The organism is Pseudomonas azadiae, from assembly GCF_019145355.1.
Classification (GTDB): domain Bacteria; phylum Pseudomonadota; class Gammaproteobacteria; order Pseudomonadales; family Pseudomonadaceae; genus Aquipseudomonas; species Aquipseudomonas azadiae.
The window spans coordinates 1,990,802-2,048,472 of the sequence record NZ_JAHSTY010000002.1; the positions used below are offsets into that span (position 1 = coordinate 1,990,802).

Consider the following 57,671-nt stretch of genomic DNA (forward strand, 5'->3'; position numbering starts at 1 on the left):
CAACGGGCGAAGACGGCCTCAAACGCAAGGCGCTGTTTTGCCGGCAATTGCGCTGGCAATTGTTGCGCCTGGCCCATGAAGAGAGACTGGCGCAACGCCTCAGCACAGCGGCCTGGAGCCTGGTGTGGCAGGTACTCGACATGCCGGACGCGGTGGCTCGGGAAAAAGTGAGTGGCGCGACCGCGATCATTCGCCCGCTCGAACTGATTGCCAACAAAGACGCAACTGCGGTCAGGGTCCTGGGCGCTTACCTGATAAGCCCGAAGGCCTCGCAGCCAGGCCCTTTGGTGCTTTACACGCCTTACCGACCGCAGCACGTATTCAAGGAATATAGACAGACGTCCGACCTGCTGGAGGAGCTCTGCCGCGAAGGTCCGCTGCAGGACTGGGTCGTCCGGCATATCAACGCCGTGCATCAGACCACCTACCAGAATCTTTTTAAATCCATCACGCCTGACGAAGCCAAGGAAGTGTCGCTCGCCGACTCCCCGGTCAGGGCCAACGCGCTGACTCAACTGTACGAAGACAACACTGAGCAATTAATGGACATGCTCAGCCGCCAGTTCGACGCGCAAGGCGAAGATCAGTGGGAAGGCTTGACCGATCTGCTGAGCGAAGGGATCTCGACCAGCTTTCGTTTTATCGCCGGCAAGCTGCACTATCCGTTGGATCTTTGGCGCAGCTTCAAGCTGTTCAAGGCATCCGCCGAAGACCTGCAACAGCAGCGCTGGACCGACGGCCTGAAAAATTTCGTACTGGGTGTGGCCAGCATGGCGTCGCTGCACAAGGCCTTGGAGGGCCTCGTACCGGGAGGTACCCCAACCGACCCCACCGAGCCAGCGGATGCACAGGCGCACACAGTGGGCACCCTGGAGATCACGCAACCTCTGCGAACCCAGCTGCAAAGCTTTGAAACCACGACGGTCTCCTTGGACGACCTGCAGGAAAATCCGCTCACCCACCTTTACTCGGCAGTGGGGAGTGATCGCTACTTCGCGCCGGTGGCGGGTAAAGTCTACCCGGTCACCCAGGCCGGGGAGCGCTGGCGCATCGCGCAGGACGATGCGGTGGGGCCTTATGTGCAAATGGGTACTGGCAGTGAGTGGGTGCTGGACCTGAGCGACCACCACCCGCGCTTCGGCGCAGGCTCGTCACGCCAGCGCTCGCGCGCTATCGAGCGTGATGAAATCAATATCGAAGCGGCGGGCATGCGCGACATTGCTGCGCTTTCGCCGTGGAAGGCGCGCTGCATTACCGAAGCGATCAATGTGGCGACCTACTATGCCGTCAACGGCAAACGCAACATGCGCAAGTTTGTCCGCACCCTGCCCACCGGGTCCCGTGTCGGCAAATTGTTGACCGACACGTTTGCAGTGGTGAGTTTCAGCCCGGTGCAATTGCAAAAAATCGAGCGGCGCATCGACGAGGTTCTCGGCGAGCTGGTCAACCCCACCTTGATGCGTCCTGACTCACGTCGCTTCGTGGTCGGCACCGCACGTTGGGACCCGCTTGAGACTTACGGCTTCACCATGACCGAGGACCGCAAGAACAAGATCTACCTGCTCAATCGCTTCTTCGATCCAATGCTGGACGTTTACCTGAATAGTCTCAACGCCCCTTTCGATATAACAGCCCATGCCCGCGCCGCCGTGATACTCCACGAAGTGTCGCACCTGGCCAGCCGCACCGAGGACATCGCCTATCTGGACAGCATGCGCCCGTTTCACGACTTGATTAATGTCAGTGCACCGACTGGACAAGCACTGTTTAACACCTTGTCGGACGCCCGCGAGACGGCGTTGTCGGTCCTGACGCCGGCCAGTCAGTTGTTCAAGGTTTGGAATTGGAAGTCGCAACAGTGGGAAGACCTGGGCGAATCCACCTCCAGGCACGTGCATGACCACGTACTGAGGCTCACCGGCACCACCACGCTTGATGAAGCCAGACAGGTATTCATGAGCGATCCGGACAAACGCATGGACGTCATCCTGAGCAATGCAGACTCGGTGGCCTACATGATTGCGCAACTGGGCAGGGTATTGGATCCGGGGGCCTGAACAGGCCCCCGAGGGTGCATCAGTCTTTCTGGTCGCGCAGGATGTTGCCCGACGCGCCATCAATGCGTGCTTCATACACGGTGCCATCGGACTTGCGGCCTTTGACTTCCCAATAGCCGTTGTCATCCGCTTCAGCGGCGTAAACCTCGATGTAGCCGGCTTTGGTCTTGGCCACTTCAATGGCTTTTTCGATGGTGATCCAGCCTGCGCCCGGCTTGTCGGCCATCGCTGCGCCTGCACTGAGCAAGGCGGTGGTCGCACACAGGGCAACTAGGGTTTTCTTCAGCATTTTCGTACTCCATGGTGTGAATGTCCTGAGCTTTTTAGGTGCGAGCAAACGAGAATAAGTTCCAATTGATGTGCAATCGCCATGATGGCTGTTCTCGCGGTCTACCCTAGAGGTTAGAATGTGAGAAATCAGGATGAGTTAATGAGCGAAAAGTCCCTTTCAGAAGCCGAATATGACGCTATCACCGATGCCGCCGCGCATTGGTGCATGCGCCTGCACGCAGGTGATTGCACGGCGGATGAACGTGAGGCTTTCGCGCAATGGCACGATTGCGACCCGCTGCACGCCTTCGAATACGCGGCCATGCTGGAAATCTGGGACGTCGCCGACCACCTGCCACGCACCGCAACCGCACCGCCGGTGGTGGCGCCGTTCAAGCCCCGCAGCCGCTTGCGCACCTACGCGGTGGCGGCGGCGGTCTGCCTGGCCGCCCTGCCCCTCGCGGCCTTTACTGGATGGGAAGCCGGCTGGTTGCCCAGTGCCTACGAGCGCTTCGAGGCCGCCGATGGCCTGCGCCAGGTCACCCTGGGCGATGGCAGCCAGGTTGAACTCAACCTCGGCACCGAATTGGTCTACAGCCATTACAAGGATCAGCGGCGGGTCACGCTGAAAAAGGGCGAAGCGTTCTTCAACGTCAGGCATGACAGCGCCCATCCGTTTATCGTGCATGCCGGCAATGGCCAGGTGCGTGTCACGGGCACTCAGTTCAACGTCTGGAAGTACGAAGACCAGGTGCGGGTGATGCTGCTCGAAGGTTCGGTGCAGATTGCCAGCGACCAGGTCCACGGCAGCGTGCCGCTGACGCCCGGCATGCAAGCCAGCTATCAGCGGGGCGATGCCACGCCAAGCGTGCGCGCGATCAACCCCAACGACACGGCGCTGGCCTGGCGCCAGGGCAAGCTGATCCTCGACGACCTGGCCCTGGCCGACGCGCTGCCCTTGATCAACCGCTACCTGAGCAAACCGGTGATGCTGGCCGACGCCGACACCGGGGCGATTCGTATCGGCGGTATCTATAACCTCAATGAGGTCAACAACCTCATCCCCTCCCTGCCCAAGGTTTTGCCGGTCTACCTGACCCAGAACCAGGACGGCAATCCCGTACTCAACTCGATTCCGCGTAAAGCGCCCAAGGGCTGAGCTTCTGTTTGCCTGCACAGGCTTCGTCACGCCTGAACTGTCCATTTATTTAACACCCCGATGCCTTGCATCGCCCGTGCGGCGCGGGTTCTTCGTGTTGTCATGCACAGTGTTACAGCGCTGATACAGCGGGTGAAGCGTTTGCGCAGAGGCTGGGTCGTTGTGCACGGGCAGCGCGTTGTTTCAGGTTTGATACAGGGATGCCATCACTTTGCCCACAAATACTCGCAAGGCATTGAATATAAAGACTAAGTAAAAAGCGGCACGCCATCTGCTCTCTCCCTGACAGCGCTGTTCAGGGTCAGCGCGAAGCATAAGGACTGTCGCCGTGAATACATTCACTCAAGGTTCGATGAACGTACTGCTGGTCAGCTGTGTACTCAGTACCGGCATCAGTGTTCCGAGCTTTGCGGGTGACGGCGTTATCGTCACCGGGCGCGACGTACAGGGGCACATGTACGGTCGGCCTTACGGCAAAGACCCCTACCCCAGCACCGCCAATGCCAATCCAAGCCGCGAGATCCTGGGTTCCACCGGTGAACTCAGTGACCTGGACATCGGCGGCATCAGCAGCGGCTCGAGCATGACCCGCGCCATCATGCCCAACGGCAACCTCCCTGGGTTGAATAGCGCCCAAGGCAGCGTGACGACACTCGGTTCCGGCGCAGCCGCCGGCCACGGTGCGGGCGCCTCGATGGGTGGGCAGATCAGCGACTCGATCCAGCGGGGCATGGCGCCCTTGAACAACATCGGCAACATGATGGGGGGCCAATAATGAACCGCTCCCTGCTCATTCTGGCCCTGCTCGGCAGCGCTTCGGTCATGGCCGACAACACCGCGGTGATCAATAACAGTGGTGAGGCTTACAAAGGCAACCTGATGATCAACCAGGCGGCGGGCAAACAGCTACAGATGATCAACAACCGCGCCGTCGCGCTCGGTGGCCAGGCCACCACCCGCTCAGTCCAGACCATGAATGGCAAGGTCGACCTTTCCCTGAACGCCAGGGCGGCGATCGAGGGCGCCTCATTTACTGACGGCAACGGCATGCTGGGCGTCAACCAGTCGGCCGGGGCCCATAACCAATCAGTCAATGCCGTACGGATCAGCATCAACCCTGGCCCGCAAAGCATCGACGACAGCGTCCTGTTGCAACAGAACACGACGACGCTGGCAACCGACTCAGGGCTCACCCCCACCACTGGCAGCCGCCAGGTCGTGACAAGCGACCAGGCCTTCACCGGCAGCCGAGGAGTGATTCAGGTGAACCAGAGTGCCGGGGTGGGGAACCGAGTGGCTAACACCCTGGGCATCACTATCAAGTAACCGCTTGGTAGCGCACGTTCGACCGTACCAACACTTAACCAACCAATTAGAAGCAAGGAGATACACCATGAAACCTCAAATGGCCCTGAAACCACTGGTTTTCGCGCTCGCCGCACTCATGGCTGCCGCCGCTCAAGCAGGGGGTGGCTGGCACCCTGCGCCACAGCCAACCGGCGTGGTTGCCTCGGTGGTTACCGATGTGCAAAACAGCGTGGGCAACAAGTTCGACGACACCAACACTGAAAACAACGCCTCCGCCGATGGCTCGGTGACCGGCAACAGCGGTAACGTTGGCGTTAACGTCCAAGCCGGCACTGGCAACCAGGCCGATAACTCCGGCGCCATCTCCAGCGCCAAAGGCGACTTTGCAAGCGTGTTTGCCGTGGTCGATGTGAACCAAGCCAGTGGCCTGAACAACTTCGTCAACAAAGGCACGCAAAACAACGCCTCCCTGGATAACTCGGCCAACGGTAACTCCGGCAACCTGGGTTACAACGGCCAGGCCGGCCAAGGCAACCAGGGCAAAAACAACCTGGCAATCACCACCGCCGATGGCAAGAACATCGCCGCGGCCGCCAACACCGAGCAAAACTCGCTGGCCAACAACTACCTCAACGCGGCCGCCAGCGGGTATGGCCATTACGGCAAGCCTCAGTACGTGTCGAACAACTCCAGCCTCGACAACTCGGTTAACCGCAACTCCGGCAACGTAGGGGTGAACCTGAAATCGGGCTCGGGCAACCAAGGCAGCAACAGCCTGTCGATCGGCCAGGGTTGCAACGCCTGTGGCGGCAGCGTGCGCTTCTGATCCAACGGGGCCTTGGCAACAAGGCCCTTTTTTATTCCCGTGTCCATCAGGTCACACGATCATGCGTCTCGCGACCCTCAGCCTCCTGCTGCTGCTCACCGGCCCGACCTGGGCAGGCACCATGGCGATCTCCGCCATGCCTGGCGGTGCAGTCATCTACAAGAAGGTCGAGAGCATCCGTGAGCGCCGCTTCGCCAACCTGGTGGAACAGAAAACCGATTTCAGCTGCGGTGCCGCGGCACTTGCCACCATCCTGCGCCAGGGCTATTGGCTCGACGTAGACGAAGACCACGTCATCAAAGGCATGCTGGTCAATGCCGACCAGGACCTGGTTCGCACCCAGGGCTTTTCCATGCTGGACATGAAGCGCTACCTCGAAAGCATCGGCATGCGTGCCCGGGGCTACAAGATCGCAGCGGACACCCTGGTGACCGTGAAGATCCCCGTGGTGGTGCTGCTGGAAATTCGTGGCTACAAGCACTTCGTGGTGTTGCAGCGCGCGGACAAGGACTGGGTCTATATCGGCGACCCGGTGCTGGGCCACAAGCGCTACTCACACGACGACTTCGTCAAGGGCTGGAATGGCATTGTCTTCGCGGTACTGGGTGAAGGTTACGACAAGGCCAACGCCTTGCTCGATCCGCCCACGCCGTTGACCGCCAAGAATCAGTTGAACACGTTCCGGCCCGTAGGCGATGCCGAGCTGATGGATTTCGGTTTCATCCAGAGCGACTTCTTCTAAGAAGCGCAATAAGGGGCAGGACGCTCCAGGAGCAGCAGATGAACACTTCCCGTTGGCTGACGGTCATGTGTCTGGCAGCCTCGATGCCCGCTTATGCTTCGTCGGGGTTCAAGCCCATTGAACTCAAGGATTCGGAGATGGCCGAACTGCGCGGCCGCTATGTGATGCCGGGGCGGATCGTCAGCTTCGGCATTGTCATGAGCAGCACCTGGACCAATGCCGTGGGCGACAGCATCACCGGCAAGGCCAGCATGCAGGTCGACGCGTCAACCATCACCCCGCAGTTTTATGTGCAGACCACCGGCTCGGCCGGCACGGGCACCCAGCAGAACACCGGCACCGGCAACGTGGTCGGCGGTGCCGGCCTGGGTACCGGCACGGGCGTGACGCAAAGCGTGCGCACCGCCGGCGACGGCAACACCGCCTACAACACTGTCGGCATCAACGTCACCGAGAACGGCTTTGCCCCTGCCAATATCGTGCAGTCAGGCCAGGTGCTGGTGGCCGGCGGCACCGTCAGCGGCGACAGCGCGGCAGGCCGCGTGAGTGTGTCGGCCGGCAATGGCGGCTTGCAGTTGGCGATCCAGGGCAATCATAACCAAGGCAACAGCCTCCAGCAGATTGGCGGCGGCCAGGTGCTGCAAGGCACGGTGCTGACCGGCGACAGAAACTTCGTGACCAATATGACGCAGCTCAATGTGGTGATGAATAACGGACTTGGCAACGCTGCGTTGAACTGCAACCTGGACCCACTCAAAGGCCTACGCACGCTCGGTTATTGAACTGCGCTGACCCTCGACACTTACGCATTGGAAAAAGGACGGCTTATTTCATGCATCGATCGTTATCGCTACGCGCGGTAATCTGTTTAAGTACGCTCTTGCCCGCATCCGTGTTGTATGCCGCGCCAGACACCGATATCGAAACGCTCAAACAGGAACTCCTGGAACTCAAACAGCGCTACGAAGTGCAGCAAAAAGCCTTGGCGGTACTGGAACAACGCGTGCGCCAGGTCGAGGATCAGCCGCAGGCGGCGCCCCCCAAGCGCCTGGCCAAATCCCCGGCGGATTTTCAGAAGGCCAGCGGCACCACCGTCGCCGGTACCGGCGCGGCGGCGGCTTCCGGCGGTGCGGGCGGCGGTGGCAGCTCGTACGGACAGTCGCTCAAGGACGACTCGGCGCCGGCGCAAAGTGTGAGTAACTTGTACAACGAGGCCAGCGGCTTTTTCGGCAATGGCAAGTTCAGCTTTGAAACCGGCGTCACTTACGCTCGCTATGATGCGCGCCAACTGACACTTAACGGTTTCCTGGCGCTGGACTCGATCTTTCTGGGCAATATCAACCTGGACCGGATCAAGGCGGATAACTGGACCGTCGATATGACCGGGCGCTACAACCTGGACAACCGTTGGCAGTTCGACGTAAACGTGCCGGTGGTGTATCGCGAATCGACTTACCAGTCCGGCGGCGCGGGCAACAATGGCAACGCCACCTCGGAAGAATCGGTGACCCGCGACCCGACCATCGGCGACGTCAACTTCGGCGTGGCCTACAAGTTCCTCGATGAAACCCCGACCCTGCCGGACGCGGTGGTGTCGTTGCGCGTCAAGGCGCCAACGGGCAAGGAACCGTTCGGCATCAAGCTGGTACGCTCAACCGCCAACGACAACCTGTACGTGCCGGAAAACCTGCCGACGGGCAACGGGGTCTGGTCGATCACACCGGGTATCTCGCTGGTCAAGACCTTCGACCCGGCCGTGCTGTTCGGCTCGCTGTCCTATACCCATAACTTCGAAGAGTCGTTCGACGATATCAGCAGCGAACAGAACCAGAAGGTCGGTGGCAAGGTCAGCCTCGGCGACAGTTTCCAGCTGGGAATGGGGGTGGCCTTCGCGCTGAACGAGAAGATGAGTATGTCGTTCTCGGTGTCCGACCTGATACAGCGCAAGAGCAAGCTCAAGCCGAACGGCGGCGACTGGCAGTCGGTGGTGTCCAGCGATGCCAATGCGGGTTATTTCAACGTGGGGATGACGATTGCGGCGTCGGATAACCTGACGATCGTGCCGAACCTGGCGATCGGCATGACGGACGATGCGCCGGACTTTACGTTCAGTTTGAAGTTTCCGTATTACTTCTAGCGACCTCAGGACGCGACACCTCTCCCCTGTAGTGAGCGGGCTCGCCCCGCGCTGGGTGGCGAAGCCGCCCCAATCGAAACACCGCGGTGTGTCAGGGGAAATTGAGGCGACTGGTTTTGGGGCGGCTTCGCCGCCCAGCGCGGGGCAAGCCCGCTCACTACAATTGATCGTCCACGCGCGGGAAGGAAAAGCCCCACAACGATCAGGGTCGTTGTGGGGCTTTTCGGTTTACCCGCCCTAGCGGATCTGGTGTTTGTGCAGCAACCGGTAGAACGTGGGCCGGGAAATCCCCAGCACGCGGGCCGCGACGCTCAGGTTATCGCTGTGCCGGTTGAGCACATCGCACAGCGCCTGGCGTTCGGCGCGGTGCTTGTAGTCTTCCAGTGTCGCCATCGGCGCCGACAGTGCCGGTTGGCAGTGCAATCCCAGGTCGGCCGCCTCGATCTGCCGCCCTTCGGCGAGTACCAGGCCACGGCGTACGCGGTTGGCCAGTTCGCGCACGTTCCCAGGCCAGGCGTGCTGACCCATGGCGACCAGGGCATCATCGCTGAAGCTGCGCGGGCGGCGGCCGGTTTCCTGGCTGTAGAAGCGCGAAAAGTGGTTGGCCAACATCGCGACGTCGCCATGGCGTTCGCGCAGGGGGGCGGTGACCACTTGCAGCACATTGAGGCGGTAGTACAAGTCTTCGCGAAACGTACCCTTTTCCACTGCCGCTTCCAGATCCACGTGGGTGGCGGCCAGTACCCGCACATCTACCGCAATCGGCTGACTGCCGCCAACCCGCTCGATGTGTTTTTCCTGGAGAAAGCGCAAAAGATTGGCTTGCAGTTCCATCGGCAGGTCGCCGATTTCATCGAGAAACAAGGTGCCGCCGTTGGCCGCTTCGATGCGTCCGACCTTGCGCTGATGGGCGCCTGTAAAAGCACCTTTTTCATGGCCGAACAATTCGGATTGGATCAGATGCTCCGGGATCGCACCGCAATTGATCGCCACAAAGGGTTTGGCGTGGCGCTGGGATTGGCGGTGCAACGTCTTGGCCACCAGCTCCTTGCCGGTCCCGCTGTCGCCACGGATCAACACCGGGGATTCGGTGGGCGCCAATTTGGACAGCAGTTTGCGCAGTTCGCGAATGGGCCGGCTGTCGCCCAGCAGTTCATGCTCGGGCTCATCCACCGGTGCATGGCCCCTGCCCCGCAGGCGCGCCATGCCAAAAGCGCGGCCCAGGGTGACCTGCACGCGGGCCACGTCAAAGGGCAAGGTATGGAAGTCGAAAAACCATTCGCACACAAAATCGCCGACGTTTTGCAGGCGCAGCACGTCCTGGCTGAGCACGGCGATCCATTCGGTGGTGCCGCTGCGCCCGATCAGTTCCTTGACCGCCTCCGGGCGCTCCAGGTGATAAGGCTGCAGGCGCAACAGGCCGACATCACAGGACCGGTCACCCACCGCCGCCAATGTGCAGCTATCGACCTCCCACCCCGCCGTGCGCAAACCGGGTAGCAGCGCGTGGCAGTCATCACACGGATCGACCACTAGCAAACGGCGTTGAACGGGGGGTCCACCCATGACTGTTCCTTGGCGTCAAAATTGTTAAATTTATTGATAAACAACAGTTTGCGACGTCTGCTGCTAACCCTAGCAAGATCTTGACGCGCGCCTTGTATCGTTTCGCGATAAGTCCGGGCAAAAAGCCACTTCCGTACGCCTTGAGCAAAAAAGTTAGTGCGCAGCCGAACTTTCATTCAGCTTTCAAAACAGTCGCTTACATGACGTCAATCAGTAAAAGTTGAAAATAGTTGCTCTAGCATGTGACCCGCACCCCGCCATCGTGCATCAGTACAAGTAACCCGCCGCACGGTCAGCCCAACCGCCGGCACTCACTTGAATGGGCAATGAGAGAGAACCCACATGAACGCCCCGCTCCGCATCAACGAAGCTCTTTTGATCGCAGACCGTGCTTTCCAACCCTTTCAGTGCGTGGCCTGGCACGATGGCAACGGCGCCCTGAGCCTGAGCGTCATCGATCGCACCAATACGCGTATCGGCAGCAAACAATTGTCGTCGAGTGCCTACACCGATCCGGCGCAGTTGGAAAACTTGCTGTTGCAAGCCCGCGCCGAGCTCGATAAAGATGGCTACCAGTTGCAGTCCTGGGCAATGCCGAAGTAATGAGCAGCGTAACTTGCGCCCATGGGTTAAATGAGCGCAAGTTACGTGTTAGAACATAGGACGCTTATTGAGCCGCCAGAATAAACCGCTCGATGGCCTCAGCCGCGCCGTCCTCGATATTACTCCCGGTGACTACGTTGGCCTGGCGCTTGACGGTTTCTTCGGCCTGGCCCATGGCAATCGACAAACCGGCCACGTGAAACATCGCCGGGTCATTGCCGCCATCGCCGATCGCCGCGGTCTGCTCGATAGGCACACCCAGGTGCGCCGCGAGCGTCTTCAAGGCCTCGCCCTTGTTGGCCAGCATCGCGGTCACGTCCAGGTACACCGGCTGCGAACGTGACACCTGGGCCAGCCCCTGCACCTTGGGGTGCAATTGCGCTTCCAGCTCCACCAGCAACTGCGTGTTATTGCTGGCAGCGACTATCTTGTCGACCCGGTCCAGGTACGGCTCGAAACTCTCCACCACCACCGGCCCGTAGCCCAGGCCGTGGGCCTCGCGCGGTTCCATCGGCCCTGGCGGGTCGCGGCGCAGCCAGTCGCCATCGGCAAATACCCACACTTCCACCTCCGGCTGCGCTGAGAACAACGCCAAAGTCACCAACGCTGCCTCCGCCGGCAAATGGTGGGCGACCAGGATGCTGCCATCCGGGTTGATCAACGTACCGCCGTTAAAACCCGCCACCGGCACGTCGATGCCGAAGGTTTCCACCAGGTGCAGCATCGCCTTCGGCGGGCGCCCGCTGGCCAGGCTGAAAAACACCCCGGCCTCACGCAATGCACGCACCGCATCGGCGGTGCGCTGGCTGAGGCTGTGATCCGGATGCAGCAAGGTGCCGTCCACATCGCTGAGGATAAAACGGATGGGATGAATCGCTGCGTCACTCATCCGAGTCTGTGCCAGGTACGGCCGTCGCGGGCCAGCAATGCATCGGACGCGGCCGGACCATCTTCACCCGCCTTGTAGGCCTGGATTCCGTCGTCTTCCTTCCAGGCATCGAGGAAGGGCTGCACCGCGCGCCAGCCGTTCTCGATGTTGTCGGCGCGCTGGAACAGGGTCTGGTCGCCGGTCATGCAGTCGTAGATCAGGGTTTCATACCCGGTCGACGGTTGCATTTCGAAGAAGTCCTTGTAGGCGAAGCCCAACTGGATATTGGCCATGTCCAGGGTCGGCCCGGGCTTTTTCGCCAGCAGGTCGAACCACATGCCTTCATTGGGCTGGATCTGGATCTTCAGGTAGGTGGGCTTGAGCTCATCCACCTCGGTGTCGCGAAACTGCGCATAGGGCGCGGGCTTGAAGCAGATCACGATTTCGGTGTCGCGCACGCTCATGCGCTTGCCCGTGCGCAGGTAGAACGGCACGCCGACCCAGCGCCAGTTGTCGATCATCACCTTGAGGGCGACGAAGGTCTCGGTGCTGCTGTCAGGCGCGACGTTGGCCTCTTCGCGATAACCGGGCAATGGTTTGCCGGCGATTTCACCGGCGGTGTACTGCCCGCGTACCGAGTTGGCCCGCGCATCTTCCAGGGACCAGGGGCGTACCGCGCCGATCACCTTGGCTTTTTCACCGCGCACGGCGTCGGCACCAAAGGCTGCGGGCGGTTCCATGGCGACCATGGCCAGCAACTGAAACAGGTGGTTGGGCACCATGTCGCGCAGGGTGCCGGTCTTCTCGAAGAAATTGCCACGGGTCTCCACGCCGACGGTTTCGGCGGCGGTGATTTGCACGTGATCAATGTAATGGTTGTTCCAGAACGCTTCGAACAGCACGTTGGAGAAACGGCTGATCAGAATGTTCTGCACCGTTTCCTTGCCCAGGTAATGGTCGATGCGATAGATCTGCTTTTCGCTCATCACTTTGAGCAGGCAGGCGTTCAGCGCCTCGGCGGTGGCCAGGTCGGAGCCGAAGGGCTTTTCGATGACCACGCGACGGAAACTGTCGTCGGTCTCGGTCAGCAAACCGGCACTGCCCAGGCGCTGCACCACGTCACTGAAGAAGCGCGGCGCGGTGGCCAGGTAGAACACCGCGTTGCCGGTGCCGCTGTCGGCGATTTTCCTGCCGATGTCGGCGTAGGTGCTGTCGTCGAGGAAGTCACCCTCGACGTAGCTGATGCCCTTGGCCAACTGCGCCCACAACGCCGGATCGAGCGCGTTATCGGCATTGCCCTTGACCTTGCTCGCGGCCTCGGTACGAATGAAATCTTCGAGTTTCTTGGCGAAGTCGGCGTCGCTGATGGCGTTGTGATCAACGCCGACAATGCGCAAGCCATCGCCCAGCAGCCCGTCGCGGCTCAGGTTGTACAACGCCGGCATCAGCAGGCGCTTGACCAGGTCACCGTGGGCGCCGAACAGAAACAAGGTGGTGGGCGGTGCGGGTTCGGCCTTGAGTTTCTTGCCGTTGGCGGTCATTTTTTGGAAGTCTCCACGTGGCCACCAAAGCCGAAGCGCATGGCGGAGAGCATCTTGTCACCGTAAGTGCTCTGCTGGCGCGAGCGGAAGCGCGCAAACAGCGAGGTGGACAATACCGGCACCGGCACGGCTTGCTCCATGGCCGCTTCGATGGTCCAGCGGCCTTCGCCACTGTCGGCCACGGAACCAGAGTAACCGTCGAGTTTCGGGTCGGTGGCCAGGGCGTCGGCGGTCAGGTCCAGCAGCCAGGACGAAACCACGCTGCCACGGCGCCAGACTTCGGCGATATCGGCAACGTTCAGGTCGAAACGCTGGTCTTCGGGCAGGTTGACCGAGTTCTTGGTCTTGAGGATGTCAAAACCTTCGGCAAACGCCTGCATCATCCCGTACTCGATGCCGTTGTGGATCATCTTGACGAAATGCCCGGAACCGGCAGGGCCGGCGTGGATGTAACCCTGTTCGGCGCGCGGGTCGGCGCTGGCGGAACGGTCCCTGGTGCGCGGGATGTTACCCAGGCCCGGCGCCAGGCTGGCAAAGATAGGGTCAAGGCGCTGCACGGTCTGGGCGTCGCCGCCGATCATCATGCAGTAGCCACGTTCCAGGCCCCAGACGCCGCCGGAGGTGCCGACGTCGACATAATGCAGGCCTTTTTCAGCCAGGGCCTTGGCCCGGCGAACGTCATCCTTATAGTTGGTGTTGCCGCCGTCGATGATGGCATCACCGTCTTCCAGCAGCGTGCTCAATTCGTTGATGGTGTCTTCGGTCGGCGCGCCTGCGGGCAACATGACCCAGACGGTGCGCGGTTTCTGCAGCCCGGCCACCAGGCCCTTGAGGTCGGCAACGCCAGTGGCGCCCTCTTCGCTCAGGCCTTTGACGAAAGCTTCGTTACGGTCGTAAACAACGGTGGTATGCCCATTGAGCATCAGGCGCCGTGCAATATTCCCGCCCATGCGGCCTAGTCCGATAATCCCCAGTTGCATGTGCTGATGCTCCTAACTTCTAAAAAATGTGTGACATAGTTTATAGCGCAATGAGGCTAATGAGGGTTAGTCCAGAGCGGATCCATCTAGTTTCATGGTAAAAAAATGCCATCGTTTCAGCATCACGCAACAAAAAGTCACACGACCATCAAAAATAAAAAAGTTCCATTGCCCGCGAAAAGAATTCAGAATTGCCCTGACTGATGCCGAGAACCTCGACTCAAGCGTTCTGGCACACCCGCGACACACCGGCTATTTGCGAGGTAAGCAATGAGCACTGCACACCAGATGTCCCGTCCTCCACAGACGCTCTATGTCTCTATCCGACGCGATGAGCTGCGCCAGTTGAAAGACGAGCGCGAACAGCTGCAGCAGGAAGTCCTGCGCCTGCGCGCTCATATCATCCAGGCCCAGCTTGACCACTCCACCGGTGTGCAACCCGCGCTCTGCTGAACCTCGTCATCGCTTTGTAAGATAAACCCTACAAAAATCTCACAAAGTTTTCACACGCCATTCCCGATACTCCCGCCCCCAAGGGCCACCCCATGCAAGGGTGGCCTCTGTTGCGCGCAGCCCTGCGCGCCAACTGAAAAATTACCGGGTTGGAGCGCTGGATGGCGATGTTCGAACGCAGCACGAAGTCTGCGAAAAGCTTTGACTGGGCCGGTCTCGGCTGGCTATTCCTGTTTTTCTGGTACTTCTCGGGTATTACCCAGCTACTGATCCAGCTCAGCGGCACATCCGGCTTCAGCGGTTTCCGCCAAGCGTTCTTCATGAGTGCGATCTGGCTGGCGCCGCTGCTGGTCTTTCCCCGCCGTACGCGCTTGCTCGCCGCCTTGATCGGCGTGGTCTTGTGGGCCTGCTCCATGGCCAGCCTGGGTTATTTCTTCATCTACCAGCAGGAATTCTCGCAGAGCGTCATCTTCATCATGTTCGAGTCGAACATCTCTGAAGCCGGCGAATACGCTACCCAGTATTTCGCCTGGTGGATCGTGCTGGCGTTCATTGCCCACACCGCCGTGGCTGTTTTCCTCTGGACCCGCGTGCGCCCGGTGTACCTGCCGCGTGGCCAGGCAATGCTGGCGGCGACGGCGATTCTGGTAGGCGTCATCGGCTACCCGCTGGTCAAGCAGATCGCCCGCAGCGACACCCTGGACGACGCCATCGACCGCTTTGAATCGCGCATCGAGCCCGCCGTGCCGTGGCAGATGATCGTTGCCTACCGTCGCTACACCGAACAGCTGGACAACATGCAGGGCATGCTCGACAGCGCCAGCCAGATCCCGCCGCTGACCAACCTCAAGGACAGCATGGCTGGCCAGCCGTCGACCCTGGTGCTGGTGATCGGCGAGTCCACCAACCGCCAGCGTATGAGCCTCTACGGGTACCCGCGCAACACCACGCCGGAGCTGGACAAGCTGCGCGATCAATTGGCGGTGTTCGACAATGTCATCACCCCGCGCCCCTACACCATCGAAGCGCTGCAACAGGTGCTGACCTTCGCCGACGAAGAAAACCCCGACCTGTACCTCAAGACGCCTTCGATTGTCAGTGTGATGAAACAGGCCGGCTACAAGACCTACTGGATCACCAACCAGCAGACCATGACCAAGCGCAACACCATGCTCACGACGTTTTCCGAACAGGCCGACGAGCAGGTGTACCTGAACAACAACCGCAACCAGAACGCCCGTCAATACGACGGCGACGTGCTGGCGCCGTTTTCCAAGGCCTTGGCCGATCCGGCCGAGCGCAAGTTCATCGTGGTGCATTTGCTGGGCACCCACATGAGCTACCAGTATCGCTATCCGCCGACCTTCGACAAATTCACCGACCGCCAGGGCGTGCCGGCGGGCGTGAGCGACGCTCAACTGCCCACCTACAACAGCTACGACAATGCCGTGCTGTACAACGATTTTGTAGTGTCGAGCCTGATCAAGGACTACGCCAAGACCGACCCCAACGGCTTCCTGCTGTACTTGTCGGACCATGGCGAAGACGTCTTCGACTCAACCGGCCACGACACCCTGGGGCGTAACGAAAGCAAACCGACCGCCCCGATGTACACCATTCCGTTCATGGCCTATGCCTCGCCGAAATGGCGTGAAAGCCACGACTGGAGCTTTGCCGGTGACTTGCAGCGGCCTTACAGCAGCTCGCAGTTGATTCACACCTGGGCCGACTTGGCCGGGCTGAGCTTCAATGAGCTGGACCGCACCAAAAGCCTGGTCAGCGACAGCTTCACGCCGCGCCCGCAGATGATCGGCAACCCCTACCTGCGCCAGCAAAAAGCCTTGATCGATTTCAGCCTGATCAAGCCGAAAAAGGTGAGCGCGACAGACGTGGTGCTCCAGGAAAAACCGGCGCCGTAACACAAAGATAACAATCATTCTCGTTTAAACCTAAAGTTCCCCTCCTCCTTTCGTCTTTGAACCAAGGCCTGTGCCGACCGGACAGGCCGCAAAGACGACAAGGAGCCACCCGCGATGTTCGCGCCTTTCACTCGTTCCATGACCTTCACCCTCGGCCTCTTCAGCCTGGTATTAAGCCCAGAGCTGCTGGCCGAAACCGACCCCGAGCGCAAACCCCTCGAGCTGGGCGCCACGCGCATCAGCGCCGATGACTTGGGAGCCACCACCGAGCATACCGGGGCCTACACCACCGGTTCGATGAGCACCGCCACCCGCCTCAACCTGTCCGTTAAGGACACCCCACAATCGATCTCGGTGACCACTCGCCAGCAGATGGATGATTTCAATCTCAATACCCTCACCGAGGTGTTGCGCCAGACTACAGGGGTCAACGTCCAGCACAATGACTCCGACCGCGTGTCCTATTCATCACGTGGCTACAGCATCGCCAACTTCCAGGTTGACGGAATGCTCAATACATTCGGCTTCATGAAGTCCGACGCCGACACCATCATCTATGACCGCATCGAAGTGGTCCGCGGCGCCACGGGCTTGACCACCGGTGCCGGCGACCCCTCCGCCACGGTCAACATGGTGCGCAAGCGCCCTACCGCCCAGTGGCAGGCGCAAACCGGGGTAAAGGCCGGCAGCTACGACACCTATTACAGCTATGTGGACGTGGGCGGCCCGCTGGCATTCGAAGGCAGGCTGCGCGGGCGGACGGTGCTGGCGTACCGCGACAGCCAGTCCTGGCGTGACAACTACGGACTGCAGCGAGCGGTCGGCTACGGCATCCTTGAGGGCGATCTGTCTGACGATACCGTGTTGGCCGTAGGCTTCGATTACCAGAACAAGCAAGTACAAGGCACCTCCTGGGGCACCGTGCCTTACTGGAACAGCCAAGGTGGCAAGGCCGGCCTCTCACGTTCCACCAATATGGCGGCACACTGGAGTTCCTGGCCGCTCACGGACAAGACCACCTTCGCCACCCTCGACCATCGATTGAGCGGCGACTGGCACTTGAAGGCGGCCTACACCCACCGCCAGAGCGACACGGACGGCAAGGTGTACTACGGCGGTGCGGGTTTCCCCAATGACGACCGCAGCGGCATGACCGCCTGGGCAAGCCACATGCGCGGCACTTCCAGAATGGAGGCGGTGGACCTCAACCTGTCCGGCACCTACGCCCTGCTCGGCCGCGAACATGCACTGATGATGGGTTACGGCGAGGCCGCGCAACGCGACGTTTCTCCGGTGATGCGCAACAGCATTCCTAACAGCTACTACAACATTGAAGACTGGAAATACATGAGCGGGATCGGCAAGTTCCCCGACACCGTCACCGACCTCAAGGGCGAGCACAGCAGCAAGCAACAGAAAGCCGGCTACCTGGCAACGCGCCTGAGCCTCACCGACCGCCTGCACGCGGTACTGGGCAGCCGTTATGGCAGCTGGGAACTCGAAAGCGCCGCGCCCACCTATGATGACAACGACCAATTGCTCAGGGCCAACAAGGCCCGCCAGACCCACAATGACATGTGGACGCCCTATGCCGGCCTGCTCTATGACATCACCCCGCACTACACCGTGTATGCCAGCTACACCGACATCTTCAAGCCCCAGAGTGTCAAGGACGTCAACAAGAAATACCTGGAGCCCGTGGTGGGCAGCAACTATGAAGTGGGCCTCAAGGGCAGCCTGCTCAACGAACGCTTGAACGTGGCGGCGGCCTATTTCTGGAGCAAACAGGACAACGTTGCCGAACGGGATGACTCGGTGCCGCCCAACCCGACCACAGGCGAGGAGTACTACAAGTCCGGCGGTAAAGGGAACAAGGTCAATGGCTTCGAACTGGAGGTGGCCGGCGAAGTGATGCCGGACTGGAACCTGAGCGCAGGCTACACCTACACCCACTCGCTCAATGGCTCGGACAAACGCAACAACACCGGGCAACCGCTGAACCTGCTGAAGGTGTCCAGCGCCTATCGGCTGCCGGGCGCATGGCGCAACCTGACCGTAGGTGGCGCCGTCAATTGGCAGAGCGATATCCATGAGTTCGGTAACAGGCCGACGGGGCAGCGCGTTGGCAACAGGCTGGTCACCGAGCGGGCGAAAATCACCCAGCAGGCCTACACCGTGGTCAACCTGATGTCCCGCTACCAGTTCGACGAGCACGTTTCGGCGTCAATCAACGTCAACAACCTATTTGATAAAAAATATTACGAACGTGTCGGCTTCTATAACGGTGTCTATTGGGGCGACCCGCGCACTGTAACGCTCGCATTGGACTGGAAACTTTAAATACGCTTGTACATGAACTTCAACCTTAACGAAATCGTTAAGGTTGGAGGTTGCGCAGTTAAGCTTCGCTTAATCGAGCCTGCACATAATCGGCCCCACGAGTCTGATCCAACCGAACAGACCCACTCACACTTTATGGGAATACCGACAATGAAACTTTCAACTTTGATACTGGCTGGCCTGATGACCCTGACCTCTGCCGCAGCCTTCGCTGAAGGGGGTTCCGAGCGTTCGAAGCAGTTCTACGCCAACTTCAACTTCATTCAGGAACAGGCTCAGGAAAAAGCCGAGCAAACGGCCTCCAGCGATGTCAAGCATGTAAACTCCGATGACACCCAGCATCCGAAAAGTTGATTGACCGTAATACCCTTTGTCATTCCGCTCCGTTGGCAAAGGCTAACTTGGCGCCATGTATTGGCGCCTTTTTTATTGGGCGTTAAATAGCGACTTTAGAGTGGCTTACTCCAGAACAGCATCTTTCCATACGCCGGATCAAACTGAGCGCCATCAAACCCGAACTTGCGGTACGCCGACTTCGCTACTTCGTTGCCCTCGAGCACTTCCAGAGTGATTTTGCAGCAGCCGCGTTGACGGGCGATTTCCTCGACCTTCTGCAGCATCTTCTGACTCAAGCCCAAGCCACGAAACGCGTCCATGACCGCCACGTCGTGCACATTGACCAATGGGCGGCAGGCGAACGTCGAGAAGCCTTCAAAACAATTCACCAACCCGGCGGGCTCGCCATTCACAAACGCCAATACGCTGAACGCATGTGCACGCTTGGCCAATTCGGCCGGCAGTTGTTGCAGCAGGTCGGGGTCCAGGCTGTGCCCGCCGCCCATAGGGTGTTCGGCGTAATGGTTGAGTACCAGGGCGATGGCTTCGGCATGCACGGCGTTGGTGTAGCTGGCTTGCAGCACCAGGATGTCAGGGGTGTCCATTTCCTTCCTCGATAACGGCAGCAAGGGAATCGCTCCCTTTGAGGGTCACGATTGTAAACGCGCAGCCACCATCCGATGAAGGAGATTAACTACAAATGCGCGCCTGAAACCGCGAAATCCGTGCCGCTAAAAAGGCCTGGACACCGCGCCGCAGGCGTTTTTTCGTACCTGTTTTAGCCAAAACGCTGCAACTGCATTTCCTGCAAACGGCTCAAGGTACGACGGAAGGGAAACGCCAGGTAACCCTCGGTATAGAGCTGTTCGAGGGGTACCCGAGCCTCGATATACAAAGGCACCCTGCGGTCGTAGCACTCGTCCACCAGTGCGATGAACCGACGCACGCCATCGTCGTGCACCGACAGTTGCGGCAATTCGCGGTCACCGGCCTCCACACGCCGGGCGCCATCTTCGGTGCCCCGGGCTATTCGGCCCGGGCGCTGTTTAGCGCTGAGATTGGGGACTTCGCCCAGCAGAATGGCCTTGAAACGATCGCACAGCAGCATGAAGTCCATCGCCGCCAGCGGTTGTTCGCACAAATCGGCGTAACGGCACCAAAGCACGGTTTCACCGGACTGGACCGCGAGGATAGAACGATGGCCGACGATGATCGGTCCGCTGCTGACGGCCTGCCCTTCGACCAACGGCTTGAACACGCTGGCCAGCGCACTGGGCTCGTTCACCCAGTAACGCTGCAGACTTGCGCCAGGGTGCAGGCGATGATCCTCGGCGCCATCCACTGCCACCACCTGCATGTGCTGCGTTATCGCCGCAATGCCTGGCAAGAACCGATCGCGGTTGAAACCATCGGCATACAACTGGCCGGGCGGCTGGTTGGACGTGCAGACCATCACCACGCCCTCCTCGAACATCACTTGGAACAAGCGGCCAAGAATGATCGCGTCACCAATGTCATTGACGAACAGCTCGTCGAAGCACAACACGCGCACCGCCTGGCCCAGTTCCTTGGCCAAGGCCTGCAACGGGTCCTGGGTGCCGGTCAGCTGGAACAGACGTTGATGCACCCAGCCCATGAAGTGATGAAAATGCTGGCGCCGCGCTGGCATTCGCAGACTTTGATAGAACTGATCCATCAGCCAGGTCTTGCCACGGCCAACCGGGCCCCACAAGTAGACGCCACAAATCGGCGCGCGGCCTTGATGCAGGGCCGCGTGGCAATCTTGCAAGGCGTCCACCGCCCTGCGCTGGGCGTCGTCGGCAACGAAACCCTGTTGGGCGATGGCGTATTGGTAGGCCGCGAGGGGCGAGTCGATAGTCATGCCGGCCAGTATGACCTACGAAGAAAGCTGCTGGCGTAAAAAAGGCCTCAAATGGCCATCGTCTGACCCACCGCTTTCGCAGCCTCGTTAAAGCTCGACAGCTCCCACAGGGGATCGGCTTTTGCCGGTTGGGTTTGCGGTGTAGCGACTGGCGCCCTCTCAACAACGCCGCCGCTCAACTGTGGGAGCTGTCGAGCCCCGGCGAGGCTGCGAAGGCGGCGGCATGGCTGGCAAGTGCTTCGCCTGACCCACCGCTATCGCTGCCTCTCTGGTGCCAAACAACTCAGCGAAGCGGCTCAGGCAAGGCTTTTGCTGACCACTTCGAATACATCACTCGACAGCTCGCCTGATGCGAGGATGCGCTCCAGTTCCGCTTTCATCAGCGCCTGGCGCGCGCTGTCGTATTTACGCCAGCGGGTCAGCGGCGCCAATTGGCGCGAAGCAATCTGCGGGTTGAAGCCATTGAGCTGGATCACCAGGTCCGCCAGGAAGCGATAACCCGAACCGTCCGCCGCGTGGAAATTGATCAGGTTCTGCCCGGCAAACGCGCCAATCAAGGCACGTACCTTGTTCGGGTTCTTGAGCGTGAACGCCGGGTGTTCCATCAACGCCTTGACCCGCTCCAGCCCGCCCGGCAAGGGGCTGCCGGCCTGCACGCTGAACCATTGGTCCATGACCAGCGGGTTGTCCTTGAAGTTGTCGGCAAACACGGACAGCGCCTGGGCCTTCTCGGTTTCGAACGGCGAGTTCACCAGCACCGCCAGCGCGGTCAGGCGCTCGGTCATGTTGTCGCTGGTGTCGAACTGGTCCAGCGTCGCCGCCAGTACTTCAGGCTTACCGCTGAGCATCAGGTACGACAGCGCGATGTTCTGCAACGCGCGACGGGCAAAATGCTCGGCCGCGGCCACATACGGCGTTTGCTTGGACAGCTCGCGATTGGCCTGGTAACGCAGCCACAGCTCTTCATGCAGGTTGTCGGCCAGTTGCTTGCGCGCATATTCACGCGCGGCATGGATGGCGTCGACATCCGCCACTTCGCTGATTTCCGTGAGATAAGCCTCGCCCGGCAACGACAGCATTTCCGCGACCATCGCCTGGTCCAGCGTCTCATCGCTCAATACACTGCGCAATGCGGCGATCAAGCGCTGATCCATGTGCAAAGCCTGGCCTTGTTGATGCTGGCCGATCAGCTCCTGCAACACTTGCACCGACAACTGCTGGCCGGCATCCCAGCGGTTGAAGCCGTCGCTGTCATGCTGCATCAGGAACATCAACTGGTCACGGCTGTACGGAAAGCTCAGTTTCACCGGCGCCGAGAAACCGCGCAGCAGCGAAGGCAAAGGCTGTTCCGCGATATCCACGAAGGTGAACGTCTGCTCGGCCTCGGTCACCGAGATCACGCGCGACGTGGCGCCAGCCGCCGCTTCACCGGCCAGGCGCAAGGCGATACCCTCGCCCTTCGCGTCCAGCAAGCCCAGTTCCACCGGGATCACGAACGGCAGTTTTTCCACCTTGTCGGGGGTTTCCGGGCAGCTCTGGCGGAAGGTCAGGCTGTAGCTTTTCGCCGCTGCGTCAAACGACTCGCTCACCGTCAGGCGCGGCGTACCGGCCTGGCTGTACCAGCGCTTGAACTGAGTCAGGTCGGCGCCGTTGGCGTCTTCCATGGCCTTGATGAAGTCATCGCAAGTCACCGCCTGGCCATCATGGCGTTCGAAGTACAGGTCGCTGCCCTTGCGGAAGCCTTCGGCACCGAGCAAGGTGTGGATCATGCCGACTACTTCCGAGCCTTTTTCGTACACGGTCAGGGTGTAGAAATTGGAGATTTCGATAAAGCTGTCCGGGCGCACCGCGTGGGCCATCGGGCCGGCGTCTTCAGCGAACTGGTGGGTACGCAGGTAAGCCACGTCCTGGATGCGCTTGACCGTGGCCGAGTTCATGTCGGCGGAAAAACCGGCATCACGGAACACGGTGAAGCCTTCCTTGAGCGACAACTGGAACCAGTCGCGGCAGGTCACGCGGTTGCCCGACCAGTTGTGGAAGTATTCGTGGGCAACGATCGCCTCGACCCGCTGGTGCGCGGCATCGGTGGCGGTTTCGGCGCGGGCCAGCACGGCGCTGGAGTTGAAGATATTCAGGCCCTTGTTTTCCATGGCGCCCATGTTGAAGTCATTGACCGCGACGATCATGAAGATGTCGAGGTCGTACTCGCGGCCGTAGGTTTCTTCGTCCCAGCGCATGGATTTTTTCAGGCTGGTCATGGCGTGCTGGCACTTGTCGATGTTTTCCGGCTCGACATAAATGCGCAGCGCCACGGTGCGCTCGGTCATGGTGGTGAAGGTGTCTTCGACACACCACAGGTCACCGGCCACCAGGGCGAACAGGTACGCCGGTTTCTTGAATGGGTCTTCCCAGGTCGCCCAGTGGCGGCCGTCTTCACCGGGGCCGCTGGCGATCGGGTTACCGTTGGACAACAGGATCGGATAACGGTGTTGTTCGGCGATCACCGTGGTGGTGAAAATGCTCATCACGTCCGGACGGTCGAGGTAGTACGTGATCTTGCGGAAGCCTTCGGCCTCGCACTGGGTGCAGAACATGCTGCCGGACTTGTACAAGCCTTCCAGGGCGGTGTTGGTTTCCGGGTGGATCTTTACCGTGGTATCCAGGGTAAACGTCGCACTGTTGGGCTGCACGGTCAGATGACTGTCGGTCAATTGATAGTCGTCCGCGCTCAGTGCCTGATCGGCGAGGCTCACGCTCAGCAGCTCAAGCTGCTGGCCGTCCAGCACCAGCGGCGGCAACCCTGCGCCGCGCTCGGGGTTGCGGCGCATCACCAGTTGCGCGTGGACCAGGCTGTGGTCCTCGAACAACTCGAAGGTCAGGTGCGTCTCGTCGATCAGGTAATCCGGCGCCTGATAGTCCTTCAGGTAAATCATCTTCGGTTGTTCGGTGCGCATGGGTGGCATCCTTCTACTGATGCACGGCGAGCTGGTAGGCCGTGTACTTACGAATATTGATAACGCCGGTGTCAAAGATCAGGTATTGGCCCTTGATCCCCAGCAGCGTGCCTTCGGCAATCGGGTTCTTGTCCAGGTTGAAGCTGACGATCTTGGCCGGATACTGCACGACCGGGTAGCGGATTTCGATCGGCTCGATGTCGGCAATGGTTTGGATTGCCTGTATGCCGAAGCGTTCCTGCAGATTCAGCAGGCCCTCGGCGCACGAGGCAAACAGCTCGTCACGCACGTGCTTGAGGTCGACCGGTTGCGCATCGCCCTTGAGCAGCGCGCGCCAGTTGGTCTTGTCGGCGACCTGGCTGCGCAATACATCTTCAACGAATCCCGATTGCTGGCGAGTCGCCACGCGCATGATCGGCAGCGCCTGGCTTGCACCCTGGTCGAGCCAGCGCGTCGGCAACTGGGTGGCGCGGGTAATGCCGACCTTGATCCCCGACGAATTCGCCAGGTACACCACGTGGTCGGTCATGCAGAAATTCTCGCCCCAGCCTGGATCGCGGCAGGTGCCAGCCTCGTAATGGCAACGCTCGGGGCTCATGATGCACAGGTCGCACTGCGCCAGCTTGGTCATGCACAGGTAGCAATAACCCTGGCTGAAGCTGGTCTTGGTCTTGCGGCCGCAATGGCTGCAATGAATGGCACCGAGGTACTCCAGGCGCACGTGGGTACCGATCAACGGGTTGACCGGCACCTCGGTATCGCCCAGGCGAAACGCGTATTGAACGGTCGGCTCACCGAGTTGCGCCGACATCTTGCTGACTGCACCACGACCGATCTCAATCAATGGATCGCATCCGACTTGAACAGGATGTTCGGCACGGTGGTCGATTTCGACTGGCATTCCTGCGGGCCCATGTAGCCGGTACGCTGCTCTTCCGGCAGGTTCTGCAGTTCCCAGGCGATCATCGCCTGCAACGACAGTTCGCGCTGCTCGGCGGTGAGCTTGCGGCCATCGGACCACTTGCCGATTTCCACGGCGAGCTTGAGGCTCTCGTAGATGTCCGGCGTGATGTTTTCGATCATTTCAGCAAAAGAGGACATTTGGCTCTTCCTTAATAAATAGGCGTTTTGCGGCGGTTGTAGAGCCCGCCCAGCAACCCGGTCAGGCAACCGATAGCCAGGCCGCCGACGTGGGCTGCGTTGGCGATTTCGCCGAAGCCGATCATCGAAACCAGACCCGACAGGCACAGCACCAGCCACACCAGCATCATCACCAACACCCCGCGAGGCAGGCGATAAGCCGGGTTGGGCGACAATAATTGAAAGATCCAGCAATGCCCGAGCAGGCCATACAACACACCGGACAAGCCGCCGAACAGGCCAGGACCACCAAAGGCGTATTGAGCGTAGTTAGACACCAGGCTGAACAACAGGGTCAAGCCGAGCAGGTTGATACCACCCTGGCGCGCTTCGATGCGGCGGCCCAGCTCCCAGTACCACATGCCGTTCATGGCCAGGTGCAGGATGCCGAAGTGGATCAGCATCGGCGTGACCAGCCGCCACCATTGGCCCGAAGCCAGTGTCTCGGCCAGCGGGGTGAACTGGATGTACTCACCGAGGATGCGAAACGGCAGGAAGGTCAGCCAGCTCATGGCTTGCAGGTTTTCGCCAAGCAACGTCACCGCGCCGACGATGAGGCTCGCCAGCAGCACCAACGCCGTAATTGGACTATGGCGCAGTTGCTGGATGAATCCCGGTCGCTGGATCGGCGCCTGATCGGGAATGTCCAACTGCTGGTCCGGGTCACCGGCGGGGAACCGCTGATACAACACGCGCACGTCGTCGCTGATGCTTTGCGGCACCCACAATACCTGCTCGCCGGCTTCCTCGCTGACGCGATGGGGCACTTGCATGCGTTGCAGCAGCTTGACGAAACCGCCCAGGTCGACGCTCAAAGGCAAGCGCAATACGGCCACGGTACTCATTCAGTCACCTCGGGCCGTTCAACGTCGACCCATACGAATTTACGCGGGTCCAATTGGGTTTCCTGGTCCAGGCGATACGCCACCAGCTTGCCGTACAGCACCGCGCTGTAGTCCAGGCAGGCCAGGTTCGGGCGGATCGGCGCCGGCGTGCCGCTGCGCCAGTAGTGCCCGACGAACAACAGGGGCTCGTCGACGCCATAGCGCAGCAGGGAATTCTTTTGTACGGAGGACAGCGGCGTACGCGCCACCGGTTCCGGCAGTGCGTCGGGCTGGAACACGATGTCGCCGTAGGTTTTCGGGTCGTCTTCCCAGAACTTGGTGCGGAAGAACGAACGCGTGAGCCCGTCGCCACCGGTCAGCGTGAGGCCGTCGGGCAGGCGCATGTCGGTGCCGCGCAGCAGGCGGTCGAACGCGTTGCAGGCGAAACTGCCCGGCACGGCGGCGGCCTGCAGGAAGTGCGGGTCGATGCAGCCGTCCGGATAGGTCGCGCGCAGCGGCTCGATGACGCCCTGGTCCCAACAGGCATGCACCACGCGAAAGCGCCCGGCATCGACGAACAGCGGCATGTCGTAGAACCAGTCCAGGAAGTCGCGCCAGTCCGCCGGATGCTGCTCGAACTGGGTCAGGGTTTCCTGGATCAGGCGCGCATGCCGTGGGGTGTGCTCGCGCACGAACTGCCGGCCACTGCCGGGCGGCGCCTGGGTGGTCCAGCCCAGCGCATTGAACTCATGGTTGCCCATGATGCACAGCGCCTGGCCGGCCTCGGTCATGTCGTGGACGATGTGCAGCGCCTCACGGATACGCGGGCCACGGTCGATGATATCGCCGAGGAACACCGCCATGCGTGACGGATGACGCCAGGTGCCGCCCTGCTTGTGGTAGCCCAACAGGTCGAGCAAGTGCTCGAGGGTATGGGCGCAACCGTGCACGTCACCAATCAGGTCGTAGCTACGCGCGGGATCGAGCATCAGTCGCCTCCACCCCCCAAGCGGCTGCCCCAGCCAAGCTTGGTGCGGCACACTTCGTAGTAATTGTGATCCAGCGGGTGGATCAGCCGCAGTTTCTGCGCTTTTTTGCTCACGGTGATGGTGTCACCGGGCGCACAGGTGAAATGGTTCTGCCCGTCGCAGGAGACTTGCGGGTAAATCTGCATGTCTTTGGACACCACTATCTTCAGCTCGCTATTGCCATCGACCACAATGGGCCTGCTGGACAACATATGGGGATACATCGGCACGATCACAATGGCATCCAGCTTGGGATGCATGATCGGGCCGCCCGCCGACAGCGCGTAGGCCGTGGAGCCGGTCGGCGTGGCGACGATCAGGCCGTCGGCCTTCTGGCTGCACACGAACTGGCCGTCTATATACAGTTCGAATTCGATCATCCGCGTCGACTTGCCGGGGTGCAGCACCACATCGTTCAGGGCGTCGCCCTGGCCGATGGCCTCGCCGTGGCGGCGCACTTCGGCCTGCAGCAGGAAGCGATTTTCCACCAGGTAATGGCCGTCGAGTACCTTGGCCACTTCGACTTCCAGCTCATCGGGGCGGATATCGGTCAGGAACCCCAGGCTGCCGCGGTTAATCCCCAGCACCGGCACGTTGTGCCGCGCCAGGGCGCGGGCGGCGCCCAGCAGGCTGCCATCGCCACCGACCACGATGACCATGTCGCAGACTTCGCCGAGCATCTTGCGCGACGAGGTCTGCAGGCCATGGCCCGGCAGGATTTCAGCGATGGTGTCTTCGAGGATCACGTGCAGGTGGCGTTCCAGCAGGAATTTTTTCAGCCGGCGGACGGTGTCCAGTACCTGGGTACTGCCCAGGCGACCGATGATGCCGATATTGCGAAATTGCTCCATGGGGCTCCCGCGGGATTGGGGTGTGGCAAAAAGAACGATTATGGGCGAAAGGCCGCGTCAGGCAAAATCCTTTGTCGCCATGAACCCTTGATGACAACGGTTCTCAGCCACCTTTGCTGAATTTAAAAGGCTATGCTCGGACCATGACTGTGTTCCCGGATCTGCACAACCTGCCCCGTCAACTGCGCCACCCCGAAGTGCGCGACCTGGCGTGGGTGATGCTCGCGCCACCGATGCTGGCGCAGACGCCTTGGCCGCAACGCCACCCGCTGGCCGGCAGCGATTGGGTGCAGGCGCCGCATGCGCTCGAACAATGGCTGCGCCAACTTGACCAGGACAGCAGCGCCTTGCAGCAGTGGCTGAGCCTGGCCCGCACCCGTCGCCTGGGCCTGTATTACGAACGCCTGTGGCAGTTTGCCGTGCAGCACGCACCGGGCGTGGAATTGTTGGCCGCCAACCTGCCGATACGCCGCGCCGGGCATACCCTCGGCGAACTGGACATGGTGCTGCGCGACCGCGACGGCGTGCATCACCTGGAACTGGCGATCAAACTCTACCTGGGCCCCCAGGACGGCAACGGCCAGGACACGGCGCAGTGGCTCGGGCCGGGTTGCCATGACCGGCTGGACCGCAAGCTCGCGCACCTGGCCCAGCATCAGTTGCCGATTTCAGCGCGAGCGGAAAGCCGTGAGGCGTTGGCCGCGCTGGATATCCAACAGTTCGATGCGCATTTGTGGCTGGGCGGGTATTTGCTCTATCCCTGGCCCGGCGAAGCCCAGGCGCCTGCGGGCGCTCACCCGCAGCACTTGCGCGGGCGTTGGTTGCACCAGCGCGATTGGCCGCAATTTGTCAGCACGCGCCCGCCCGGTCGCTGGCAACCCCTGCCCCGGCATGCCTGGCTGGCACCGGCGCATTACCCGGCGAGCGAGGTGTGGAGCGAGGAGCAGATGCAGGGTTGGCTGGCCGACCTGGATCCGATGGCCCCGGCGCAGTTGTTGGTGCGGATGGTTCAGGTCGGTGAGGAATGGGAAGAGGCCGAGCGGTTGTTTCTGGTGGCGGACCTTTGGCCGAATGTGCCGGGGGCGGGCTGACAGGTTTGTGGTGCAGTGGAGGGCCTCATCGCAGGCAAGCCAGCTCCCACAGGGGGAATGCATTTCAATGTGGGAGCTGGCTTGCCTGCGATGACAACGGTCCAGGCGCTACATACTGTCAATATGCCGATAATCCAACTGCAACCCAACCGCCAGGTCCTGCGCCCTTCCCAACCTGATCGGCCCACGCTCGATATCCACCAGCAACCCCGGACACTCCAGCACGGGTAATGCAGCCACATCCTTGAGCCGCCCATCGGTAATCACCAGCAACCGCTGCTGCTCGGCCGGATAGCGCTTGCGCCGCGCCGCCAGCCATTGCCCGGCCTCAGCCAGTGCCGCCAGCAACGGCGTGCCGCCGCCCGCGCCCAATTGCTCCAGCCAGCCCGCCAGGCTCTTCGCCGCCTTCACTCCTTGCACCTGCCATTTGGGCGACGGCCCGCTCGCCGTCAATAACGCCATGCGTGCCCGTTGGCGATAAGCGTCATCAAACAGCTGGGCGAGCAGACCCTTGGCGTCAGTGAGCGCACGATGCCGGCGGGTGGACGCCGACGCATCGACAATCACCAGCCACAATTCATGGGCCGAACGGCTGCGCAGGTGAAACCGCAGGTCCTCACGGGAATGCGGCCGACCGCCGAGCAAAGTGCCCGGCCAATTGATCGAGCCCTGCTGCGCGCTGCGCGCCTTGCCCTGCCTGCCGCCGTCCAGTCGCCCCGCCTTGGGCCGGGCATCCGCCCCCGTGTCAGGCCGGGGGCGGATGCCTAGGGCTTTTTTGGCCAGCTCGGCACGTCGCGACGAGCGCCCATGGGCAAGGCCGCTGCGGGCATGTCGCCCCACTGGCCCTGGCCCGGCGAGGTGCCGGAGGATTCAGGCGACTGCCCTTCGCTCGGCGGGCTGGCCGGGGGCGTTTGCGCCTGACGACGATGGCGCAGGGCAAATTCGGCAACCGCTTCGATGTCTTCCTCGGCGATCGCGCTGGCGCCGCGCCAAGCCGCATGGGCCCTGGCGCCGCGCAGCCAGACCAGGTCCGCGCGCAGCCCGTCGACACCGGCGGCGAAACACCGTTCGGTGATCTGCGCCAGCGCCTGGTCATCCAGTTCGATACGCTCCAGCCGCGCCCGCGCCTGGGTGCAACGTTCGCGCAGGGCGCCCTGTTGCTCGGCCCACTGGGCGCAGAACGCCGCCGGGTCGCTGTCGAAGTCCAGGCGACGACGGATGATCTGCCCGCGCTCGGCCGGCAAGGTCTGCCCGCTCAGCGCCACGTTGAAACCAAAGCGGTCGAGCAGTTGCGGGCGCAATTCGCCCTCTTCCGGGTTCATCGTACCGATCAACACGAAGCGCGCCGAATGACGATGGGAAATGCCGTCGCGCTCAATCAGGTTGGTGCCGCTGGCGGCTACATCGAGCAGCAGGTCCACCAGGTGATCGGGCAGCAAGTTGACCTCATCGACGTAGAGTACGCCGCCATCAGCCTTGGCCAGCACACCCGGGGAAAACTGCGCGCGGCCTTCGCCGAGCGCGGCGTCCAGGTCCAAGGTGCCGACAAGGCGCTCTTCGGTGGCACCCAACGGCAGCGTGACGAACTGGCCGCTGGCCAACAGGTCGGCCAAACCACGCGCCAGGGTCGACTTGGCCATGCCACGGGGACCTTCGATCAATACGCCGCCGATCTTCGGGTCGATGGCGGTCAGGCACAGCGCCAGTTTCAAATCGTCGGCGCCGACCACGGCGGACAGCGGGAAATGGGGAGTATCAGTCATGCGAATCCTCGGTCATGGATCGTTCCCACGCTCCCGCGTGGGAACGCCTCAGTGGACGCTCTGCGTCCGCTTTTGTGACGCCGAGCGTCACGGGCTGCATTCCCACGCGGAGCGTGGGAACGATCAGTCAGGCGCGGCATCTCAGCTGTCTTCTTCTATATCCAGCAACAGGTCTTCCAACGCCTCACGATACGCGCCGGGGTCTTGCCACATTCCCCGCTGCTGGGCTTCGAGCATGCGTTCGGTCATGTCGCGCAAGGCATCGGGGTTGTGCTGTTGCACAAAGTCTCGGGTGTCGGGGTCGAGCAGGTAGGCGTCGGCGAGCAAGGCGTATTGATGATCGTCGATCAGCGCGGTTGTGGCGTCGAAGGCGAACAGGTTGTCCACCGTCGCGGCCATCTCGAACGCACCTTTATAGCCGTGGCGCTTCACGCCTTCGATCCACTTGGGGTTGGCGGCGCGGGAACGGATCACCCGGTTCAGCTCTTCCTTCAGGGTGCGGATCTTCGGCAAGTCCGGCTGGCTATGGTCGCCATGGTAACTGGCAGCCTTGTCGCCACTCAGGGTTTCGACGGCGGCGAGCATGCCGCCCTGGAATTGGTAGTAATCGTTGGAATCCAGCAGGTCGTGTTCGCGGTTGTCCTGGTTCTGCAACACCGCCTGCACCTGGCTCAAGCGCTGGGCGAATTGCCCGCGGGCGGCGGTGCCTTCGTCGGAGCCGCCGTAGGCGTAGCCGCCCCAGTTCAGGTAGACCTCGGCCAAGTCTTCGCGGCTTTGCCACAGGCGACCGTCAATCGCGCCTTGCACCCCCGCGCCATAGGCACCGGGTTTGGCGCCGAAAATACGCCAGCCGGCCTGCCTCGTGGCCGCCTCCTGGTCCACACCGGACTTGAGCAACGCCTCACGCTCACTGCGCACCTTGGCGGCCAGCGGGTTCATGTCATCCGGCTCATCCAGCGCGGCCACCGCCTGCACCGCCGCGTCGAACAGGCGAATCAGGTTGGCGAACGCATCACGGAAAAAGCCGGACACACGCAGCGTCACGTCCACACGCGGGCGGTCGAGCAGGCTGATCGGAAGGATTTCAAAGTCGTCCACCCGTTGGCTGCCCGTCGCCCATACAGGGCGCACGCCCATCAACGCCAGGGCCTGGGCGATATCATCGCCGCCGGTGCGCATGGTGGCGGTGCCCCAGACCGACAGGCCGAGCTGGCGCAGGTGATCGCCGTGGTCTTGCAGGTGCCGTTCCAGGATCAGGTTGGCCGACTGAAAACCAATGCGCCAGGCGGTAGTGGTGGGCAAGTTGCGCACGTCAACGCTGAAAAAGTTTCGCCCGGTCGGCAGCACGTCGAGGCGCCCGCGACTCGGTGCGCCACTGGGGCCGGCGGGCACAAAGCGGCCGCCCAGGGCATCCAGCAACCCACGCATTTCCGCCGGACCGCAGGCGTCCAGGCGTGGCGCGACGACGCTGCGCAGGCTTTCGATCACCGCTTTCACCTCTTCCCAACCGGGCGCGTCCAACTGTTCCAGCGGCCCTTCCAGCGCCTGCTCGATCAAGCGGGCCGCGTACAGCTCCAGACGCTCGCGGGTATCGCCAGCGGTGCGCCACAGCTGCGGGTCGGTCTGCTGCAACACCTGCGGGCGGCGCCCGGTCCAGGGTTCGGCCAGGGCGCAATCGAGCGGGTCAAAGCCCAGCTCGAACGCCTTGGCCAATGCGCGCAGCAAACTCGATTGCGCGCCACGGCCATCGCCACGCGGGATGCGCAGCAAGGCCAGCAAGGTGTCGATTCGCAGACGGCCTTGAGGCGACTCGCCAAAGATGTGCAGGCCGTCGCGGATCTGCGACTCCTTCAAATCGCACAGATAAGTGTCCAGGCGCGGCAGCCACACAGCCGCGTCGGCATCGCTCTCCAGTTCCAGTTCCTGGTCGATACGGGTTTCGCGCACCAGTTTGAGGATGTCTTTCTGCAACTCAAGCGCGCGGCGTGGATCGAGCAGCTGGGCTTCGTAATACTCGTCGGCCAGCAGTTCGAGGTTACGCAACGGGCCATAGGTCTCGGCACGGGTCAGGGGTGGCATCAGGTGGTCGATGATGACCGCCTGGGTGCGCCGCTTGGCTTGGGCGCCCTCCCCCGGATCGTTGACGATGAACGGGTAGATATTCGGCAGCGGCCCCAACAGCGCATCGGGCCAGCAGTTTTCCGAAAGGCCGACGCCCTTGCCCGGCAGCCATTCCAGGTTGCCGTGCTTGCCCACGTGGATCACGGCGTGGGCGCCATAGGTGTGGCGCAACCAGAAGTAGAACGCCAGGTAACCGTGGGGTGGCACCAGGTCCGGGTCGTGGTAAACGGCGCTGGCGTCCACCTGATAACCCCGCGCCGGCTGGATGCCGACAAAGGTCAGGCCCAGGCGCAGGCCGGCGATCATCAGGCGGCCGTCGCGGAACATCGGGTCGTTATGCGGCGCGCCCCAGCGCGCCAGGACTGCCTGGCGGTTGGCCTCGGGCAGGCGCTTGAACATCGCCTCGTAGGCGTCCAGGTCCAGGCTTTGATGGCAGGGCCGCAGATCGAGGCTGTCGAGGTCGTTGGTCACGCCTCCGAGCAGCGCGTGGATCAGCTCAGTGCCGCTGTCGGGCAACACGTGCGGCAGCGGATAGCCTTCGGCTTGCAGGGCGCGCAGGATATTCAGCGCCGCCGCCGGCGTGTCCAGGCCGACCCCGTTGCCGATCCGGCCGTCGCGGGTCGGGTAGTTGGCGAGGATCAGCGCGACGCGTTTGTCTGCGTTCGCCACCCGCGCCAGTTCGACCCAGCGCCGCGCCAGCTCGGCGACGAAATCCATGCGCTCGGGCGCGGCGCGGTAGCACACCACGTCCGACTGGCTGCGCTCGCTGCGCCACGCCAGGTCCTTGAAGCTGATCGGCCGGCTGATGATGCGCCCGTCCAGTTCCGGCAAGGCAATGTGCATCGCCAGGTCGCGCGGCCCGAGGCCTTGTTCGCTGGCCTCCCAACCGGGCTGGTTGTCCTGGGCGCAGATCGCCTGGATCACCGGGATATTGCGGCGAAACGGCCGCAGGTGCGGAGCCTCCGGGCTGGACTGGGCAAAGCCGGTGGTGTTGAGGATCACCGCCGCGCCGACTTCATCCAGCCAGTCCTCGACCGTCGCCAGGCAGCCGGGTTCTTTGAGGCTGGCGACTGCCATCGGCAATGGGTTCAGCCCCGCTGCCTGCAAGCGCTGGCAGAACACATCGATAAACCCGGTATTGGCCGCCTGCAAATGTGAGCGGTAGAACAGCACCGCCGCCACCGGCCAGTCGGCGTTCCAGTCCGCCTGCCAATCCTCCAGGCGGGCATTGGCGCAATGCGGGTGATAAATCGCGGTGCGCGGCAGGGTTTGCGGCTCGTCCCAGGCGTAGTCTCGGCCCAGGTAGCCCGCGGCCAGGCATCGATACAAATCCAATGCATTACCCAGCCCGCCCTGGCGCAGGAAGTGCCAGAGGCGGTCGCGTTCCTGGGCGCCAACGGTGCTGAGGCCGCTGAGCTCCGGGTCGGGACGATCATCCCCCGGCACCAGGATCAGCTGTACACCGCGCTCGGCCAATTCGACCAGGCGCTCGATGCCGTAGCGCCAGTAGCCGATGCCACCGTGCAGCGAAATCAGGATGACCTTGGCGTGGCGCAGCACTTCATCGACGTACAGGTCGACCGAGGCGTGGTTCTGCACCTGCATCGGGTTGGCCAGGCGAAAGGTCGGGTAATCGTCCGGCAACTGCTGCGCCGCTTCGGCGAGCAGCGCCAGGCTGGAGTCGCCGCTGCACAGGATCACCAGTTCAGCGGGAGTCTGGCCAAGGTCGGCGATGTTGTCGTCCGAAACGAAACCACCGGGCTGGGTCCTGAGCAGGTGCATGGGTCAGGCGCTGAGGGCGGCGCGCAGTTGCGCTTCGAGGCCGGCGGCGTCCAGTTCCTGGCCGATCAGCACCAGGCGCGTGACGCGCGCTTCTTCAAAGCCCCAGGCGCGGTCGAAGTGCTTGTCGAAACGCGTGCCCACGCCCTGGATCAACAAGCGCATAGGTTTGTTCGGGATCGCCGCGAAACCTTTGACACGCAGGATGCCGTGTTGCACCACCAATTGAGTCAGGGCGTCGAGCAACAGCGACTCGTCGGCTTGTGGCAGGTCAATGGAGATGGAGTCGAAGGCGTCATGATCGTGATCGTCTTCACCCTCGTGGTGGTGGTCGTGATGGCTGTGGCGGCCGTCGATGTGCTCCTCGGAGCCGGCGCCCAGGCCAATCAGCACGTCCAACGGCACGCGACCGCTGCTGGCTTCGATGACTTTCACCGCTGGCGGCAGTTCTTCGGCGACTTCCAGGCGCACACGGGCCAGGTCTTCGGCGCTGATCAGGTCGGCCTTGTTGAGGATCACCAGGTCGGCGCTGGCCAGTTGGTCGGCGAACAGCTCGTGCAGCGGCGATTCGTGGTCCAGGTTCGGGTCGAGTTTGCGCTGGGCATCCACCTGGTCCGGGAAGGCGGCGAACGTGCCGGCGGCCACGGCCGGGCTGTCGACCACGGTGATCACCGCGTCAACCGTGCAGGCGCTGCGGATTTCCGGCCACTGGAAGGCTTGCACCAAGGGTTTTGGCAGGGCCAGGCCCGAGGTTTCGATGAGGATGTGGTCAAGGTCACCACGACGCGCCACCAATTCGCGCATCACCGGGAAGAACTCTTCCTGCACCGTGCAGCACAGGCAGCCGTTGGCCAGTTCATAGACACGGCCGTTGGCCTCCTCCTCGGTGCAACCGATGGAGCATTGCTTGAGGATTTCACCGTCGATGCCCAGCTCGCCGAATTCGTTGACGATCACCGCGATGCGCCGGCCTTGGGCGTTGTCGAGCATATGGCGCAGCAAGGTGGTTTTGCCCGAGCCGAGAAAGCCGGTAACGATGGTGACGGGAAGTTTGGCCAGTGTTTTCATCGGATGCCCTTTTGGGGCGGGCATACGGGACGAGAAGCCCTGCGACGGCGCGCAGCAGCGGATTTCGTCACCGGATCACCCCGCCCGGTTGAATTGAAAATCGGTTGCGAGGCAGGTCTCCTGGCTTGGGGCTTGCAGGTCTTGCGACCGGCGCCGACTGCGCCTTCCCGCCGATATGGCAGTGGCGTGGCAGTCAGCTCAACCCTTCACAGTTGCGGGGGCAGCCGCGGCTTGAACCGCGTTCCCTTCTTAGCTTCGACCTGGGCCGAAGAACCTCGAGGGTGCAAGGCTACGCAGTGCGCGGGGGCGGGTCAATGTCGGCGATGGCGGACTTGCCGCTCAGGCTTGGCCCCTCCCCCACACACTCACCGAAATTATCCTCTTGGCGACGTGAAACACAGGGAAAGACTTCCCCGGGAACGCCTCGGCAGCGGGCGCCACCTATCAACGCAACTGCCGTCGATCAACGTGATTGACGACAGGACTGCCACTCTACTGTCATCAATCAAGAGTCATTCAGAATGCTGCCAATCGCCAACCTCAACACGCCGCTGTCATTCTCCAGCAGCTCGCCCGAACATACGGTGCAGAAACGCTCGACGTCGAACTTACCAAACCCGCACTGCAATGTAGGCAACAAACACCTGCTCAGCATGATTAAAGAGCATTTCCGGGAGTACGCTGCGGGCGCTGACGATCAGTATGTAAACTTCAACGAACTGAAAGAAGCAGCGGGGTTGCGCCCTACCACCCGAACGTTTTCCGCAGAAGCAACCGCAGCGGCCAAAGAACTGCTTGAACGGCCCAACCTGCTGCGTGAACTGGATATAGGTATCGGTTTCCTGGGGTTTCCGGGAAATGAGGACCAGCGATTTGACATCGAAAACCTTGATTACCTGATCCGGGCCAACCAAAGTACTGTGACCTTCTGCAGGCAAGGGAAGTGGATTTGATCGCTTGGACCCAACACGCTCATGACAGGCACGCCCTGGATTTGACGCACATTGGTCGAGCGTGTTCTCCTGAACATCTTGTTTCGGGTGCCCTTCACAGGGTGAAACGGGAAACCGGTGCGTCATAGCGTTACGACAAGTCCGGTGCTGCCCCCGCAACGGTAAGTGAGTGAAGCGTCAGATCCACTGTGCCTCTACGGCATGGGAAGGCGATGCTTATAGGCCCGATGCCCCTCGCAAGCCCGGAGACCGGCCCGAAAAATCAGATAACAAACCCGCGGTGGGCGGGCGCTGTTCAAAACCCTGCGTGCCTGGCTCGCGGGGTTTTCATGCGCTCGTTTCACCCTGACACCTGAAGGGACGCGCCATGTCGATCATCAGCAGCACCTCGCACTCCACCTGCAGCACCACGACCCTGAGCCAACGCCTGACCGTCGCCATCGGTGCGTCGATTCTCGGCGCCTGCCTGGTGTATTTCGCCGGCTTCTCGCATATCGAGGCGGTGCATAACGCTGCGCACGATACCCGCCACAGCGCCGCGTTCCCGTGCCACTGAGGCCTGCCGAGATGATCAAGCGTATTGCACAAACCGCAGGTTTCACCGGATTGCTGGCCGCCCTGCTGCTGACCCTGCTGCAAAGTTTCTGGGTGGCTCCGTTGATTCTGCAGGCGGAAACCTTTGAACAGGCCCCGGCCGCCACTGAAGTTGCGCACGAACACGCAGCCGGTGCTGCGGCTCACACCCACGACGCAGAGGCTTGGGAGCCGGAAGATGGCTGGCAGCGCGTGCTGTCCACCACGGGCGGTAACCTGGTAGTCGCCGTCGGTTTCGCCTTGATGCTTGCGGGCCTGTACACCCTGCGCGCGCCGACCCGCACCGCTCACGGTCTGCTCTGGGGCCTGGCCGGCTACGCAACCTTCGTGCTGGCGCCGACCATGGGCTTGCCGCCCGAGCTGCCGGGCACCGCCGCCGCTGACCTGGCGCAGCGGCAGATCTGGTGGATCGGCACCGCCGCGTCTACCGCTGCTGGAATCGCCCTGGTCGTGTTTGGCCGCAACTGGCTGCTCAAGGCGCTGGGCGTGGCGATCCTGGTCGTTCCCCATGTGATCGGCGCGCCGCAGCCGCCCGTGCATTCGATGCTGGCGCCAGAGGCCCTGGAAGCGCAGTTCAAGATCGCGTCGCAGTTGACCAATGTTGCGTTCTGGCTGGCCCTGGGCCTGATCAGCGCCTGGCTGTTTCGCCGCAACCGCGACGATCGAGACTCGGCATGATCCTGGTGGTCGGCCTGGGTTGCCAGCGGGGTTGTGACGTTAACGCCCTGCTGGCCCTGTTTGACGGCGCGCTTGCCGAAGCCGGTATCGAGCGCCAGCGGATCAATGCATTGGCCAGTATCGACCGCAAGCAGGATGAGCCCGGCTTGCTGGCGCTGGCGGCGCTGTTGAACCTGCCGCTTCAGTGCTTCAGCGTGGAGCAACTGGCGCCTTATGCCGAACACCTGAGCCACACATCCGCGGTCGCGTTTGCCCATACAGGCTGCTACGGCATTGCCGAAAGTGCCGCCCTGGCTCTGGCCGAGCAGCTTGCCGGCAGCCCCGCCCGCCTGCTGATCACCCGCCGCAAAACCGCCCAGGCCACCTTTGCGTTGGCTTGCACCGGCTGAAAACCCGATAATCGCCCTCTGCGATCATGAGCAATCTTCATGCTCTGCCGTTTTTTAACAGGATTTCCACCATGACCGTCTACTTCATCGGTGCCGGCCCCGGCGACCCGGAATTGATCACTGTCAAAGGCCAACGCCTGATCCGCGACTGCCCGGTGATCATCTATGCCGGCTCGCTGGTGCCGGCGGCGGTACTCGACGGCCATCAGGCGCACACACTGGTCAATAGCGCCGAGTTGCACCTGGAACAGATCATCGACCTGATCAAGACTGCCCACGCGCAGGGCCATGACGTGGCGCGCGTGCACTCCGGCGATCCGAGCCTGTATGGGGCGATCGGCGAGCAGATCCGTTATTTGCGGGAGCTGGGCATTCCTTTCCAGATCATTCCCGGCGTCACGGCGGTGGCGGCGTGCGCGGCATTGCTGGAAACCGAACTGACCCTGCCGGACATCGCCCAGAGCCTGATCCTGACCCGCTACGCGGACAAGACCCCCATGCCGGCCGGCGAAGATTTCGACAGCCTGGCGCGGCATGGCACCACCATGGCGATCCACCTGGGGGTCAATCATCTGGAGAAAATCGTCGCCGAACTGCTGCCGCACTACGGCGCGGACTGCCCGATTGCCGTGGTGCACCGCGCGACGTGGCCGGACCAGGATTGGGCGGTGGGGACGCTGAGTGATATCGGCAAAAAGGTCGCCGTCAAAGGCTTTCGGCGCACGGCGCTGATCATTGTGGGGCGGGTGCTTGCCAACGATAGCTTCAGCGAGTCGTCGCTGTATCGTGCGAGCCATGCGCACCTCTATCGCCCCTGAATAAATGCGGTCAAAAGGGTGGGAGCTGGCTTGCTCGCGAAAGCGTTGGGTCAGTCACCAATGATTTGGCTGACACGACGCATTCGCGAGCAAGCCCGCTCCCACAGTTGATGTAATTTGTCTGATAGATATCGCAAGATATTGAATTTAAAGCATAAAAAACGGCGCTCACGGGCGCCGTTTTTGTGTTCGCAGTGAACGCCTTACTCAGTAGTAGGCATTTTCTTTCTGCGTGTGGTCGGTCACGTCACGAACACCCTTGAGCTCCGGGATACGCTCGAGCAACGTGCGCTCGATGCCTTCGCGCAGGGTCACGTCTGCCTGGCCGCAGCCCTGGCAGCCGCCGCCGAACTTGAGCACGGCGATGCCGTCCTCCACCACGTCGATCAGGCTGACCTGGCCGCCGTGACTGGCCAGCCCCGGGTTGATCTCGGTTTGCAGGTAATAGTTGATGCGCTCGTTGACCGGGCTGTCGGCGTTGACGTTCGGCACCTTGGCGTTCGGCGCCTTGATGGTCAACTGGCCGCCCATGCGATCAGTGGCGTAGTCGACCACGGCGTCATCCAGGAAGGCTTCGCTGAAGGCATCGATATACGCGGTAAAGCTTTTCAGCCCCAGGGCGGTGTCTTCAGGCTTCTCTTCCCCGGGCTTGCAGTAGGCAATGCAAGTCTCGGCGTATTGGGTGCCAGGCTGGGTGATAAAGACGCGGATGCCGATACCCGGGGTGTTCTGCTTGGACAGCAGGTCAGCCAGGTAATCGTGGGCGGCGTCGGTAATGGTTATGGCAGTCATGGAAACTCCTCACAGGCTTGCCGGCAGTTTACGCCAAATCATTACCGAGGTACAAAGTCCTAGTATTTTTGTCGGGAAAGACTCGCTCGTTCCTCAACGCCAAACCAACGCTTGAGTGCAGGATAAGTACGCTTTTCCAGCCATTGGTAGCTCCCCCATGCGCCTACCGCCGTCACTACGATGCACACCAGCAACATGGCATAGGGGTTTATTCCCAAGCGTTCGGCGACAAATTGCCCAACGGCGAGTACCGGCACATGAATCAAATACACCGAATAGGAACAATCCCCGAGCCACTTCAAAAACCGCGAGCCCTGAAAATAAGGCTCCAATGTCACACAACTGATGACGACTATCGCGCTGGGCACTCCCCACTCCAACGCACGCGGTATATCGGCACCGTGATAAACCGCGATTGACGCAGCCGCGATACCCAGCAGCGGCAGCCAAGGCCTGGCCCGGCACAGGCCACGGCGATACAGCATGCCGATCACAATGCCCATCAGAAACTCCAGGACAATCCCGTTGCTGTAGAACCCGCTGGCCAAGCCCAGGACGGGGCCGATGTAGCACACCAGATACAGCAACGTTGCCACTACCCACAGGCGATAGGACTCACGCACCAGCAGCGCGAAGGAAAACAGCCCATAGAACAACATTTCGAAATTCAGGGTCCACCCGACACCCAGCAGCGGGTAGACCTCCACTCCCGGTTCGCTTGGGGCAGCGATGAACAGCAGCGACATGAGCACGTAACTCGGCTCGAGATGCTCGTAGGGAAACATTGAGGGCATAGACGCTACCAGAAGCACCATCAGCAGGGTATAGAACCAATACGCTGGAACGATCCTCGCCACGCGCATGAGCATAAAGCGCCAGGGGGTCAGAGGTTTGTCCGCCGTCGCAAGGAAGATCACAAAACCACTGATGACAAAGAAAATATCGACGCCGATACCGCCTTTATCGGCCACCAGATATTCCAACGCGTTATGGGCTTCAAAGTCGAAAAACAACTGCATGAAGTGCACACCCACCACAATCCATGCCGCGAAGCCGCGTAATGCCTGCACTGAAATCAACATGCCGGAGTACCTTTTCCAATCCCGCAAGGCAAATATCCGACTGCTTCAGCACCCGTTTGGAGAGATGACCGGATCAATGAGAGTAGTTATAGGTGCTCATGGCGGCGCATGTCCAATTCAGGTTTGGTTGTGCTGGATAGGCCGGTCACGTGATCGAGCCATTACGCCACCCAACATGAGCCAAATTCATGAAAAACCCACACATGCTCCAAATCGGCACAGGTTTGTTATGATTCATGCCCTCCGTAATGCCTGACCAGAGTAGTCCCATGTCCGATCGTAGCGTTCGTCTGCAAGCCCTTCATCAAGCCCTCAAGGAACGCATTCTGATCCTCGACGGCGGTATGGGCACGATGATCCAGAGCTACAAGCTTGAGGAACACGACTACCGTGGCAAACGCTTCGCCGATTGGCCAAGTGACGTCAAGGGTAACAACGACCTGTTGGTGATCACGCGTCCGGACGTGATCGGCGGGATCGAGAAGGCTTACCTGGATGCCGGCGCCGACATCCTCGAAACCAACACCTTCAATGCCACCCGCATCTCCATGGCCGACTACGGCATGGAAGAACTGGCCTACGAACTCAACGTGGAAGGCGCACGTCTGGCGCGCAAAATAGCCGACGCCAAGACGGCCGAGAACCCGGCCAAGCCGCGCTTCGTCGCCGGCGTGCTCGGCCCGACCAGCCGCACCTGCTCCCTGTCACCGGACGTGAACAACCCCGGTTACCGCAACGTGACCTTCGATGAGCTGGTGGAAAACTACACCGAAGCCACCCAAGGCCTGATCGAGGGCGGCGCCGACCTGATCCTGATCGAAACCATTTTCGACACCCTCAACGCCAAGGCCGCGATCTTCGCCGTGCAGGGCGTGTTCGAAGCGCTGGCTATCGAACTGCCGATCATGATCTCCGGCACCATCACCGACGCGTCCGGCCGCACCCTGTCGGGCCAGACCACCGAAGCGTTCTGGAACTCCGTGGCCCACGCCAAGCCGATTTCCGTGGGCCTGAACTGCGCCCTGGGCGCCAGCGAACTGCGCCCTTACCTGGAAGAGTTGTCGAACAAGGCCGGCACCCATGTGTCCGCGCACCCCAACGCCGGCCTGCCCAACGAATTCGGCGAGTACGACGAATTGCCGTCGCAAACCGCCAAGGTCATCGAAGAATTCGCCCAAAGCGGCTTTCTTAATATCGTCGGCGGCTGCTGCGGCACTACGCCGGGCCATATCGAGGCCATCGCCAAGGCCGTGGCCGGTTACGCGCCGCGCCCCATCCCGGACATCCCCAAGGCCTGCCGCCTGTCGGGCCTGGAGCCGTTCACCATCGATCGCAGCTCGTTGTTCGTCAACGTTGGTGAACGCACCAACATCACCGGTTCCGCGCGCTTTGCCCGCCTGATCCGTGAAGACAACTACACCGAAGCCCTCGAAGTTGCGCTGCAGCAGGTGGAAGCCGGCGCCCAGGTGATCGACATCAACATGGACGAGGGCATGCTGGATTCGAAGAAGGCCATGGTGACCTTCCTCAATCTGATTGCTGGCGAACCGGATATTTCCCGCGTGCCGATCATGATCGACTCCTCCAAGTGGGAAGTGATCGAGGCAGGCCTCAAGTGCATCCAGGGCAAGGGCATCGTCAACTCCATCAGCATGAAGGAAGGCGTGGAGCAGTTCATTCACCACGCCAAGCTGTGCAAGCGCTACGGCGCGGCGGTGGTGGTGATGGCCTTCGACGAAGCCGGCCAGGCCGACACCGAGGCGCGCAAGAAGGAAATCTGCAAACGCTCCTACGACATCCTGGTCAATGAAGTCGGCTTCCCGCCGGAAGACATCATCTTCGACCCGAACATCTTCGCCGTCGCCACCGGCATCGAAGAGCACAACAACTACGCCGTCGACTTTATCAACGCCTGCGCCTATATCCGCGACGAGCTGCCGTATGCGCTGACCTCCGGCGGCGTGTCCAACGTGTCGTTCTCGTTCCGTGGCAACAACCCGGTGCGCGAGGCGATCCACTCGGTGTTCCTGCTGTATGCGATCCGCAACGGCCTGACCATGGGTATCGTCAACGCCGGCCAGCTGGAGATCTACGACCAGATCCCGGCCGAGCTGCGTGATGCGGTGGAAGACGTGGTGCTCAACCGCACCCCGGAAGGCACCGACGCCCTCCTCGCCATCGCCGACAAGTACAAGGGCGACGGCAGCGTCAAGGAAGCCGAAACCGAAGAATGGCGCGGCTGGCCGGTGAACAAGCGCCTGGAACACGCGCTGGTCAAAGGCATCACCACGCACATTGTCGAGGACACCGAAGAGTCCCGGCAGTCGTTCGCGCGCCCGATCGAAGTGATCGAAGGCCCGCTGATGTCCGGCATGAACATCGTCGGCGACCTGTTTGGCGCGGGCAAGATGTTCCTGCCCCAGGTGGTGAAGTCCGCCCGTGTGATGAAGCAGGCCGTAGCCCACTTGATCCCGTTCATCGAACTGGAAAAAGGCGACAAGCCCGAAGCCAAGGGCAAGATCCTGATGGCCACGGTCAAGGGCGACGTGCATGACATCGGCAAGAACATCGTCGGCGTGGTGCTCGGCTGCAACGGCTATGACATCGTCGACCTGGGCGTGATGGTGCCGGCGGAGAAGATCCTGCAGGTGGCCAAGGAACAGAAGTGCGACATCATCGGGCTGTCCGGCCTGATTACGCCGTCCCTGGATGAGATGGTGCACGTGGCCCGCGAGATGCAGCGCCAGGACTTCCACTTGCCGCTGATGATCGGCGGCGCCACCACCTCCAAGGCCCACACGGCGGTGAAGATCGAGCCCAAGTACAGCAACGATGCGGTCATCTACGTGACCGACGCTTCCCGCGCGGTGGGCGTGGCCACGCAGTTGCTGTCCAAGGAATTAAAGCCGGCGTTTGTCGAGAAGACCCGCCTGGAATACATCGACGTGCGCGAGCGTACTTCCAACCGCAGCGCCCGTACCGAACGCCTGAGCTACCCGGCGGCCATCGCCAAGAAGCCGCAATTCGACTGGAGCAGCTACACGCCGGTGGTTCCGAGCTTCACCGGCGCCAAGGTGCTGGACAATATCGACCTCAAGGTGCTGGCCGAGTACATCGACTGGACGCCGTTCTTTATCTCCTGGGACCTGGCCGGCAAGTTTCCGCGCATCCTCACCGATGAAGTGGTGGGTGAAGCCGCCACCGCGCTGTATGCCGACGCCCAGGAAATGCTGCGCAAGCTGATCGACGAAAAACTCATCAGCGCCCGCGCGGTGTTCGGCTTCTGGCCGACCAACCAGGTGCAGGACGATGACCTGGAAGTCTACGGCGACGATGGCCAGCCGATTGCAAAGCTTCACCACCTGCGCCAGCAGATCATCAAGACCGACGGCAAGCCGAACTTCTCCCTGGCCGACTTCGTGGCGCCCAAGGACAGCGGCGTGACCGACTACATTGGGGGGTTCATCACCACCGCCGGCATCGGCGCCGAAGAAGTGGCCAAGGCCTATCAGGACGCGGGCGACGATTATAACTCGATCATGGTCAAGGCCCTGGCCGACCGCCTGGCCGAAGCCTGCGCCGAGTGGCTGCACCAGCAAGTGCGCAAAGACTACTGGGGTTACGCCAAGGACGAGCAACTGGACAACGAAGCGCTGATCAAGGAGCAGTACAGCGGCATCCGCCCTGCCCCCGGCTACCCGGCATGCCCGGACCACACCGAGAAAGCCCAGTTGTTCCAGTTGCTCGACCCCGAGGCCCGCGAAATGCACGCCGGGCGCAGCGGCGTGTTCCTCACCGAGCACTACGCGATGTTCCCGGCGGCAGCGGTCAGCGGCTGGTACTTCGCCCACCCGCAGGCGCAGTACTTTGCCGTGGGCAAGGTCGACAAGGACCAGGTGCAAAGCTACACCGCGCGCAAGGGCCAGGACCTGGCCGTGACCGAGCGCTGGCTGGCGCCGAACCTGGGTTACGACAACTAAGGGCGGTCCTCCGCTACCGCAACGACGCGCACGAAATGCGATTTGCTGTGCAGACCCAACAACGGTTTGCACAGCAAAAAGGATTTCGTCATGCCCACCCCTGCTCCCCTCACGGCCCTGAGCCAATTGCCCGCGCGAGCGGTTCATAACCATTTTGCCACGCGCCCCCGCCTGGTATCGGTGGTGTTCAATGCATTGAACAGCCGTCTATTGGAGCGCTATCCAGCCCTGAAGCTGGACCTGACGCAGGTCAAATTAGCCAGCCCCACCGTCGCCGGCGGCTTTACCTTGCAACTGCTGCTGAACGTTGCCATTGCCCATGTGTACAACCCCCAATTGCTTGACTTTGCGCCGCGCCATGGGCGTTCGCTGTTCCTGACCGAGAAGCCGCCCGTGCCTCTCTCCGCCGAGATTGACATGCAGGTCATCGCGCAAATCATCGATGAAGTGCGCTCAACGCTCTACATCGATTATCAACAAGCCGTGGCCGATTACTGGAACGCCCTCGACAGCCACGGCCACAGTCGCTGGCAGTGGCTCGGCGATTTTCTGCAGGGGCAGATGGTCGCGGCAGCCACGGCACAGGCTGGCCTGAGCGACCTGCAACGCGACATGCTGGCAACGGTGGCCGCCTGGCCGGAACTGGACACGCGCCTGCCGCGGTCTACCCCGGCGACCTATGCGTATTTTATCGAAAGCACACTGCTCAGCGCGGGCAAGCCCCTGAGCCTGCTGACCCCGGATTTGCTGCTGGTGCGCGATAAACACGTGTTGCTGTGCAGTCTCGACGGAGCCTACGAAGGCTTTACCGACATCGATGCGTTCAGCGCAGCCTGGGGGGAAAAACTCAAGCGCCAGTTTCAGTTCGACAGCCTGACCTGGCGACGCAACGAGCCCTACGGCAACGTGTTTGAACAGCAGGCCGGGCTGATCCTCAATCAGCAGCTTGAGGCGCTGGCGTCCCTGTCCTTTGCGGCGCAAAGCGAAGAGGCACTGGCAGCGCGCCTGGATAAACTCACCGACCCGGCGCTGTTGCTGGCCAAAACCCCCGGCGCGGCGCGCGCCGTGCTCGAAAAGATCAACACGCAATTGCCCGACTGGCTCCAGCGCGCCAATGCGGACGATCGGTTTGCCTACCACCGGCACCTGCAAGACATGGCGCAGGTGCTTAAAAAAAACCGTGGCCGCTCCTTCAACGAGGGTATCGAGTCTATTCATGGCTTCAGCCGCGATGCGTTGCGTCGGCAGATGCAGGCCGATCATGGCGATTGCGACCCGGATGACGTGGTGTTGGATTTTGCCGTAGCGGCGGGCTATCCAGGCGGCGCGGGGATTATCCAGCACGTGCGCTTGTCGTTGACCGAATTGGCGGTGAAGAACCTTGCGGGCAAACCCAAGGGCACGTTGACGCTGTCATCGAAAACTGCAGACGCCTTGCCTGCCTGGCTGACGCCCGACTACCTGCTCGGCAGCACAGGCTTGATCCAGCGTGTCGACATCGGCAGCGCTTACCCGCAGACCCTGCGCGACCACCTGTTGACCGACAGCCGCGACGCGCGGAATCGGGAGCAGCTGTTTTGCCGGGAGTTGAAGGTGCGCCTGCCGATGCAAGCGCTGGAGTTCAAGGTCCGCCGCCAATATGGCCTGACCACCACCGGCTATCGCTACGTCAAGGCGCTCATGGGCGAAGACCCTGCGCACAGGTGGGTCGAAGGCCAGGAAATCGTGCTGCGCCCGTTGGGGCTGTGCAGAAAACCCCATGCAGCACCCGACCCGGTGGAAAATTTTTTCATCATCGAACCCAGGCAAGCGAATATCGGCCCGCACCTGTTGTATCGGCCGCTGTATCCCGACTGCCTGTACGAATATTCGTCCCGCCAGGCGCTGCTGGAGGCCATCGCCACACCGGGCGCCCTGCACGACAGCGTATTGACCTGGCTGACCGACAAGGCCCGGCCGGTCTACGCCAACGGCGGCATCAAGGAACCGCATATCCTGCAGTTCTTGAGCGGCGATGACGCCACTCGCTATGACCCACCGGCACCCGCCACCCTGGCCCTGGACGAAGGCGCCGCGCAGTGGCTGCAATCCCAGCTCAACGGCCAACTGCTCAACCATTTGTTCGGCAGCACCGCGCGCGCGCTGGTGGACCTGGCGGATCGCGAGTCGGTCTCCAATCACGAAAGTCGCTGGGCCATCCTGATGGAAGGCGCCTGGTTGCTCTTCAATACGCTGCTCCTGCCGTTGCTGCGCGGTCCGGCCATGCTGGCGGGCTGGTTGATGATCCTGGTGAGCAGCCTTGAACAGGACCTGGCCGGGCTGGACAGCACTGACGCGACGACGCGAGAGCTGGCGCTGATTGACCTGCTGCTCAACATGGCAATGGTGCTGCTACACGCCACGGCGCCCTCCAACCCCAGGCCCGCGGCGCTCGACGAGCGCGCACCGGATGACCTCGCCGCACGCCTCGATGCCTGGCGCCGCCCGGCGAGTGCACCTCACCCGATAGAGCCGGTGCGGGTCAGCCAGGGTTCGGTGGCCCTGCCCGGTGAGCCGCCGCTGACGGGCCAGACGGCGCTGGACTTCAGCCGCTCCATCGCCAGCCCCAAAGCCGCCGAAAATCTGCTCGCAGCGTTGCTGGAGGTGAATGTTCCATGGCCGGAGCGCCTGCCGGCCGCTGAAGCCAGCGGGCCGTGCAAGGGGCTGTATCGGATCGGCGATCACTGGCATGCCAGCCTCGGCGGTCTGTTGTTCCAAGTCGCCGTGGTGCCTGGATTCGGTGAGGTGTACCTGGTTCATCCGCAGCACCCCCTGCGACCCGGCTTCAAACTGACAAGCGATGGCCAGGGGCATTGGCGCCTTGATCGAGGGGCCAGGCTGGAGGGCGGCATGCCCAGGGACCGGCGCACGGCCTGGCGGCTGAACCATGCGGAGCGCGTGCAGGGGTTATCCGCGCAACTGCAAGCGCTGGGCGAGCAGTTCGTACAAGGCGACCGCGACGCGGCGCCCATCGTGATAGCGCTCAATGTGGCCAGCGCCAGGCTGAAACAACAGAAAAAAACCCAGCGCCAAATCTGGGTATTACTCGGCAAGGCCCTTCCAGAGCTGCGCGAAGCGCTCAGCAAACGTCATCAGGCGGAACAACAAAAGACCGCCATGGCCAGGGCCGAACTCGATATTGCCTACGCCAACTATCGACAAGCCAAGGAGGACTTTCTGCCCACGGTGCAACGGTATCAGGACAAGGCCGAAGAATTGCTGGCCATCGACAAGGCGAACCCGAGTTACAAACGCAAAACCGATATCACGCGCGGCTACCTCTATCAATACTGGGGCACGCTCTATAATTTCGAGTTACATCGATTCACTGACAGTTTCGAAACCGAGCGGGGCGAAAGCTACGCCGAACTCAATGATCGAGCCAACGCCGAGTTGCAGACAGGTGTCACAGACGCTTATCAGGAGCTCCTGCTGCTGTGGAAAGAACAGTTCGAGGTGTTCAAACAGCTGCATGGGCTGGCGGAGAAAATGGAAGGCATCCTGCGCGAAGCCGACCCCGCGCTGCGTAAAAGCCTGCTGCAAGACAAGACGGTCCCTGCAGTCGTCCCCTCGGTTGCCATCAAACAAAGCCTGCTGATATTCCTCTCCGAGCTTGTGTTAAACCATAGCCACGGCTCCCGTGAGCCGAGCGAGGGGCCGTTCGTGCTGACGTTGTCTGACCCCAAGCGCGAGAGCATCATTCTGTCCCATGCGCAATTGCGCGACGCCGGCGGCTACTCGACAGCCGAGCAAATGGATGTGCTCAAGGGCGTGCTCGAGCTCTATGAGCAACTGGAAAACGCCGTCAACTCGCTGGTCGAGATGGGCTCCGGATTTATACGCGAAGACTATCGCACGCCCTTCCTCGAGCACTTGAGCGAGGCACGCCAAAGCCTTGAAACCCAGCTGGCCGACCTGATCCTCGTCGATGAGGGCTTTGCCCCCTTACAGACACCCAGCGCTGTTACCCGCGGCAGGCGGCCTGGCAAGGTCGTCTTCAGGACCCGTACTCATCAGCATTTGGTGGGTGACCTGCAACCGGACGAGGCCAATAGCGCCGGCAGGTTTGTCAGGATCCAGGACCCCATCACCCAAAAGGTCGTCGCCACCTACCACGAACATGCCAGCGAAGGTTTTTGGGAAGAAGTGGCGCCACCTTCGACGCCAGCGCCATCGTCCGCCCCCTTGATTCGCAGCCTGGAAGTCATTAAAGACCAGGCGGAAACCGTGAAGGCACGACGAGGGAATATCGAGCGTACGATTCGCGACCAGCAGAAAAAACTGCAGGACCCCACCCGTCGCGAAACCGTGCGGCCGCTGGAATGGGCGGAGATGCTAACGCCGCAGGCCAGCCAGCTGGAGGTGCTGGCCGAGGAAGTCGCCCGCGACCACGGCGCGCAGGAGCAGGCCTCCGCGCTGATCAGCGCTTATCGCAGCGAAGCGCAACGCTTGCGCGAACGGGCACGCCAGGTGTGCGGCGAAGGGTTCATGCAGCAACGGCCCAGGCCCGCGAATATCGCCTATTTATGGCGACAGGGCTTCGTCGATATCAATCTGGTGCGCAGCCGTGTGCGCTTGAAGACTGGCGACTACCTGACCGAATACGCCGTGCGCGACAAACGCTTGATAAAAGAAGGCAAAGCCGCTGAAGAGACGGTGTTGTGGTATGCGCACTTTCATTACCCAAAAGCGGACACGCCAGCCTTGGAGCCCGCGTACGGACATTTGAAGACCCGGGCAGAACGCTTCTTCACCCGCAAGGAATTGATCGAGCAAGCGCGCACCAGCCACCGGGCCCTGGTCAACCTTGAGAAGGTCGTGATCAAGCCACCGCTGGACCGCGAGCTGTTCCTGACGTTGGAACCCGTGCCGCCCAAGGCAAACCCCTGAGGTTTGGCTATGCTGTTGGTCAGACAGCCTGCGCCGAGGAGGGACACATGGACGATCCAGCCAACAACAAACCGCCGACGCTCTGGCAAATGCTCCATAGCGTCGTCGCTGCGGCGTTTGGCGTGCAAAGCGGCAAAAACCGCGCCCGCGACTTTACCCATGGCAAGCCGAGCCATTTTATAGTGCTGGGAATTTTATTCACGGCAGTGTTTGCGCTGACGTTGTTCGCCATCGTCAAGCTGGTGCTGCACCTGGCCGGGGTGTAAACCGGATCAAAAAATGTGGGAGCGGCGGTGCGACGATTCGACTTGCTCGCTCCCACATTCACTCAGCCTTCACATGCTTTGGGATCGCCTTCGTTCTACTGATGGCTGACCCAGAACACCGCAGTTCCCACCACCAGGATGATCAGGAACAGAATGGCCCAGGCATCCACGGTACTGTCGGGTTTACGGGCTTTTGTCGGATTGCTCATCGCATCGCCTCTTATCGGTTTTATAGGTGACTGCATCAGGACTCGATCACAGTAAAGTTCATACTTGCCCTTATGACAACTGTGGGTATCGCGAGAATCACTCTCGATAGTCAATTTGGTTATTTGCATATACTCAAACATCACTTTTGCGCATAAACACAAACTGTTATCGTGCGCCGGCTCCGTTGGGAGTGCGCGGCCGTGCGCGCAGATTTGCCGAGAACAGGACCTATATGTACGTATACGACGAATACGATCAGCGCATCATCGAGGACCGCGTCAAGCAGTTCCGTGATCAGACCCGACGCTATCTGGCAGGTGAACTGAGCGAAGAAGAGTTCCGCCCTCTGCGCCTGCAAAATGGCCTTTACGTTCAGCGCTTTGCGCCGATGCTGCGGGTGGCCGTGCCCTATGGCCAACTGACGTCGCGCCAGACGCGAATGATGGCCAAGATTGCCCGCGACTTCGACAAAGGCTACGCCCACATCAGTACCCGCCAGAACGTACAGTTCAACTGGCCGGCGCTGGAAGATGTGCCGGACATCCTGGCTGAACTGGCCACCGTGCAGATGCACGCCATTCAGACCAGCGGTAACTGCCTGCGCAACGTGACCACCGACCAGTTTGCCGGGGTTGCCGCCGATGAGTTGATCGACCCACGCCCGTGGTGCGAAATCGTGCGTCAGTGGACCACCTTCCACCCGGAATTCGCCTACCTGCCGCGCAAGTTCAAGATCGCCATCAATGGCTCGACCTCGGACCGTGCGGCTATCGAAGTGCACGATATCGGCCTGGAGCCGGTGCACAACGCCGCCGGCGAGCTGGGTTTCCGCGTACTGGTGGGTGGCGGCCTCGGTCGTACCCCGGTGGTCGGTGCGTTTATCAACGAGTTCCTGCCGTGGCAGGACCTGTTGAGCTACCTCGACGCGATCCTGCGGGTCTACAACCGCTACGGGCGTCGTGACAACAAGTACAAGGCCCGGATCAAGATCCTGGTCAAAGCGCTGACCCCCGAGGTATTCGCGCAGAAAGTCGACGCTGAAATGGAGCACCTGCGCGGCGGCCAGACCACCCTGACCGAAGCCGAAGTGCACCGCGTGGCCAAACACTTCGTTGACCCTGAATACAAAGCCCTGGCCAATCAGGACGCCGAGTTGGCGGCCCTCGACCAGCAACACCCAGGTTTCGCCCGTTGGCGCACCCGCAATACACTGGCGCACAAAAAGCCGGGTTATGTGGCAGTGACGTTGTCGCTCAAACCCACCGGTGTTGCCCCTGGCGATATCACCGACAAGCAGCTGGACGCCGTCGCCGACCTGGCCGAGCGCTACAGCTTCGGCCAACTGCGCACCTCCCACGAGCAGAACATCATCCTCGCGGACGTCGAGCAGCGCCAATTGTTCACCCTGTGGGGCGAACTGCGCGAAGGCGGTTTCGCCACGCCGAACATCGGCCTGCTGACCGACATCATCTGCTGCCCGGGCGGCGACTTCTGCTCCCTGGCCAACGCCAAGTCGATCCCGATCGCCGAATCGATCCAGCGCCGTTTCGACGACCTGGACTACCTGTTCGACATCGGTGAGCTGGACCTGAACATCTCCGGTTGCATGAACGCCTGTGGCCACCACCACGTCGGCCACATCGGCATCCTGGGCGTGGACAAGAAAGGCGAAGAATTCTACCAAGTGTCCCTGGGTGGCAGCGCCAGCCGCGATGCGAGCCTGGGCAAGATCCTCGGCCCATCCTTCGCCCAGGAAGCCATGCCCGAGGTGATCGGCAAACTGATCGATGTGTACATCGAACAGCGCACCGAAGATGAGCGTTTCATCGACACCTACCAGCGCATCGGCATTGACCTGTTCAAGGAGCGCGTCTATGCAGCGAATCATTAAGAACAACGAAGTCGTCGACGAAACCTGGCACCTGCTGCCCAAGGATGCGAGCTTCGACGGCATCTCCAACTGCGACGACCTGATCGTGCCGCTGGCGCTGTGGCGCGAACACGCCCACGCTCTCAAGGCCCGCGACGGCGGCCTGGGCGTGTGGCTGGACGCCGAAGAAGAAGCCGAGGAAATCGGTGACGACGTGGAACATTTCCAGGTCATCGCCCTGAACTTCCCGGCCTTCACGGACGGTCGCAACTACTCCAACGCGCGGCTGCTGCGTGACCGTTACGGTTACAAAGGCGAGCTGCGGGCGATTGGCGATGTATTGCGCGACCAGCTCTTCTACCTGCGCCGCTGCGGGTTCGATGCCTTCGCCCTGCGCGCCGACAAAGACCCGTACGAAGCGCTGGAAAGCCTCAAGGACTTCTCGGTGACGTACCAGGCTGCAACGGACGAACCGTTGCCGCTGTTTCGTCGCCGCTGAGTTGTGGCCCATGAAAAAGCCCTGGCATGCCAGGGCTTTTTCATGGGTTGAGTTTGATTGACGCCAGCACTTGCTGCTGCCCCATTGCACACGCCCCCCCTTCCGGTTGCGCCCGCACCACTTCAATAACTCCCAGCAACTGCGCCTTGCTGTGGGCCAACTGCGCCTGCATCTGTTCGATCTGCGCCACCTTGCGCTCAAGCGCGTCGATCAATTCCTCACGCTTGTACTCACCCGGCGCGGGCATCAACGCCTTGAGTTCCTGCAAGGTAAACCCGGCTTGCTGCGCGCTCTGGATCAGTTGCAGGGTGTGCAGCGCCTCCGGTGCATAGCGCCGATAGCCATTGGCCTGGCGCCCCACCTGGCTTATCAGCCCTTCGGCTTCATAGAAGCGGATACGCGACGCCGCCAGCCCACTCTGTTTTGCCAACTCACCTATATTCATCACAACGCCCGCTTGACATTAAAGTTAACTTTAAGCTTAGCCTGGGGCCTCCCCTGCTCAGGAGTCAACCCATGTCACCTTTTGAAGCCTTGCAACTGCCCAATGGCCAAGTCATCGCCAACCGTATCGCCAAGGCCGCGATGGAAGAGAATATGGCGGATGCCAACCAAGCCCCCTCGCGCGAATTGAAGCAGCTGTACAAGGCCTGGGCGGACGGTGAGCCGGGCCTGTTGTTGACCGGCAACGTGATGATCGACCGCCGCGCCATGACCGGCCCCGGCGGCGTGGCCCTGGAAGATGAGCAACACCTGGACAGCTTTCGCGAATGGGCGGACGTGGCCCGCCCCAAGGGCGTGCACTTCTGGGTGCAGCTCAGCCATCCAGGGCGCCAGACCATGGCCAACCTCGGCCAGCAAGCCTTGGCGCCCTCCGCGGTTGCGCTGGACCTGGGCGGTTTTTCCAAGATGTTCGCCAAGCCCAAGGCCATGAGCGAAGACCAGATCCAGGACGTGATCCAACGCTTCGCCACCAGCGCACGCCTGGCCGAGAAAGCCGGGTTCACCGGCGTGCAGATCCATGGCGCCCACGGTTACCTGCTCAGCCAGTTTCTGTCGCCTTTGAGCAACCAGCGCACCGACCGCTGGGGCGGCCCCCTGGAGAACCGCGCACGCCTGTTGCTGGAGGTGATCCACGCCGTGCGCGCCGTGGTCAGCCCGTCGTTCTGTGTGGCGGTCAAACTCAATTCGGCGGATTTCCAGCGTGGCGGTTTCGACGAAACCGATGCGCGCAGGGTGGTCGAGATGCTCAACCCGCTGCCCATCGACTTGCTGGAATTGTCCGGCGGCAGCTACGAAGCCCCGGCCATGCAAGGCGAGGCGCGTGACGGTCGCACCCTGGCCCGCGAGGCGTACTTCCTCGAGTTCGCCACGCAAATGGCGAGCATCGCCAAGATGCCGCTGATGGTCACCGGCGGTATTCGCCGCCTGCCCATTGTGCAGCAAGTGCTCGACAGCGGCATCGCCATGGCGGGCATCGCCACCGCCCTGACGCTGGAACCGCAACTGCTTCGCCACTGGCGCGAAGGCCGCGACCCCAACCCGCAACTCAAGCCGATCGACTGGCAGCGCAAGCCTCTGGCGTCACTTGCCACGCTCGCGGTGGTGCGCTACCAGATGCGCCGCCTCAGTCACGGCCTCTTGCCCAAAGCCAAGGTTGCCCCCTGCATGGCACTGGTGCGCGACCAATGGTTTATCGCCCGGCGCACCCGGCAATACCGCGCGGCCATGACACAATCTTCACGTTAACCGCGGAGCATTCGCCGTGATCGAACTGTCCCCTATTGATCAGCAGCCTTTAACCTCACTGACGATTGGAGTTCTTCATGGCGAAAATCAACCTGGCCCAGCAGTTGGCGACCACCCTTGAACAGGCGGGCATCAAGCGCATCTGGGGCCTGACCGGGGACAGCCTCAATGGCCTCACCGACGCCCTGCGCACCATGGACAGCATCGAGTGGATGCATGTGCGCCACGAAGAAGTGGCCGCGTTCGCCGCCGGGGCCGAAGCGGCCGCCACCGGTGAGCTGACCGTCTGCGCCGGCAGCTGCGGGCCGGGCAACCTGCACTTGATCAATGGCCTGTTCGACTGCCATCGCAACCATGTGCCGGTGCTGGCGATTGCCGCGCAGATTCCGTCCTCGGAGATTGGCCTGAATTACTTCCAGGAAACCCATCCGCAGGAGCTGTTCAAAGAGTGCAGCCACTTTATCGAACTGGTCACCAACCCCGAGCAAATGCCTCATGTGCTGCACCGCGCGATGCGTTCGGCGATCCTCAATCGCGGGGTGGCGGTGGTGGTGATTCCGGGGGACGTGTCACTGCTGGAAGTGGAGGACAAACTCAAACCTTGGCCTGCCCTGCATGCGCCGCGCACATTGCCGGCCGAACAGGACCTGCAACGCCTCACCGAAATCCTCGAGAGCAGCCGGAAAGTCACCCTGCTGTGCGGCAGCGGCTGTGCCGGAGCCCATGATCAGGTGGTGGCCCTGGCCGACGTGCTGGGCGCGCCGGTGGTGCATGCCCTGCGCGGCAAGGAACACGTGGAGTGGGACAATCCGTTCGACGTGGGCATGACCGGCTTGATCGGTTTCAGCTCCGGTTACCACGCCATGCTCGATTGCGACACGCTGATCATGCTGGGCACCGACTTTCCGTACCGCCAGTTCTATCCCACCGATGCGACCATCATCCAGGTTGATCGCGACCCGCAGGCGCTCGGCCGTCGTGCCACGCTGGACCTGGGGATTGCCGCCGACGTCAGCGAAACCATCGGCGCGCTGCTGCCGCGCTTGACGCGCAAGACCGACCGCAGCTTTCTCGAGACATCCTTGAAGCACTACGAAAAAGCGCGCCAAGGGCTGGATGACCTGGCGCAACCGTCCAAGGCCGACCGGCCGATCCATCCGCAGTATGTGGCGCGCTTGCTCAGCGAGCTGGCCGATGACGATGCCATCTTTACCGCCGACGTCGGCTCGCCGACGGTGTGGGCTGCGCGCTATTTGAAGATGAACGGCAAGCGCCGCCTGATCGGTTCGTTCAACCACGGCTCGATGGCCAATGCCATGCCCCAGGCCATTGGCGCGCAGGCGGCGTTCCCCGGACGCCAGGTGGTTTCCATGTCGGGAGACGGTGGTTTCGCGATGTTGATGGGCGACTTCATCTCGTTGGCGCAGCTGAAGCTGCCGGTCAAAGTCATCGTCTTCGATAACGCGTCGCTGGGCTTTGTCGCCATGGAAATGAAGGCTGCGGGTTATCTGGACGCCGGCACGGAGCTGAAAAACCCGGACTTCGCGGCCATGTCCAACGCCATGGGCATCCTCGGCATCCGCGTGGAGCAATCCGAAGACCTCGAACCGGCCCTGCGCCGCGCCCTGGCCCACGACGGCCCGGTGTTGGTGGATGTGGTCACGGCGACCCAGGAGTTGGTCATGCCACCGACGATCAAGCTGGAGCAGGCCAAAGGGTTCAGCCTGTATATGCTCAAGGCGGTGATGAGTGGGCGTGGCGACGAGGTGATCGAACTGGCGCGCACCAACTGGTTGCGCTGATTTAAAACTTGGCATCGTCCAAATGTGGGAGCGGGCTTGCTCGCGAATGCGCAGTGTAGTGAGCGGGCTTGCCCCGCGCCGGGCTGCGGCCCCAATAAACACACCGCTGCCCTCCAGGTAGAACCGAGTCGCCTGGTTTGGGGCGGCTTCGCCACCCAGCGCGGGGCAAGCCCGCTCACTACAGACCGCATTCGCGAGCAAGCCCGCTCCCACAGTGGATTTTCGGTGTTCTCAAGCGTGCTGTTTTTCGACCCACTTGGCATAGGCATCAATAAACGCCTGCAGGAACGGCTTGGTCTTTTCCGACACCTTCCCCGCCTCATCAAACACACTGCCCGCCCCGCCCAGATACGCCTCCGGCTGCTGCATGCACCACACGTCCAGAAACACCAGCGACTGGCGCAGATGATGGTTGGCGCCAAAGCCGCCAATCGCTCCCGGCGACACACTGATGATCGCCCCCGGCTTGCCACTCCAGGCACTCTGGCCGTAAGGCCGGGAACCTACGTCAATGGCATTTTTCAACGGGGCGGGCACGGAGCGGTTGTATTCCGGGGTCACGAACAGCACCGCGTCGGATGAGCTCACCTGTTGGCGGAAAGTACTGTAGGCTGCGGGCGGCGAATCACCGTCAATGTCTTCGTTGTAGAGCGGCAAATCGCCAATTTCCACAATGTTCAACTTCAGGTTGGCAGGGGCCAGTTCGGCCAAGGCCAGCGCGACTTTGCGGTTGATCGACTCTTTTCTCAAGCTGCCGACCACGACGGCTACGGTGTAGACCTTGCTCATTGGGGTTTCCCGACGTCTGACTAAAGGAGCTTGTAGTTATAAAGTCTTCGCGGCGTGTGCACCAGCAGGTTTTGATATCCCTCCGGGCGTTTACCTTGCGGCGTATCGCGTGGGAAGCGTCTGAAATTACCAGCGAATAGTATTTTTCTTCCGTAAGTAAACTACCCCGCTCCATAACGGTCTACAGAACCGCAAATCGAGTGTTTATCTCCAGAGGTTCTAAACAGATGGCAGCAGTACTAGTCGGACAGTTTCATGCCAGAGACGCAGAAGGACGTGTGTATTCGGTGCATGAGTTCCAGGAATCAGACCCGGCGCACGGCGCCCTGGCTGGCTCGGCACCTACCACCACCTACAAGCTGGCCATTGGCGACCGTGTAGAGAAGCTGGAAGGCGACGAATTCAAGCTGATTCAATCGGGCACCATTCTTGTGCGCGAGTCGCAAACCACACTCGTGTCGTAAGCATTCGTCCTGTCCACCTGCCCGGTCCTGGTCATTGATGATGGCGTCGACTGGGCTGGGGTGATCACGGCCGACGAATCTGCGTGACTTCAATGTCCTGCTCCCCTTCGACCTGCTTCAGGGTCACCATCAAACGTCCCCGCTCCCCCTCCACCGCGAACACCGAACGCTGGTAGCCCGCCGCGTTGTAGCCGGGGTGCG

At 61.5% G+C, this 57,671-nt stretch carries 49 protein-coding genes and 2 riboswitches (2 of these 51 running past the window's edge); of the genes, 27 read left to right on the top strand and 22 right to left on the bottom strand.

What is annotated here, in order from left to right:
* Positions 1-2,057: the final stretch of a dermonecrotic toxin domain-containing protein gene (locus KVG91_RS25350; protein WP_169375750.1), read on the top strand. It extends 3,067 nt beyond the left edge of the window; only the last 2,057 of its 5,124 coding nucleotides appear in the window; its start codon lies off the left edge, out of view; the stop codon is at positions 2,055-2,057.
* Between the two features lie 19 nt (positions 2,058-2,076).
* Here the strand turns inward: KVG91_RS25350 and KVG91_RS25355 are convergent, their stop codons facing one another.
* The gene (locus KVG91_RS25355; RefSeq protein ID WP_034104642.1) at positions 2,077-2,346 is read right to left on the bottom strand and encodes a PepSY domain-containing protein; all 270 of its coding nucleotides are present in this window, start codon (positions 2,344-2,346) and stop codon (positions 2,077-2,079) included.
* Positions 2,347-2,487: 141 nt separating this feature from the next.
* On the opposite strand from KVG91_RS25355, the gene KVG91_RS25360 reads away from it, so the two are divergent.
* The 7 genes from KVG91_RS25360 to KVG91_RS25390 all read left to right on the top strand — a co-directional run bounded on the left by KVG91_RS25360 (position 2,488) and on the right by KVG91_RS25390 (position 8,499).
* Complete coding sequence (locus KVG91_RS25360; protein ID WP_169375749.1) at positions 2,488-3,486, top strand: FecR family protein; 999 nt, start codon at positions 2,488-2,490, stop codon at positions 3,484-3,486.
* Between the two features lie 328 nt (positions 3,487-3,814).
* Positions 3,815-4,261, top strand: a complete 447-nt coding sequence (locus KVG91_RS25365) for a hypothetical protein (RefSeq protein WP_169375748.1) — start codon at positions 3,815-3,817, stop codon at positions 4,259-4,261.
* A complete protein-coding gene (locus KVG91_RS25370) occupies positions 4,261-4,812 on the top strand; it encodes an adhesin (protein ID WP_169375747.1) in 552 nt (183 codons plus the stop codon). The genes KVG91_RS25365 and KVG91_RS25370 overlap by 1 nt, the downstream gene beginning before the upstream one ends.
* 67 nt (positions 4,813-4,879) lie before the next feature.
* Positions 4,880-5,620, top strand: coding sequence for a hypothetical protein (locus tag KVG91_RS25375; protein WP_169375746.1), 741 nt, complete (start codon positions 4,880-4,882; stop codon positions 5,618-5,620).
* Between the two features lie 61 nt (positions 5,621-5,681).
* Complete coding sequence (locus tag KVG91_RS25380; protein ID WP_169375745.1) at positions 5,682-6,362, top strand: C39 family peptidase; 681 nt, start codon at positions 5,682-5,684, stop codon at positions 6,360-6,362.
* 38 nt (positions 6,363-6,400) lie between these two features.
* On the top strand, positions 6,401-7,144 hold the full coding sequence (locus tag KVG91_RS25385; RefSeq protein WP_169375744.1) for a hypothetical protein: 744 nt from the start codon (positions 6,401-6,403) through the stop codon (positions 7,142-7,144).
* A gap of 50 nt (positions 7,145-7,194) precedes the next feature.
* Positions 7,195-8,499 (top strand): hypothetical protein, encoded by a 1,305-nt coding sequence (locus KVG91_RS25390; RefSeq protein WP_169375743.1) that lies wholly within the window; start codon positions 7,195-7,197, stop codon positions 8,497-8,499.
* A gap of 237 nt (positions 8,500-8,736) precedes the next feature.
* On the opposite strand, the gene KVG91_RS25395 is transcribed toward KVG91_RS25390, so the two are convergent.
* Positions 8,737-10,065, bottom strand: a complete 1,329-nt coding sequence (locus KVG91_RS25395; protein WP_169375742.1) for a sigma-54 dependent transcriptional regulator — start codon at positions 10,063-10,065, stop codon at positions 8,737-8,739.
* A gap of 342 nt (positions 10,066-10,407) precedes the next feature.
* Here KVG91_RS25395 and KVG91_RS25400 point away from each other — a divergent pair, with 342 nt between their 5' ends.
* Positions 10,408-10,668 (top strand): hypothetical protein, encoded by a 261-nt coding sequence (locus tag KVG91_RS25400; protein ID WP_169375741.1) that lies wholly within the window; start codon positions 10,408-10,410, stop codon positions 10,666-10,668.
* 64 nt (positions 10,669-10,732) lie between these two features.
* Here the strand turns inward: KVG91_RS25400 and KVG91_RS25405 are convergent, their stop codons facing one another.
* From KVG91_RS25405 to gnd, 3 genes are read right to left on the bottom strand one after another with little or no spacing between them, the layout of a single operon-like run.
* Positions 10,733-11,557: a Cof-type HAD-IIB family hydrolase gene (locus KVG91_RS25405; protein ID WP_076952427.1), complete on the bottom strand. Its 825-nt coding sequence runs from the start codon at positions 11,555-11,557 to the stop codon at positions 10,733-10,735.
* Positions 11,554-13,077, bottom strand: a complete 1,524-nt coding sequence (gene zwf / locus KVG91_RS25410; protein WP_076952428.1) for a glucose-6-phosphate dehydrogenase — start codon at positions 13,075-13,077, stop codon at positions 11,554-11,556. The genes KVG91_RS25405 and zwf overlap by 4 nt, the downstream gene beginning before the upstream one ends.
* A complete protein-coding gene (gene gnd, locus KVG91_RS25415) occupies positions 13,074-14,057 on the bottom strand; it encodes a phosphogluconate dehydrogenase (NAD(+)-dependent, decarboxylating) (RefSeq protein WP_169375740.1) in 984 nt (327 codons plus the stop codon). Before gnd ends, zwf begins: the two co-directional genes overlap by 4 nt.
* Positions 14,058-14,345: 288 nt before the next feature.
* Between gnd and KVG91_RS25420 the strand changes: the two genes are divergently transcribed.
* From KVG91_RS25420 to KVG91_RS25435, 4 genes are all read left to right on the top strand, one after another.
* Entirely contained in the window at positions 14,346-14,510 is a 165-nt protein-coding gene (locus KVG91_RS25420; protein WP_225927084.1) for a DUF6026 family protein, read from the top strand.
* 161 nt (positions 14,511-14,671) lie between these two features.
* Positions 14,672-16,429, top strand: coding sequence for a phosphoethanolamine transferase CptA (locus tag KVG91_RS25425; RefSeq protein ID WP_169375739.1), 1,758 nt, complete (start codon positions 14,672-14,674; stop codon positions 16,427-16,429).
* 114 nt (positions 16,430-16,543) lie between these two features.
* Entirely contained in the window at positions 16,544-18,769 is a 2,226-nt protein-coding gene (locus KVG91_RS25430) for a TonB-dependent siderophore receptor (RefSeq protein WP_169375738.1), read from the top strand.
* Between the two features lie 150 nt (positions 18,770-18,919).
* Entirely contained in the window at positions 18,920-19,123 is a 204-nt protein-coding gene (locus tag KVG91_RS25435) for a hypothetical protein (protein ID WP_169375737.1), read from the top strand.
* Positions 19,124-19,218: 95 nt separating this feature from the next.
* On the opposite strand, the gene KVG91_RS25440 is transcribed toward KVG91_RS25435, so the two are convergent.
* The 8 genes from KVG91_RS25440 to KVG91_RS25475 all read right to left on the bottom strand — a co-directional run bounded on the left by KVG91_RS25440 (position 19,219) and on the right by KVG91_RS25475 (position 27,784).
* Positions 19,219-19,710 (bottom strand): GNAT family N-acetyltransferase, encoded by a 492-nt coding sequence (locus KVG91_RS25440; RefSeq protein ID WP_169375736.1) that lies wholly within the window; start codon positions 19,708-19,710, stop codon positions 19,219-19,221.
* A 173-nt stretch (positions 19,711-19,883) separates the two neighbouring features.
* Complete coding sequence (gene zapE, locus KVG91_RS25445; RefSeq protein WP_169375735.1) at positions 19,884-20,987, bottom strand: cell division protein ZapE; 1,104 nt, start codon at positions 20,985-20,987, stop codon at positions 19,884-19,886.
* 296 nt (positions 20,988-21,283) lie between these two features.
* Positions 21,284-23,941 (bottom strand): aminopeptidase N, encoded by a 2,658-nt coding sequence (gene pepN / locus KVG91_RS25450; RefSeq protein ID WP_169378204.1) that lies wholly within the window; start codon positions 23,939-23,941, stop codon positions 21,284-21,286.
* Between the two features lie 13 nt (positions 23,942-23,954).
* The gene (locus tag KVG91_RS25455) at positions 23,955-24,785 is read right to left on the bottom strand and encodes a DUF2797 domain-containing protein (protein WP_169378205.1); all 831 of its coding nucleotides are present in this window, start codon (positions 24,783-24,785) and stop codon (positions 23,955-23,957) included.
* On the bottom strand, positions 24,782-25,042 hold the full coding sequence (locus tag KVG91_RS25460; RefSeq protein ID WP_012723870.1) for a YeaC family protein: 261 nt from the start codon (positions 25,040-25,042) through the stop codon (positions 24,782-24,784). Before KVG91_RS25460 ends, KVG91_RS25455 begins: the two co-directional genes overlap by 4 nt.
* 11 nt (positions 25,043-25,053) lie before the next feature.
* Entirely contained in the window at positions 25,054-25,926 is an 873-nt protein-coding gene (locus KVG91_RS25465) for a rhomboid family intramembrane serine protease (protein WP_169378206.1), read from the bottom strand.
* A complete protein-coding gene (locus KVG91_RS25470) occupies positions 25,923-26,897 on the bottom strand; it encodes a metallophosphoesterase (protein ID WP_169378211.1) in 975 nt (324 codons plus the stop codon). The genes KVG91_RS25465 and KVG91_RS25470 overlap by 4 nt, the downstream gene beginning before the upstream one ends.
* On the bottom strand, positions 26,894-27,784 hold the full coding sequence (locus KVG91_RS25475; protein WP_003217892.1) for an NAD(+) kinase: 891 nt from the start codon (positions 27,782-27,784) through the stop codon (positions 26,894-26,896). Before KVG91_RS25475 ends, KVG91_RS25470 begins: the two co-directional genes overlap by 4 nt.
* Positions 27,785-27,927: 143 nt before the next feature.
* On the opposite strand from KVG91_RS25475, the gene KVG91_RS25480 reads away from it, so the two are divergent.
* Entirely contained in the window at positions 27,928-28,875 is a 948-nt protein-coding gene (locus tag KVG91_RS25480) for a DUF1853 family protein (RefSeq protein ID WP_169378207.1), read from the top strand.
* A 108-nt stretch (positions 28,876-28,983) separates the two neighbouring features.
* Here the strand turns inward: KVG91_RS25480 and KVG91_RS25485 are convergent, their stop codons facing one another.
* The 4 genes from KVG91_RS25485 to cobW all read right to left on the bottom strand — a co-directional run bounded on the left by KVG91_RS25485 (position 28,984) and on the right by cobW (position 35,606).
* Positions 28,984-29,586 carry a vWA domain-containing protein gene (locus tag KVG91_RS25485; protein ID WP_169378212.1) on the bottom strand — a complete coding sequence of 201 codons (603 nt, stop codon included), beginning with the start codon at positions 29,584-29,586 and terminating at the stop codon, positions 28,984-28,986.
* Between the two features lie 53 nt (positions 29,587-29,639).
* Complete coding sequence (locus KVG91_RS25490) at positions 29,640-30,638, bottom strand: ATP-binding protein (RefSeq protein ID WP_169378208.1); 999 nt, start codon at positions 30,636-30,638, stop codon at positions 29,640-29,642.
* Between the two features lie 141 nt (positions 30,639-30,779).
* On the bottom strand, positions 30,780-34,541 hold the full coding sequence (cobN, locus tag KVG91_RS25495; RefSeq protein WP_169378209.1) for a cobaltochelatase subunit CobN: 3,762 nt from the start codon (positions 34,539-34,541) through the stop codon (positions 30,780-30,782).
* A 3-nt stretch (positions 34,542-34,544) separates the two neighbouring features.
* On the bottom strand, positions 34,545-35,606 hold the full coding sequence (gene cobW / locus KVG91_RS25500) for a cobalamin biosynthesis protein CobW (RefSeq protein ID WP_169378210.1): 1,062 nt from the start codon (positions 35,604-35,606) through the stop codon (positions 34,545-34,547).
* Between the two features lie 93 nt (positions 35,607-35,699).
* Positions 35,700-35,899, bottom strand: a riboswitch (cobalamin riboswitch).
* Positions 35,900-36,127: 228 nt separating this feature from the next.
* Between cobW and KVG91_RS25505 the strand changes: the two genes are divergently transcribed.
* From KVG91_RS25505 to cobM, 5 genes are all read left to right on the top strand, one after another.
* Positions 36,128-36,559 (top strand): hypothetical protein, encoded by a 432-nt coding sequence (locus tag KVG91_RS25505; protein ID WP_169377223.1) that lies wholly within the window; start codon positions 36,128-36,130, stop codon positions 36,557-36,559.
* A gap of 68 nt (positions 36,560-36,627) precedes the next feature.
* Positions 36,628-36,831, top strand: a riboswitch (cobalamin riboswitch).
* Positions 36,832-36,926: 95 nt separating this feature from the next.
* Positions 36,927-37,115 carry a CbtB domain-containing protein gene (locus KVG91_RS25510; protein ID WP_169377224.1) on the top strand — a complete coding sequence of 63 codons (189 nt, stop codon included), beginning with the start codon at positions 36,927-36,929 and terminating at the stop codon, positions 37,113-37,115.
* Between the two features lie 11 nt (positions 37,116-37,126).
* Positions 37,127-37,831 carry a CbtA family protein gene (locus KVG91_RS25515; RefSeq protein ID WP_169377225.1) on the top strand — a complete coding sequence of 235 codons (705 nt, stop codon included), beginning with the start codon at positions 37,127-37,129 and terminating at the stop codon, positions 37,829-37,831.
* Positions 37,828-38,220, top strand: a complete 393-nt coding sequence (locus KVG91_RS25520) for a cobalamin biosynthesis protein (protein WP_169377226.1) — start codon at positions 37,828-37,830, stop codon at positions 38,218-38,220. Before KVG91_RS25515 ends, KVG91_RS25520 begins: the two co-directional genes overlap by 4 nt.
* A gap of 71 nt (positions 38,221-38,291) precedes the next feature.
* Entirely contained in the window at positions 38,292-39,038 is a 747-nt protein-coding gene (gene cobM, locus KVG91_RS25525) for a precorrin-4 C(11)-methyltransferase (RefSeq protein WP_169377227.1), read from the top strand.
* A 207-nt stretch (positions 39,039-39,245) separates the two neighbouring features.
* Here cobM and nfuA read toward each other — a convergent pair whose 3' ends face one another.
* Together nfuA and KVG91_RS25535 are read right to left on the bottom strand one after the other, a co-directional pair.
* A complete protein-coding gene (nfuA, locus tag KVG91_RS25530; RefSeq protein ID WP_003173594.1) occupies positions 39,246-39,830 on the bottom strand; it encodes a Fe-S biogenesis protein NfuA in 585 nt (194 codons plus the stop codon).
* 59 nt (positions 39,831-39,889) lie between these two features.
* On the bottom strand, positions 39,890-40,912 hold the full coding sequence (locus KVG91_RS25535) for an acyltransferase family protein (protein ID WP_169377228.1): 1,023 nt from the start codon (positions 40,910-40,912) through the stop codon (positions 39,890-39,892).
* 269 nt (positions 40,913-41,181) lie between these two features.
* Here KVG91_RS25535 and metH point away from each other — a divergent pair, with 269 nt between their 5' ends.
* The 5 genes from metH (at position 41,182) to KVG91_RS25560 (ending at position 52,666) form a co-directional block, all read left to right on the top strand.
* A complete protein-coding gene (gene metH / locus KVG91_RS25540) occupies positions 41,182-44,892 on the top strand; it encodes a methionine synthase (RefSeq protein WP_169377229.1) in 3,711 nt (1,236 codons plus the stop codon).
* A 90-nt stretch (positions 44,893-44,982) separates the two neighbouring features.
* Positions 44,983-49,821, top strand: a complete 4,839-nt coding sequence (locus tag KVG91_RS25545) for a hypothetical protein (RefSeq protein WP_169377230.1) — start codon at positions 44,983-44,985, stop codon at positions 49,819-49,821.
* A gap of 47 nt (positions 49,822-49,868) precedes the next feature.
* Positions 49,869-50,087: a DUF2970 domain-containing protein gene (locus tag KVG91_RS25550; protein WP_169377231.1), complete on the top strand. Its 219-nt coding sequence runs from the start codon at positions 49,869-49,871 to the stop codon at positions 50,085-50,087.
* Between the two features lie 442 nt (positions 50,088-50,529).
* Positions 50,530-52,188, top strand: a complete 1,659-nt coding sequence (locus tag KVG91_RS25555) for a nitrite/sulfite reductase (protein ID WP_169377232.1) — start codon at positions 50,530-50,532, stop codon at positions 52,186-52,188.
* Positions 52,172-52,666: a DUF934 domain-containing protein gene (locus KVG91_RS25560; RefSeq protein ID WP_169377233.1), complete on the top strand. Its 495-nt coding sequence runs from the start codon at positions 52,172-52,174 to the stop codon at positions 52,664-52,666. Before KVG91_RS25555 ends, KVG91_RS25560 begins: the two co-directional genes overlap by 17 nt.
* Positions 52,667-52,706: 40 nt before the next feature.
* Here the strand turns inward: KVG91_RS25560 and KVG91_RS25565 are convergent, their stop codons facing one another.
* Positions 52,707-53,111: a MerR family transcriptional regulator gene (locus KVG91_RS25565; protein ID WP_169377234.1), complete on the bottom strand. Its 405-nt coding sequence runs from the start codon at positions 53,109-53,111 to the stop codon at positions 52,707-52,709.
* 71 nt (positions 53,112-53,182) lie between these two features.
* Here KVG91_RS25565 and KVG91_RS25570 point away from each other — a divergent pair, with 71 nt between their 5' ends.
* Positions 53,183-54,415 carry an NADH:flavin oxidoreductase/NADH oxidase family protein gene (locus KVG91_RS25570; RefSeq protein ID WP_169377235.1) on the top strand — a complete coding sequence of 411 codons (1,233 nt, stop codon included), beginning with the start codon at positions 53,183-53,185 and terminating at the stop codon, positions 54,413-54,415.
* Positions 54,416-54,492: 77 nt separating this feature from the next.
* Positions 54,493-56,217, top strand: a complete 1,725-nt coding sequence (gene poxB / locus KVG91_RS25575) for a ubiquinone-dependent pyruvate dehydrogenase (RefSeq protein WP_169377236.1) — start codon at positions 54,493-54,495, stop codon at positions 56,215-56,217.
* 231 nt (positions 56,218-56,448) lie between these two features.
* Here poxB and KVG91_RS25580 read toward each other — a convergent pair whose 3' ends face one another.
* Positions 56,449-57,006 (bottom strand): NADPH-dependent FMN reductase, encoded by a 558-nt coding sequence (locus tag KVG91_RS25580; protein WP_169374431.1) that lies wholly within the window; start codon positions 57,004-57,006, stop codon positions 56,449-56,451.
* A gap of 227 nt (positions 57,007-57,233) precedes the next feature.
* Between KVG91_RS25580 and KVG91_RS25585 the strand changes: the two genes are divergently transcribed.
* Positions 57,234-57,470, top strand: a complete 237-nt coding sequence (locus tag KVG91_RS25585; protein WP_169374430.1) for a hypothetical protein — start codon at positions 57,234-57,236, stop codon at positions 57,468-57,470.
* Positions 57,471-57,534: 64 nt separating this feature from the next.
* On the opposite strand, the gene KVG91_RS25590 is transcribed toward KVG91_RS25585, so the two are convergent.
* Positions 57,535-57,671, bottom strand: the final stretch of a protein-coding gene (locus KVG91_RS25590; RefSeq protein ID WP_169374429.1) for a hypothetical protein. 208 nt of this gene lie beyond the right edge of the window; 137 of the gene's 345 nt are visible here — the last part of the coding sequence; the start codon falls outside the window, past its right edge — the gene reads right to left on this strand; it ends in the stop codon at positions 57,535-57,537.

What these genes read in the sequence shown, in the direction of transcription:
- KVG91_RS25555 (WP_169377232.1), top strand. Translation starts at nt 50,530, where the DNA reads ATGTACGTATACGACGAATACGATCAGCGCATCATCGAGGACCGCGTC.
- KVG91_RS25505 (WP_169377223.1), top strand. Translation starts at nt 36,128, where the DNA reads ATGCTGCCAATCGCCAACCTCAACACGCCGCTGTCATTCTCCAGCAGC.
- KVG91_RS25370 (WP_169375747.1), top strand. Translation starts at nt 4,261, where the DNA reads ATGAACCGCTCCCTGCTCATTCTGGCCCTGCTCGGCAGCGCTTCGGTC.
- KVG91_RS25380 (WP_169375745.1), top strand. Translation starts at nt 5,682, where the DNA reads ATGCGTCTCGCGACCCTCAGCCTCCTGCTGCTGCTCACCGGCCCGACC.
- KVG91_RS25375 (WP_169375746.1), top strand. Translation starts at nt 4,880, where the DNA reads ATGAAACCTCAAATGGCCCTGAAACCACTGGTTTTCGCGCTCGCCGCA.
- KVG91_RS25560 (WP_169377233.1), top strand. Translation starts at nt 52,172, where the DNA reads ATGCAGCGAATCATTAAGAACAACGAAGTCGTCGACGAAACCTGGCAC.
- metH (WP_169377229.1), top strand. Translation starts at nt 41,182, where the DNA reads ATGTCCGATCGTAGCGTTCGTCTGCAAGCCCTTCATCAAGCCCTCAAG.
- KVG91_RS25475 (WP_003217892.1), bottom strand. Translation starts at nt 27,784, where the DNA reads ATGGAGCAATTTCGCAATATCGGCATCATCGGTCGCCTGGGCAGTACC.
- KVG91_RS25520 (WP_169377226.1), top strand. Translation starts at nt 37,828, where the DNA reads ATGATCCTGGTGGTCGGCCTGGGTTGCCAGCGGGGTTGTGACGTTAAC.
- poxB (WP_169377236.1), top strand. Translation starts at nt 54,493, where the DNA reads ATGGCGAAAATCAACCTGGCCCAGCAGTTGGCGACCACCCTTGAACAG.
- KVG91_RS25395 (WP_169375742.1), bottom strand. Translation starts at nt 10,065, where the DNA reads ATGGGTGGACCCCCCGTTCAACGCCGTTTGCTAGTGGTCGATCCGTGT.
- cobW (WP_169378210.1), bottom strand. Translation starts at nt 35,606, where the DNA reads ATGAAAACACTGGCCAAACTTCCCGTCACCATCGTTACCGGCTTTCTC.
- KVG91_RS25405 (WP_076952427.1), bottom strand. Translation starts at nt 11,557, where the DNA reads ATGAGTGACGCAGCGATTCATCCCATCCGTTTTATCCTCAGCGATGTG.
- KVG91_RS25550 (WP_169377231.1), top strand. Translation starts at nt 49,869, where the DNA reads ATGGACGATCCAGCCAACAACAAACCGCCGACGCTCTGGCAAATGCTC.
- KVG91_RS25480 (WP_169378207.1), top strand. Translation starts at nt 27,928, where the DNA reads ATGACTGTGTTCCCGGATCTGCACAACCTGCCCCGTCAACTGCGCCAC.
- gnd (WP_169375740.1), bottom strand. Translation starts at nt 14,057, where the DNA reads ATGCAACTGGGGATTATCGGACTAGGCCGCATGGGCGGGAATATTGCA.
- pepN (WP_169378204.1), bottom strand. Translation starts at nt 23,941, where the DNA reads ATGCGCACCGAACAACCGAAGATGATTTACCTGAAGGACTATCAGGCG.
- KVG91_RS25570 (WP_169377235.1), top strand. Translation starts at nt 53,183, where the DNA reads ATGTCACCTTTTGAAGCCTTGCAACTGCCCAATGGCCAAGTCATCGCC.
- KVG91_RS25390 (WP_169375743.1), top strand. Translation starts at nt 7,195, where the DNA reads ATGCATCGATCGTTATCGCTACGCGCGGTAATCTGTTTAAGTACGCTC.
- cobM (WP_169377227.1), top strand. Translation starts at nt 38,292, where the DNA reads ATGACCGTCTACTTCATCGGTGCCGGCCCCGGCGACCCGGAATTGATC.
- KVG91_RS25585 (WP_169374430.1), top strand. Translation starts at nt 57,234, where the DNA reads ATGGCAGCAGTACTAGTCGGACAGTTTCATGCCAGAGACGCAGAAGGA.
- KVG91_RS25385 (WP_169375744.1), top strand. Translation starts at nt 6,401, where the DNA reads ATGAACACTTCCCGTTGGCTGACGGTCATGTGTCTGGCAGCCTCGATG.
- zapE (WP_169375735.1), bottom strand. Translation starts at nt 20,987, where the DNA reads ATGACTATCGACTCGCCCCTCGCGGCCTACCAATACGCCATCGCCCAA.
- KVG91_RS25535 (WP_169377228.1), bottom strand. Translation starts at nt 40,912, where the DNA reads ATGTTGATTTCAGTGCAGGCATTACGCGGCTTCGCGGCATGGATTGTG.
- KVG91_RS25360 (WP_169375749.1), top strand. Translation starts at nt 2,488, where the DNA reads ATGAGCGAAAAGTCCCTTTCAGAAGCCGAATATGACGCTATCACCGAT.
- KVG91_RS25580 (WP_169374431.1), bottom strand. Translation starts at nt 57,006, where the DNA reads ATGAGCAAGGTCTACACCGTAGCCGTCGTGGTCGGCAGCTTGAGAAAA.
- KVG91_RS25425 (WP_169375739.1), top strand. Translation starts at nt 14,672, where the DNA reads ATGGCGATGTTCGAACGCAGCACGAAGTCTGCGAAAAGCTTTGACTGG.
- KVG91_RS25515 (WP_169377225.1), top strand. Translation starts at nt 37,127, where the DNA reads ATGATCAAGCGTATTGCACAAACCGCAGGTTTCACCGGATTGCTGGCC.
- KVG91_RS25565 (WP_169377234.1), bottom strand. Translation starts at nt 53,111, where the DNA reads ATGAATATAGGTGAGTTGGCAAAACAGAGTGGGCTGGCGGCGTCGCGT.
- KVG91_RS25355 (WP_034104642.1), bottom strand. Translation starts at nt 2,346, where the DNA reads ATGCTGAAGAAAACCCTAGTTGCCCTGTGTGCGACCACCGCCTTGCTC.
- KVG91_RS25400 (WP_169375741.1), top strand. Translation starts at nt 10,408, where the DNA reads ATGAACGCCCCGCTCCGCATCAACGAAGCTCTTTTGATCGCAGACCGT.
- KVG91_RS25510 (WP_169377224.1), top strand. Translation starts at nt 36,927, where the DNA reads ATGTCGATCATCAGCAGCACCTCGCACTCCACCTGCAGCACCACGACC.
- nfuA (WP_003173594.1), bottom strand. Translation starts at nt 39,830, where the DNA reads ATGACTGCCATAACCATTACCGACGCCGCCCACGATTACCTGGCTGAC.
- KVG91_RS25420 (WP_225927084.1), top strand. Translation starts at nt 14,346, where the DNA reads ATGTCCCGTCCTCCACAGACGCTCTATGTCTCTATCCGACGCGATGAG.
- cobN (WP_169378209.1), bottom strand. Translation starts at nt 34,541, where the DNA reads ATGCACCTGCTCAGGACCCAGCCCGGTGGTTTCGTTTCGGACGACAAC.
- KVG91_RS25460 (WP_012723870.1), bottom strand. Translation starts at nt 25,042, where the DNA reads ATGTCCTCTTTTGCTGAAATGATCGAAAACATCACGCCGGACATCTAC.
- KVG91_RS25465 (WP_169378206.1), bottom strand. Translation starts at nt 25,926, where the DNA reads ATGAGTACCGTGGCCGTATTGCGCTTGCCTTTGAGCGTCGACCTGGGC.
- KVG91_RS25545 (WP_169377230.1), top strand. Translation starts at nt 44,983, where the DNA reads ATGCCCACCCCTGCTCCCCTCACGGCCCTGAGCCAATTGCCCGCGCGA.
- KVG91_RS25430 (WP_169375738.1), top strand. Translation starts at nt 16,544, where the DNA reads ATGTTCGCGCCTTTCACTCGTTCCATGACCTTCACCCTCGGCCTCTTC.
- KVG91_RS25435 (WP_169375737.1), top strand. Translation starts at nt 18,920, where the DNA reads ATGAAACTTTCAACTTTGATACTGGCTGGCCTGATGACCCTGACCTCT.
- zwf (WP_076952428.1), bottom strand. Translation starts at nt 13,077, where the DNA reads ATGACCGCCAACGGCAAGAAACTCAAGGCCGAACCCGCACCGCCCACC.
- KVG91_RS25490 (WP_169378208.1), bottom strand. Translation starts at nt 30,638, where the DNA reads ATGACTGATACTCCCCATTTCCCGCTGTCCGCCGTGGTCGGCGCCGAC.
- KVG91_RS25440 (WP_169375736.1), bottom strand. Translation starts at nt 19,710, where the DNA reads ATGGACACCCCTGACATCCTGGTGCTGCAAGCCAGCTACACCAACGCC.